Genomic DNA, 56,915 nt, shown 5'->3' on the forward strand with positions numbered 1-56,915 from the left:
GAGCTGACTGATACTAATCGATCGAGGACTTAACCACAATTTGAAATGGTATTCTCGGATACACTTACTTCTTCTGGATTATCTAGTTTTGAGAGAACGAATCTTTCATTTTCTCTTGCAATAATTTTAAAAGGCATTATAATAAAATATGTCTTTAACTTGTCTGGTGACGATAGCGAGAAGGTCACACCCGTTCCCATCCCGAACACGGAAGTTAAGCTTCTCAGCGCCGATGGTAGTTGGGGGTCTCCCCCTGTGAGAGTAGGACGCCGCTGGGCAGTTTAAATTTGGAGAATTAGCTCAGCTGGGAGAGCATCTGCCTTACAAGCAGAGGGTCGGCGGTTCGATCCCGTCATTCTCCATTATGCCGGTGTAGCTCAATTGGTAGAGCAACTGACTTGTAATCAGTAGGTTGGGGGTTCAAGTCCTCTTGCCGGCACCACTATTCTTTTTATTTTGAGCCATTAGCTCAGTCGGTAGAGCATCTGACTTTTAATCAGAGGGTCGAAGGTTCGAGTCCTTCATGGCTCACCATTTTAGAAGTGTGAGAAAATGAAAATCAGAAGTCGGATTCAAAAACTTGTTTCAGAGCAATTTCTTAAAATCTGACATCTAACAAATGCGGGTGTGGCGGAACTGGCAGACGCACCAGACTTAGGATCTGGCGCCGCAAGGCGTGGGGGTTCGACTCCCTTCACCCGCACCATTTTATTGCGGAAGTAGTTCAGTGGTAGAATACAACCTTGCCAAGGTTGGGGTCGCGGGTTCGAATCCCGTCTTCCGCTCTTATTAAATTAGCCGGGGTGGCGGAACTGGCAGACGCACAGGACTTAAAATCCTGCGGTAGGTGACTACCGTACCGGTTCGATTCCGGTCCTCGGCACCAAAGTTTTTTGCGATAGCAAAATAACTTTCAATATATGCGCCCGTAGCTCAATTGGATAGAGCGTCTGACTACGGATCAGAAGGTTATGGGTTCGACTCCTGTCGGGCGCGCCATATTATATCTCGGGAAGTAGCTCAGCTTGGTAGAGCACTTGGTTTGGGACCAAGGGGTCGCAGGTTCGAATCCTGTCTTCCCGACCAGTAAAAACGCGTATGGGGCCTTAGCTCAGCTGGGAGAGCGCCTGCTTTGCACGCAGGAGGTCAGCGGTTCGATCCCGCTAGGCTCCACCATTGATTATTATTGTTTTAAATTTGGCGGTGTAGCTCAGCTGGCTAGAGCGTACGGTTCATACCCGTGAGGTCGGGGGTTCGATCCCCTCCGCCGCTACCAAATAAATAAATGATTATGGACCTTTAGCTCAGCTGGTTAGAGCAACGAGCAAAGCATCCATGAATCAAGCTGCGATTTGTACCCATCGAGCCGCTGCTTGAATGAACATACTGAGATGGGGACAGACGGTTTTTGACTACAATCTTTATTAAAATACTCAACATGGACCTTTAGCTCAGCTGGTTAGAGCAGACGGCTCATAACCGTCCGGTCGTAGGTTCGAGTCCTACAAGGTCCACCATTAATACTTATTATTCGGAGGAATACCCAAGTCTGGCTGAAGGGATCGGTCTTGAAAACCGACAGGCGGGTCATACCGCGCGGGGGTTCGAATCCCTCTTCCTCCTCCATATTTTATTTAATAATTTCTATTGTCGCGGGGTGGAGCAACGAGCGTTACTTCACAGAATAAACTGCGAGTTGTACCGATCGAGCCGCAGCTTGGTTTAGCATCCTGAGATCGGGACAGTCCTAATGCTATCAAAGTGCATAGGGAAAACTTAATAATTTCTATTGTCGCGGGGTGGAGCAACGAGCGTTACTTCACAGAATAAACTGCGAGTTGTACCGATCGAGCCACAGCTTGGTTTAGCATCCTGAGATCGGGACAGTCCTAATGCAATCAAAGTGCATAGGGAAAACTTAATAATTTCTATTGTCGCGGGGTGGAGCAACGAGCGTTACTTCACAGAATAAACTGCGAGTTGTACCGATCGAGCTGCAGCTTGGTTTAGCATCCTGAGATCGGGACAGTCCTAATGCTATCAAAGTGCATAGGGAAAACTTTATAATTTCTATTGTCGCGGGGTGGAGCAGTCCGGTAGCTCGTCGGGCTCATAACCCGAAGGTCGCAGGTTCAAATCCTGCCCCCGCAATCTGGTCCCGTGGTGTAGCGGTTAACATGCCTGCCTGTCACGCAGGAGATCGCCGGTTCGATCCCGGTCGGGACCGCCATTTTTTTTTTAATTGGCTCAGTAGCTCAGTCGGTAGAGCAGATTGCTCACATCGATGAAAAGCTTCTGCGGCAATCTGCGAGAAAGATCGTGAGATCTTTTGAGCAAAGGACTTACTGAATTAAAGTTTAGGGAATATTTGAATTATGGCTCAGTAGCTCAGTCGGTAGAGCAAAGGACTGAAAATCCTTGTGTCGGCGGTTCGATTCCGTCCTGAGCCACCTTTATTGTCTGTGGATATGTATAGAAAACTTCTATAAATATGATGCGGGTGTAGTTTAATGGTAAAACTTCAGCCTTCCAAGCTGATATCGTGGGTTCGATTCCCATCACCCGCTCCAAATGGGCCTATAGCTCAGCTGGTTAGAGCGCACGCCTGATAAGCGTGAGGTCGATGGTTCGAGTCCATTTAGGCCCACCATTCGTATAAAATTCAGCTCGGGAGAATAGCTTGGTTGTTCTTCTAGACTAGCGATAAAAAATATCTTAATAATCCGCAGTATCTTAATATTCCGCAGTAGCTCAGTGGTAGAGCATTCGGCTGTTAACCGAACGGTCGCAGGTTCGAATCCTGCCTGCGGAGCCATCTATATGGGGAAGTACTCAAGAGGCTGAAGAGGCGCCCCTGCTAAGGGTGTAGGTCGCGTAAGCGGCGCGAGGGTTCAAATCCCTCCTTCTCCGCCATAATAAACGGCCCCTTGGTCAAGCGGTTAAGACACCGCCCTTTCACGGCGGTAACACGGGTTCGAATCCCGTAGGGGTCATCTATCAAAAAAGCTGTTGACAATGTGTCAGCAGCTTTTTTGATTTGGGTTTGCCATGTAAATTGAATTCAATCCTGGTTCTAGTTGCTAACAGTAAAATGGCTTTGGCTTAATTCCCTGAATTTCCGCTTAAATGATATCGGGCCTGTCAAGCAGATTGGTTATTCCCATGTATCCTCTCATTTCTAATCCATTTGTGTTTCTATTATACAAAGCTCGGCATCAATAATGGTGCCGGGCTTTTTTACATTTGTCTGACGAAATAAGATCATGGGCTGGAGTCATCGAATGAACGAGAAGACTATAACAACGAGACTCCTGTCTGTCCTATTAAAACAACGACTAATAAAATCCTATATTACTAAACTGCTTTTTCGTAACTGCTTGCTGATAATATTGTCGAAACCCCAGTTATTTACATATTTCTATTCAAATTTTATCGAAAAACAGTGTTTATTGTCATAAAATTAAAAAAACTTTTACAAGGATATTCGAAACTCAAATCGAATAATAGATAAAAGTCATGAAATATTTTTGGAGCGGGGAGAAGGATTGTTTTGAATTCATTATTGCCTACGGATTATCAGCTGCATTTGTTTCATGAAGGTACGTTTTATGAAAGCTACCGTTTATTTGGTGCCCATCTATTTGAGGAAAATGAGAGGCAGTTTACCCGATTTTGTGTATGGGCTCCATCTGCTGCCATTGTCAGACTAGTCGGTGATTTCAACAATTGGAATGGAGAAGGGTATACCTTTCATAGAGTGAATAATGAAGGTGTTTGGATGCTGATGGTCGATAGAAATCTGGAGGGTGCCCTATATAAGTATGAAATTATCAATCATAACGGTGAACGGCTGCTAAAATCAGACCCATTCGGCTATTATTCCGAGCTTCGCCCACGAACTGCCTCAATTGTATATTCTCTTAACGGTTACCAATGGAACGACCATAATTGGCGAACTCGCAAAGAGAAAAAGCCGATCTATGCTGAGCCGGCAGCGATATACGAAGTGCATGCAGGCTCCTGGAAAAGGAAAGAGGATGGAAGTTTTCTTACTTACAGGGAGTTGGCTGAGCAACTAATTCCGTATGTCCTGGAGCATGGTTTTACGCAGATTGAGCTGTTGCCATTAGTTGAGCATCCGTTCGACGACTCATGGGGCTATCAGGGTACTGGCTATTATTCCGTTACAAGCCGTTACGGCACACCGCAAGACCTGATGTTTTTCATTGATCAGTGCCATCAAAATGGGATAGGTGTAATACTTGACTGGGTTCCCGGGCATTTTTGCAAGGATGATCATGGACTGTTTCGCTTTGATGGGAGCTATTTGTTTGAGTACCAAAATAGCCATGACCGGGAAAATCATGAATGGGGAACGGCCAATTTTGATCTCGGAAAGCCGGAAGTACAAAGTTTTTTGATCTCCAATGCATTGTTTTGGATGGAATATTTCCATGTGGACGGGTTTCGTGTTGATGCAGTGGCGAACATCATCTATTGGCCTAATTCAGATGGCTGCCATTCCAATCCATACGGGCTCGAATTTTTAAAAAAATTGAATAAGGCTATCTTTGAGCAAGACGAGAACATGTTGATGATCGCAGAGGATTCAACGGACTGGCCACAGGTGACCAGCCCTGTGCATTATGGCGGGCTGGGCTTCAATTATAAGTGGAATATGGGTTGGATGAATGACATTTTGACCTATATGGAAGCTCCCTCCTCTCAAAGAGCAAAACACCACAGCAAAGTAACATTTTCACTGTTATATGCATTTAATGAAAATTTTGTTTTGCCATTCTCCCACGATGAAGTGGTGCATGGCAAGAAATCGCTGCTGGATAAAATGCCGGGAGATTATTGGCAAAAATTTGCGCAACTGCGTCTTTTGCTTGGATTTATGTTTGCCCACCCAGGGAAAAAACTGCTGTTTATGGGCACCGAGCTTGGTCAGTTTGCAGAATGGAAGTTTAGAGAACAGCTTGATTGGCATTTGCTTGAGTATGACATGCACAAAAAATTAAATGACTATGTTAAAGAATTACTTAAGCTTTATAAGCGTTCCAAACCATTGTACGAACTCGATCACCTGGGTGAAGGTTTTGAATGGATTGACGTGGATAATGGGCAGCAGTCAATCTTTTCTTTTATGCGTAAGGGGGCAAAAGAGGGCGAGTTTTTTATCATCATTGGTAATTTTACAGAAAAAACATATCTGGATTATAAAATTGGTGTTCCTGCGGCAGGACAGTACCGCGAAATATTTAACAGTGACCAGCTCGCATTTGGCGGGGCAGGTTTTGTGAACAAGCGGGTTGTAAAAGCGGAAGAAAGCAGCTTTCACGGAAGGCCTTATTCTGTGAAATTAACGGTATCGCCATTTGGGTTAACCATATTAAGACCTGTGAAAAAGCGGAAGGAGATGAACAGCAATGGTGAAGAAAAAGTGCGTCGCAATGCTACTAGCAGGAGGAAAGGGAAGCAGGCTTAGTACATTGACGAAGAGCCTGGCGAAGCCGGCCGTTCCATTTGGCGGCAAATATAGAATCATTGATTTTACGTTGAGCAACTGCACAAATTCCGGGATTGATACTGTCGGTGTCCTCACTCAATATCAACCTCTTGTTTTAAACTCCTATATTGGCATCGGCAGTGCCTGGGACCTGGACCGAAAAGATGGAGGGGTCACAGTTTTACCCCCATATAGCGAGTCCTCTGAAGTGAAATGGTATACAGGAACAGCGAGTGCCATTTACCAAAATTTAAATTATTTAGTTCAGTACGACCCTGAATATGTACTAATCCTCTCCGGAGATCACATTTATAAAATGGATTACGAACAAATGCTGCAATACCACGTTGAAAAAGGGGCAGATGTGACCATTTCCGTCATCGAAGTTCCCTGGGCTGAAGCGAGTCGATTCGGGATTATGAATACGAGCGACGACATGAAAATAACCCAATTTGACGAAAAACCGCAAATGCCAAAAAGCAATCTTGCCTCAATGGGAATTTATATTTTCAACTGGAGCGTTTTAAAAGAGTATTTGGAAATGGATGACCGTAACCCGGAATCCTCACATGATTTTGGCAAGGATGTCATTCCACTCCTTCTTGATGAGAAAAAGAAAATGTATGCCTATCCATTTAAAGGTTACTGGAAAGATGTTGGGACAGTAAAAAGCCTCTGGGAAGCAAACATGGATATGCTGGATGAAGAATGTCAACTTAACCTGTTTGATTATTCGTGGCGAATCTACTCAATCAACCCGAACCATCCTCCACAATATATTTCAGCGGAAGCGGATATTACTGAATCGCTCGTCAACGAAGGCTGCACCATTGAAGGGGATATTAGAAAATCTGTTTTATTCCAGGGTGTTACCGTTGAAAAAGGGGCGGTTGTCAAAGAAACGGTCGTGATGCCGGATGCTGTCATCGGAAAAAACACTTATATCGAAAAAGCGATCGTTCCTTCCAATATCCGTGTTCCTGACGGCACGGTGATCCGCCCTGTCGATGAATCGGAAGAAGTGGTACTCGTGACCGATGAACTGCTGAAAGGTATTTTCTCATAATGTTATCCAGACAAACAGTAAACATTAGTCTGAAACGCTGACAAATAATAAATCGGGAGGGACAAAAGTTGAAAAAGCGACTACTGGGTGTTATTGATGCAACGACCTATCATGAAGATTTAGAAGAATTGATTATTCATCGTTCTCTTGCAGCAGTTCCGATCGCCGGGCGATATCGACTAATTGACTTTGTATTATCAAATATGGTGAATTCAGAAATTGAGAGCGTTGCGATTTTTCCAAAATTCCAATACCGCTCCTTAATGGACCATTTAGGTTCCGGGCGAAACTGGGACCTCAATCGAAAGCGGGATGGACTGTTCTTTTTTCCATCGCCAAATTTAGATGGGCCGCAGCAGGGAATTGGATCGTTTACCCACTTTGCGGCAAACCTCGATTATTTTTACCGAAGTACACAGGATTATGCCGTGATTGCGAACTGTTACACCGTGTTAAATATGGATTTCAGGCCAGTCCTTGATTGGCATCTTGCATCCGGATGTGATATTACAGAGATTCGCCAGAAGGGAAAATCGCTAGAAATGTATCTGGTGAAAAAATCCCTGTTGATTGAATTAATTGAGACAAGAGAAAATACGGGCTATACCTGCATGCGGGATGTTGTGGCCGATATTGGCCATTCATATAGGCTCTGCACCTATAATTATACCGGATTCACCTTTATGATCGACTCAATTAACACTTATTTCAATGCGAGCATGAGCATTCTTCAACCAACGATTTGGCAGCAGCTATTTTTGAAGGATCAGCCAATTTATACAAAAGTAAAAGATGAACCGCCAACCCGCTATTTAGCAGGAGCGAGAGTCAAAAATGCGATGATTGCGAACGGCTGTATCCTTGATGGGTATGTGGAAAACAGCATTATTTCAAGGGGAGTAAAGATCGGCAAAAACTCGGTGATTCGAAACAGTATCATTATGCAAAAATGCCAAATTGCCGAAAACTGTGTGCTAGATTCAGTTATTTTGGATAAGGATGTAAAGATAGAGCCGAATACTGTTATGAAGGCTTCCAGCCGCCATCCGTATGTGATTCGAAAAGGAACCGTACAGGGAGCGTTGATGAATTCGTGAAGCTACTATTTGCTGTATCGGAGTGTATGCCGTTCATTAAATCCGGCGGGTTGGCGGATGTTGCAGGATCATTGCCAAGAGAATTGAAAAAACTCGGAACGGATATCCGTGTCATCATGCCAAAATACGGGAGCCTCCCGGAAGAGTACCGGAAGCGTTTAAAAAAGATTTGTGAACTCAATGTACAGGTCGGCTGGCGCAACCAGTATTGCGGGATTGAAGAGCTTGTATTTGAAGGGGTAACCTATTATTTTGTCGACAATGAGTATTATTTTAAGCGCGATCGCCTGTACGGATATTTTGATGACGGTGAACGATTTGCTTACTTTAACCGGGCTGTGCTAGAAAGCTTGTCCTGCCTCGATTTTTATCCTGATATTCTTCATTGCCATGATTGGCATACTGGCATGATTCCTTTCCTGCTTAAAGCAAGATATGCAAAAAGGGAAGGCTATGGAATGATCAGAACTGTTTTTACGATTCATAACCTGCAATTTCAGGGCGTATATCCTAAGGAAGTTTTGCACGATTTGCTGGGTCTCGGCGATGAATATTTTAACAGTGAACAGCTTGAATTTTATGGAGATGTCAATTTTATGAAGGGGGCACTTGTTGCCGCTGATAAGATCACAACGGTCAGCCCTTCCTACTTAGAAGAAATTCAAATGCCTTATTACGGGGAAAAACTCGATGGATTGCTGAGGAGAAGAAACGCCGATTTGGTTGGTATTTTAAATGGAATTGACGATGAATTTTACAATCCAGCCAATGATCCTTTTGTAACACATCCATACAGTTATAACAATTTGGCCGGAAAAATAAAAAACAAACAAGAGCTGCAGCGTTTGTTCGGGCTCGCTGAGCAGGCTGATACGCCGCTTTTGGTGATGATCACAAGGCTTACTAAGCAAAAGGGACTCGATCTCGTCAAACGGGTGTTTGATGAGCTCATGGCTGAAAATATGCAAATGGTTGTTTTAGGGACAGGGGATGCGGAGTTTGAGGATTTTTTCAGGTGGAAGAGCCACCAGTTTTCATCACAATTTAATGCACATATCGGGTTCGATGAAGCATTGGCCCATAAAATATACGCCGGCGCAGATTTGTTTTTAATGCCGTCCCTATTTGAACCGTGCGGCCTTGGCCAGATGATCGCAATGAATTATGGAGCGGTACCGATTGTCCGGGAAACGGGAGGCTTAAATGATACAGTCCAACCCTTCAATGAGTTTTCCAATGAAGGCAATGGTTTTTCTTTCAAAAACTTTAATGCCCACGATATGCTTTACACGATCCGGAGGGCGCTCCGCTTTTATGAAGATAAAAAGATCTGGGATCAGCTTGTAAAACGGGCGATGAAAACTGACTACAGCTGGGCGCAGTCGGCATTCAAATATAATAAGCTTTATGCTGAGCTGATCTCAAGGAGTGATAGTCATGTTTTCTAACAAAGAGGAATTTAAAGCTTTGTTCCTGCAGCGCCTTGAGATGACATATGGCAAAAGTTTTAATGACAGTACGAAATGGGACCAGTTTCATACACTCGGCAGCATGATCAGGGAATACATCAGCCCGGATTGGATTCAAACGAACGAGCGCTACAGAAGCACAGGGACGAAGCAAGTATACTACCTGTCAATCGAGTTTTTACTCGGGCGGCTGCTGCGGCATAATTTGATGAATATCGGGATGGAAGAGGTAGTGAGCAACGGTTTAAAAGAACTTGGAATCGACCTGGATGAACTTGAAGAGGTCGAGGCGGACGCAGGACTTGGAAATGGCGGACTCGGCAGACTCGCAGCATGTTTCCTTGATTCGCTTGCTTCTTTAAATATGCCGGGACATGGCTGCGGCATCAGATATAAGCACGGCCTTTTTGAGCAGAAAATTGTCGATGGCTATCAAGTTGAACTGCCGGAACAATGGCTTCGGCACGGCCATGTGTGGGAAGTGCGTAAAGCAGATTTAGCCATCAATATCCCGTTTTGGGGGACTGTTGAAAGCTATACGGAAAAAGGCGGGCTTCGTTTCCGCCATGTGGATGCGGAAATGATTACTGCTGTTCCATATGATATTCCGGTCGTTGGCTATAACACAAATACGGTAAATACGCTGCGGCTTTGGAGTGCAGAGCCGTCCCCATATCCAATTAATAAGGATATTTTGAAGTACAAAAGGGAAACAGAATCCGTGTCTGAGTTTCTTTATCCTGATGATACACATGACGAAGGGAAAATCTTGCGGTTAAAGCAGCAATATTTTCTTGTCTCAGCAAGTATTCGTTCCATTATCCGTTCATATAAGCGTAATCATGCCAGCTTGCTTAAACTGCCTCAATACATAGGGCTTCATATTAATGATACACACCCTGTTTTGGCGATCCCGGAGCTGATGCGGATATTGCTCGATGAGGAGAAGCTTGGCTGGGACCAGGCTTGGGAAGTGACGACGAAAACGATTTCTTATACGAATCATACGACTCTCTCAGAGGCGCTCGAAAAATGGCCGATTCGCCTGTTCCAGCCGTTGCTGCCGAGAATTTATATGATCATCAATGAAATTAACGAGCGTTTTTGTAAAGATTTATGGCTGCGCTATCCCGGTGATTGGGAGCGGATTGAAGCTATGGCGATTATCGCACATGGAAAAGTGAAAATGGCCCACCTTGCGATCGTTGGAAGCCATAGTGTCAACGGAGTCGCAAAAATTCACACAGATATTTTGAAGCAACGGGAGATGGTCCGCTTTTTTGAAATATCGCCTGAAAAATTTAATAATAAAACAAATGGAATTAGCCACAGAAGATGGCTCCTCAAGGCAAACCCGCGTCTGGCTGCATTAATCACCGAGACGATTGGCCCGTCCTGGGTGGGAAATCCCAGCTCCCTTTCTCATCTGGGTGAGCATCTTAATGATCAGTCACTCTTGGGACAAATGAACGCTATTAAAAGGGGCAACAAGGAAAGCCTAGCCTTGAAAATCAAGGAGAAAACCGGTATAACCGTTGATCCTGCTTCAATTTTTGATGTGCAAGTGAAAAGGCTGCACGCCTATAAGCGCCAGCTGCTAAACATTCTCCATATCATGCATTTATACAAGCAAATCAAGGATGACCAAAGTTTTAATATGCACCCGAGAACGTTTATCTTTGGGGCAAAAGCTTCGCCGGGCTATTATTATGCGAAGAAGATAATTAAACTGATTCATGCTGTTGCCGACAAAGTGAATCATGATCCGAAAGTAAACGACAAGCTGAAAGTGATCTTTCTGGAAAATTATCGCGTTTCGCTTGCTGAAGAAATATTTCCGGCCACTGACATTAGTGAACAGATTTCGACCGCGAGCAAAGAAGCATCAGGCACCGGGAATATGAAATTCATGATGAATGGCGCTGTCACGCTCGGAACATTGGACGGTGCAAATATTGAAATTATGGAGAAAGCCGGCGAGGAGAATATTTTTGTGTTTGGTTTGAGTGCAAGTGAAGTTTTGAACTATTATCAAAACGGCGGCTATCATTCCCGTGAGTATTACCATCTTGATACGCGGATTCGGAATGTAGTCGACTCGCTTGGCAATGGCTTTTTTCCAGGCGTCGGAGATGAGTTCGAAACCATTTATGATTCCCTGCTTATGCAGAATGATCAGTACTTTGTATTGAGGGATTTTGCCTCTTATGCCGATATTCATAAACAGGCAGGCAAAGCGTACGAAAACGAGCAGGGCTGGCTGAAAATGAGCTTAATGAACATAGCCCATTCCGGCTATTTTTCGAGTGATCGGACGATTCGGGAATATGCGGATGATATATGGAACATCAATTCTTCTCCGGGAGCGGTAAGATAGTAAGACAAGCGCAAGCGCCTTGTTCAGCCCCGACAAGCGCTGGCCGACTAAGAAGCGCCACGTCCTGTGGCAACGTCGGCACTAGTACGTCCTGTACGTCGAAGGGCCTGACGGTGAAGTCGTTCTTTGACTTCATTGGCAGGACCGAAGCGACTCGAAGGGCTAGGCGCTGGGGCTGGACATGGAAACGCCCTACTAAGAAGTATCAAAAATTATATACTTTAACTATAGAAAATGAGGCCGGATTCCGGCCTCATTTTTTGTCTTTATGATTGTCTTCTGCATACCGATCAGACCTGTGGTATGGAATATCTCCAAACGGTGATTCCGTAAGTTCCAGTCTCGATCGCCTTAAGAGGAAGATAGTGGGTTTGGAAGCAGTGGACAACTCTAATCCAAAAAAGACTGATGATCTTTTTCGAAAAATAAAAAAGCTTCCTCGTTGAGACGGAAGCCGTTAATAACAAATTTATAAAAAATAGCTCAGGAACAACCCAATCGACAGTAAAAATCCAAAAATAGTGTTGGTTTGGGCTGTTGCTTTCATAGCAGGCATCATCTGGAGCGGCACTGTTTTGCCAATGAAACCCTTGATCGCTTCCACCGCTTTCGGGGCGCTCAACACAACAAGAGCAAGCCATGGTGATGCCTTGGCACTTACAATCAATCCAAAAACCCAGACAAACGAGATAATGAATTTTCCGGCCAATAAATAGATCGCCCGTTTTCGGCCCAGTAATATGGCCAACGTTTTCCGCCCATTTTCTTTATCGCCATCGAGATCGCGAATATTGTTGGCAAGCAGTATCGCCCCGACCAATAACGCGATTGGAATTGAGACAAGAATACTGATCGTCGAGATAAAGCCTGTCTGAATATAAAAGGAAATTAAGATAATCATGATGCCCATAAACAGGCCGGCAAAGAGTTCTCCGAATGGGGTATAGGCAATCGGGATAGGACCGCCAGTGTATAAATATCCGGCAAGCATACAAGCGAGCCCAATTAATGCAAGCCACCATGTGCTGTTCATGCAAATATAAATTCCGATCAGGAGCGCGAGCCCGTACAAACCAAGAGCCAGTGAGATAACCGTTTTCGCAGAAATACCGTGTCGGACAATCGCGCCACCAATGCCCACTGATTCTTCGTTATCCAAGCCGCGTTTATAATCATAATACTCATTGAACATATTCGTAGCAGCCTGAATAAATAAACTGGCAATGAGCATTGCTGCCAATAAACCAATATGAATGTCAGTATCCTGGAGCGCTAACGCGGTTCCAAGCAGGACCGGTACAAACGCTGCTGTTAACGTATGGGGGCGCGTTAATTGCCACCAGACTCTCCAATTTTGTGAAGATGCAACAGGTGAAGGACTTGTGTGCATATGAGATTGCATCAATCTGTCTCTCCCTTATAAAAAATGATAGTGCAAACCTACTTATTTTATCGAAAGTGTATAGATTTGTCAAAAATATATAGATGGCAACCGTGTGAACTTTTTGTTTACAATTTTTAGTTTAGGTAATCGGATAAGCACTGTCAATGACTTTTTTCGTATATTTCAGGTTGCTTTTGCCAGCTGTTAAAAAGGAAATTATATAATAAGGAAATTACTAGGAATCATCTGATCAGCATTATTGACATTGCACTGGCAGGAGGTGTATCTTAAAATAAGTTTATAACGAAGGATAACAGCTTTATTTCGCTGTTATTGGAGGGATTTTTTTGGTTACTATTCAAGATACAGAGCTTAAGGAAGGCATATCGGAAGCGATAGATAGGGCCAGAAGGTTAGCAAAGCCTGTATTGGTTAGTGAAGTTCATAAACTCGGTCATATCGACCCTCTTGATTATTTCGCTGCTGGAAGGGAGCAATATCTCGGTGAACGGTTTTTTTGGAAGGATCCTTCCGGCCAAACCTTGATTATCGGCCTCGGGATATGCAAGCAAATTCAATCCGACCAGGCGGATGATCGTGTTCTTCAGACTGAAAAAGAGTGGAAGCGCTTTATTGAAGGCTCTGTCATTTATAATCCATACCCACAACCAGGGCTGGGTCCTGTTATGTTCGGTGGATTTTCCTTTGACCCGCTAAAACAGAAAACCCTGTTATGGTCAAAGTTTTCCGATTCTCTTTTCCATATCCCAAAATATATGCTCAGTATAATAGATGGACAAAGCTACTTAACAACTAATGTGGTTTGCACACAGCATGATGATGCTTCATTGGCTGAAAAAGTGGCGGCAAATCGGCAGGAGCTTCTTTCCTCTGCCGCAAAAACTGCCCACTACGATAGCGCTAAGCTTTTGCATAAAGAGGAGATAGATCCCGGGGATTGGAAAAATACTGTCTCCAATGTTGTCGCCGATTTGCAGGAAGGTTCGTTAAAAAAGGTCGTTCTTGCAAGGGAGCTCCGCCTCTATTTTAAAGAGGCAGTTCAAGTGGAAATGGTTCTCTCACGGTTGCTCAAGGAACAAAGAGAGAGCTTTATTTTTGCCTTTGAGTCAAATGGGGATTGCTTTATTGGAGCCTCCCCGGAAAGGCTTGTGAAAAAAGCGGCAAACCAGGTTAAGTCGACTTGCCTTGCCGGCTCGATTGCGCGGGGCAAAACTCTGGAGGAAGACAAACTCCTCGGCAAAACGCTGCTAACGGATCAAAAGAATTTAATCGAGCACCAATATGTTGTCGATATGATTAAAGAAGCTATGGCAGATGCATGTGAACATGTGGACATGCCGAACGAGCCGCAACTTTTAAAAATGAGGGATATTCAGCATTTATATACGCCCGTTACCGGGAGGCTGTTCCAGAATAAAACATTGCTTTCGCTGGTGAAACGGCTCCATCCAACTCCTGCATTAGGCGGCTCGCCAAAATACGAAGCGCTTGCGAAGATTAGAGAGGTTGAGGCAATGGACCGGGGTTTTTATGCTGCTCCGCTCGGCTGGGTGGATTATCATGATAACGGTGAGTTTGCGGTATCGATTCGTTCCGGATTGATTCAGGGAGAAGAGGCATCATTGTTTGCCGGGTGCGGAATTGTCGCAGATTCAAATGCGGAAAGTGAGTACCTGGAGACGGGAATCAAATTTCGCCCAATGCTTACAGCTCTTGGAGGAAGAATGGAATGAGTCATCAAGAAAATTTAACCGCGTATATCGCTGCTTTTGTAGGGGAATTAGTGACAGCTGGGGTAAAGGATGTTGTCGTAAGCCCCGGATCCCGATCAACTCCAATGGCGCTAATGATGGCTGCCCATCCAGAACTTCGTCTTTACGTTCATGTAGACGAGCGTTCAGCGGCGTTTTTTGCGTTAGGGATGGCCAAAGCTTCGCATCGCCCAACCGCAATTCTTTGTACGTCAGGTACAGCTGCGGCTAACTATTATCCAGCAATTATTGAAGCAAACAGCTCCAGGGTGCCGTTAATCGTCCTGACCGCTGATCGCCCCCACGAATTAAGGGACGTCGGGGCACCGCAGGCAATCGACCAGATTCATTTATATGGAAGACATGTGAAATGGTTTATGGAAATGGCGATGCCTGAAGATTCGCCTGATATGCTGCGCTATGCAAGAACTGTTTGCGCACGTGCTGCTGCAACAGCGTTAAGGGCACCGGCCGGCCCGGTCCATTTGAATTTCCCGTTCCGAGAACCTCTTTTGCCTGACCTGCTGAAACAAAATTTGTTCGAGCACGAGGAGAGAACCGACAAATATGTCGGAATCCACTCTGGAGATTTAACTTTGAGTACTGAAAAATATCAGGAAATTTCGAAACATATCAATCAATTTGAAAAAGGCATTATCGTCTGTGGCCCCATTGATAATTCTGAATTGACAGAATCAATCATTCAATTGGCGCAAAAGCTTCAGTTTCCAATCATTGCAGACCCGCTATCGCAACTCAGAAGCGGCAAGCATAACAAAGACTATATTATTGATACTTATGATACTTTCCTGCGAAATGACGAAGGCAGGCAGGCCTTAAAACCAGATCTGATTCTTCGCTTTGGGGCAATGCCTGTCTCAAAGGCTCTGTCCGGCTTTATAAAAGAAAACATTGCTGCTGTCCAATATGTGATTGATGGAGGCGCGGGCTGGCGGGACCCATCGGCAGCTGCATCGGAAATGCTTTATTGCAATGAGCGTGATTTCTGCCGCTCAGTAGCAAAATATGCTTCGTCCGCAAAGCGGTCCCGTTACCTGAAGAGATGGGTTGACTTGAACGATTTTACAAAAATGTCCCTGCGTAAAGTAAATGACATTGCAGAGCTAAGTGAAGGGAAGCTTTTTTGGCAGCTTGCTGAGTTCATCCCGGATCAGTCCGTGTTATTCGTGGCAAACAGCATGCCGATCAGGGATCTGGATACGTTTTTTCATAATAGCGAAAAATCAATCCGGATCATGGCGAACCGCGGAATTAATGGGATTGACGGCGTTATTTCAACTGCGCTTGGTGCTGCAGCTGTATCTGGCCCGGTTTATTTAGTCGTTGGAGATTTGACCTTCTTCCATGACCTTAATGGTTTATTGGCTGCAAAGCTGTACAGTTTAAATATTAAAATTTTGCTGATTAATAATGACGGCGGGGGCATTTTCTCATTCTTGCCCCAGGCAGCTGAGCCCGAACATTTTGAACTTTTATTTGGCACCCCGATCGGCCTCGACTTTGAGCATGTTGTGAGGATGTATCACGGTACTTTTACAAGAGTTTCGGACTGGAGCGGCTTTAACTCTGCATTCCAGCGAAATATCGAGGATGATGGATTGAGTGTAATTGAAATTCCGACAGCAAGAGACAGGAATTTAAGCGAGCATCGAGAATTGTGGAACGATGTTTCCCAGGAAATAAGCGGCTTTTTAAAAGAGGAATAATGATGAAATATGTTTTAAACGGAATCAACTTTCATGTCAGGCGGTGCGGCGACGGTTTTCCGCTAATTCTGCTTCATGGTTTTACAGGCGATTCGTCGGGATGGGAACTGTTCTGCAAGTTATGGGGAGGCCATTCTGAGCTGATCATGCCCGATATTATTGGCCATGGGAAAACAGATTGCCCCAATTCTCCCGATCGTTACCATATCGAATCAGCAGCGGAAGATTTGTGTGAACTGCTTGATCAGATGGAAATCGGACAAGCTGATGTTCTCGGCTATTCAATGGGTGGCAGGCTAGCGTTAACCTTTGCCAAAAAATATCCGGGCCGGGTGCGCAAGCTGATTTTAGAAAGCGCTTCTCCAGGTTTAAAAACAGCGGAAGAAAGATCGAGCAGGAGGAGCGATGATGAGCAGCTTGCCCAATTTATATTGGAAAAGGGAGTAGCACAATTTGTTTCTTATTGGGAAGAAATCCCCTTATTCTCAAGCCAAAAAAGCCTTTCTGAGCAGAAGAAGGAATTAATCAGGCAGCAAAGGCTGAATAACTCGGCAATTGGGCTGGCAAACAGCTTAATTGGAATGGGAACAGGGGCCCAGCCGTCATGGTGGAATGATTTAAGAAATCTGCAGCACCATACCTTGCTTATAACCGGGATATGGGATGACAAGTTTTGCACGATTGCTGCCCTGATGGCTGAACAACTGCCGCAACCCCAGTGGATCACCGTTAACAAAGCCGGACATGCAGTTCATGTGGAACAACCTGAAAAGTTTGGTACAATAGTAAGTAGGTTTTTGATTCATACATAAAAGGAGGAACGAATGATGACAGTTGAATGGGTAGCTGCACGAAATTATGAAGATATTTTATACGAAACATATAACGGTATCGCAAAAATCACGATAAGCCGCCCTGAAGTACGCAATGCATTTCGTCCGAAAACAGTTTCGGAATTAATCGACGCATTTGCCTATGCACGTGATGACGCAAATGTCGGTGTGATTGTGTTAACGGGAGCCGGCGATGATGCTTTTTGTTCGGGCGGCGACCAAAAGGTGCGCGGACATGGCGGGTATGTAGGTGAGGACCAAATTCCCCGCCTGAACGTTCTTGATCTGCAACGCTTGATTCGCGTCATTCCAAAGCCGGTCATTGCGATGGTCAAAGGTTATGCGATTGGCGGTGGCCATGTGCTCCATATCGTGTGCGACTTGACGATAGCAGCGGATAATGCAGTATTCGGTCAAACCGGGCCGAAAGTTGGCAGCTTTGATGCGGGATACGGTTCGGGTTATTTGGCTCGAATTGTCGGCCATAAAAAAGCACGTGAAATATGGTTCCTATGCCGGCAGTACAATGCCCAGGAAGCGCTTGATATGGGACTTGTCAATACGGTAGTTCCGCTTGACCGGGTCGAAGAGGAAACGATTCAATGGTGTGAAGAAATTCTTGAAAAAAGCCCAACAGCACTTCGCTTTCTTAAAGCGGCATTCAATGCCGATACGGACGGACTTGCCGGCATCCAGCAGTTTGCCGGTGATGCAACTCTGCTTTATTACACAACAGACGAAGCGAAGGAAGGCCGGGACGCATTCAAAGAGAAGCGCAAGCCCGACTTTGGGAAATTCCCCCGTTTTCCTTGATCACTCCACAACAGCTTGATGGACCTCCATCAGGCTGTTTTTGTACAATGAAAAAAACGGGACAGAAGGAAGGAAGGAGGGTGATGATTCTGGATGGACAGTGCATTCCCAACTGGTTGAAAAAACGCGCAAACTTGACGCCAGACAGGATGGCCCTTTATTTTTCAGGGGAGTCTTATACGTTTAAAGAGCTTTATATAGAATCATTAAACGCGGCAGCGAAAATTGCCGGATTAAAGATCGACACGGGCGGTTATATTGCCGTACTTTTAAGAAATCATCCCGATACGGTGTTCATTTTATTGGCTTTGCAAATGCTAGGTATCAAAACGGTTATATTGAATAACCGCCTGTCGGCACAGGAACTTTCCTGGCAAATTGGCGATTCTTGTGCTGCTGCTGTCATAACGGAAGAGAGTTTTAGCAGTACGGCTGTTGAAATAACCAAAAAAATGGACGAGACAGCCGTTATCACGAAAGAGCAGCTTTTTGAGCGGCAAGACGGGCAGGCACAGATTGTCGATGAATTTTCGTTAGCAGATGTTTGTACAATTATGTACACGTCAGGAACGACTGGACATCCAAAAGGTGTGCTGCAAACATACGGCAATCATTGGTGGAGCGCGATCGGCTCCGCTCTAAATCTTGGCTTGATGGATAAAGATTGCTGGCTCTGTGCGGTCCCCCTTTTTCACATAAGCGGATATTCGATTCTGATTCGCAGCATCATCTATGGAATCCCGATCGTCCTTCATGAGAAATTTGTTGCAAAAAGGGTTTTGCACGATATCGCTAAATTCAATGTAACGATCATGTCAGTTGTCAGTGTGATGTTGGTCAATTTGATTGACGGCTTAAATGAACACGCGCTGCCCGCTTCATTTCGCTGCATGCTTTTAGGGGGAGGGCCTGCTCCTTTACCGCTTCTCGAAAAATGCAGAAAGAAGTCTATACCCGTTTACCAGACATACGGGATGACGGAAACAGCGTCGCAAATTGTGACGCTGTCCCCTGACTACAGCTTAACTAAGCTCGGCTCAGCAGGGAAACCGTTATTCCTTTCGCAATTAAAAATTGTCAATTTCCTTGGAAATGAAGCGGGGTCTAAAGAAGAAGGAGAAATCTTTGTAAAGGGCCCGAACGTGACACCAGGTTATTTGCATCATGATACGGTCATAGACCATAACTTTGGTGAAGGCTGGCTATCAACGGGAGATATTGGCTTTCTTGATGATGAAGGCTTTTTATACGTTCTCGACAGGCGTTCAGACCTGATCATTTCAGGCGGGGAAAATATTTACCCGGCCGAGATTGAAGGTATTTTATTATCCCATTTCGAAGTGTCCGATGCAGGTGTCATCGGAATAAATGATTCAAAATGGGGCCAGGTACCGGCCGCATTCGTCGTCCGCAAAAGTGGATCAGAAGTAACTGAGGATGATTTGGCCGCTTACTGCAAACAAAAGCTGGCAGGCTATAAGGTTCCGAAACAAATCAACTTTGTTGATGAGCTGCCGCGTAATGCCGCCAATAAACTGTTACGAAGAGATTTGCCCAAGCTGGTCAGAAAGGGGAATGAACGGGATTGAATCTAAAAGCAATCGGGCTGTATGTAATAAAAATGCCGTTGAAGCTCCCCTTCTCAACCCATCTTGGCACGGTTGCTGAGCGGGAGGCAATCATTGTTGAAGCAGTCGATACGAATGGCCTGAAAGGGTATGGAGAGGCTGTTGCTTTTTCTTCTCCGTGGTATACGGAAGAAACCGTCCAAACCTGCTACCACGTCCTGAAGGATTTTTTAATTCCGTTGTTAAAGGATTCGGAGATTAGCCACCCGAATCAAGTCGATTTTCTTTTTCACGGAATCCGCAGAAACCATATGGCAAAGGCTGCCCTTGAAATGGCGATCTGGGATCTTTATGCTAAACAGAAAAATACGCCGCTGGCAAGGATTCTTGGCAGCACGGCGACATCGATCCCAGCCGGAGTTGTGGTCGGTGCAAAGACATCCTCATCAGCCATTGATCAAATAGAAGGTTATATTGGAGAAGGCTATTCACGGATTAAAGTTAAAATCAGTCCAGATAACGATTATGCTTTGCTTGCAATAATTAGGGAAAGATTCCCTGATATTCAGCTGATGGCGGATGCCAATTCTGCTTATACTCTCGATGATATCGAAAAGCTAAAGGCTCTCGATGAATTCGGCCTGTTAATGATCGAGCAGCCGCTTGCAGTTGATGATATCGTCGATCATGCGAAGCTGCAAAAACAGCTAAAGACACCGATCTGCCTTGATGAAAGTATCGTTTCTTTTGACGATGCACGGAAGGCGATCGAGCTTGGCAGCTGCCAAGTGATAAATATTAAGATTGGCCGCGTGGGTGGACTGAACACGGCTCTGGCAATTCACGATTTCTGCAAAGACAGCGGAGTTCCGGTCTGGTGCGGCGGAATGCTCGAATTTGGCGTTTCCCGGGCCCATAATATTGCCTTGGCCGGTTTACCCGGGTTCACCATTCCAGGTGACATTTCTTCATCAAGCCGCTATTGGGAAGAGGATATAATCATGCCGGAGGTTACCGTTCGTCATGGCGCCATCGAGGTGCCGGATCAGCCCGGAATTGGCTTTGAAATCAATTGCAAGCGTCTTAGGGAAACGTGCAGCTTTGAAGAGACTTTTCGATTATAAATGCCTTCATTAAAAAACGGATTTCACCATGCACGGTGTTGTCCGTTTTTCATGCTCATCAGACTGCAATTTTCAGGAAAAGGATCTGTGCTAATATATAGATAGAACTAGCAGACTGGAGAATAGACGATGAGATACATAAAAGATCTACTTTCGTTTGGATACAAACAAGCACTTTCTTGTATATTTCCCGCAGTCATTTTTTTGACGCTCGCTATCTCGCAGTTGGTGTCCTTTTTGCCGTTGGCCCGCTATGATTTTATTTTGATTATTTGCCTTATTGCCTTTTATTTGGATTGCCGAAAACATTGCCACCTTTTGGGGTGCCTGGCAATATCCCAATCAGCAGGACAGCTGGAGCCTTGTGGATTTTAGTAAAATAAGTTCATGGTTCTTGCTTGTTATTGTTAGCTTTTTGATTGTGGCGCAATTAAAACGCTTAAAGCAAAAACGACCGATGTTAACCAGTGAATAGCGGGACAGGTGTAAACACCGGAAATCACAAAGAAAACAGGCAGAGTCTGCCTGTTTAATTGTTGCTTTAGGAGGGTTCAAATGTTTTACAATCTGTTTCACGGCTATTATCCGCCTGGTTGCCTGTATGGCTTACCACGTATATTTGCTCAGCTGCACAGCGATTCCCGTGTTCCCAATACGTGCAGTTATTCACTTCACACAATACGTCTTTTGCCATGCTGTATCACTCCTTTATGGTCGATACATGAATAGCTTTTGCCGAATCTGTGCCGATCATCCGTAACAAAAATAGGCAAGCGTCACCGGCAAAGGCTAACGTGCTTTTTTTCGCTGCAAATAGCGTTTGTCATTCATAAATAAGCTCCAAAAGTAAATAAAGCCTGGAAAAAGGATCAAAAATCCGACTATGTACGTTATAAACACCGCCTGGAATGAGTTAGGATCCGTGAAGCCGGACTCAATCGTTACTTCCGGATAGACGATATATGGCAGGTGGGCTTTTCCATACACATAGCTTGCGACGAGATATTGAAGGGTGGTCGCAATCATCGCAGCGCGCGGCATTCCCTTTACTCCTTTAGTGGTTATGGATGGTAGAAACAGGGCGAGCCCGGCAATGAAAAAAAGTACAACTGAAATGATCAGCAAGTTTAGATCGCCAAGCATATTCTGATAAATCCATTCCGCTTCATTCTCCATCGTCACCATAATCATAAAAGCCATCAACAGCGAAACAGGTCCGACGATTAAAGCATCTCTTCGGTATACATAATATGCTTCCATGGCATCGGATGCCTTTGAGTAGTCTGCAAGCAGCAGCGATGACAGATAGAGCGTACTGCTTACGGCAAAGGCAATAAACGCATACTCATGCTGGCTTGTAAACAGCCTGCCTATATTGAGTGTTTGCCCGTCACCTGAAAAATCGACAAACTCGCCATGGGTAATTGGCAGTACGCTGATCAGCAGCCCGGGAATAAGGATTCCCGTAATCCCCGATATGTACGTCAATACTTTTCGGTAGTCTTCAGCTACGTTGGAAAACACAAGAAAGGCGCTCCGGATTGCCAGCAGCAGTAAGATCATGCTTCCGGGAACGAGCAGTACGGTACCAAGCGTGTAGGCAGCTCCGGGAAATAAGCTGTAGACAGCAACAACAAGTGCGACAATAAATGTGTTCGTTACTTCCCATGTCGGGGACAGATAGCGGTTGGCAATATTAGTGGCCGTTGTTTTTTTTTTATTAAAATAAAGCATCGACCAGAAGCCGGCTCCAAAATCCATCGTGGCCATGACAGCATAGATAAAAACGAATCCCCATAGTACTGTAATGGCTAATAGTGCATCTGTCATGTTTTTTCACCCTTTTTAAGTATTGGATCCGTACAATGGCACACCTTTTTGTTCTGCACGATTTATATCATCGAGAACGGTGTTCCGTTTAAAATAATAAACCAAAACGAAAACAACTGCTGCCCCGAGGACGGCATAAACAGCAACAAACAGAATAAACAGAAGTCCGAGATTACCTGTTGTGGTTGCTGCATCTGGTGTTAATAGAGCCCTGTATATTGCCCATGGCTGCCTGCCCGTGCAGGCAAAAATCCAGCCAAATTCGATCCCCAATACTGCTAATGGCCCAGATGCGACGAACATCCACATAAAAAAGCGTGGAAATCTATCTTTTTTCAAAAATTTGTGCCATACAAACGCAGTGAGCGAAAGCAAAATTAACAGCGTTCCGATTCCGACCATTCCATTGAATAATGTGTGCACAAACAGCGGGGGCCATTCTTCCTCCGGAAATTCATTCAAGCCGACGACAACGGTATCAAAGCTGTTGCCTGCCAAAAAGCTGAGAGCCCACGGAATTTCAAATCCCCATCTAACTTCCTGTGTTTCCGGATCAGTAATGCCGCCAACCGTTAACGGTGCATGCGATTGTGTTTCAAACAGGCCTTCGGCGGCAGCGAGCTTCTCCGGCTGGGTTTCATGAAGGTACTGGGCTGTTGCATGGCCATTAAATGCGGTGAAAAGCGAAAAAATGCCGCCGATAACCAAGCTTAGCATCAACGCTTTGTGGTGAAATCTATAAATCCGTGAACCGAAGTCGCTTTGCAGCATTTTAAACGCGGCAACCGATGCGACGACGAAAGCTCCTGTCAAATATGCAGACAGCGCAACATGGACAGCATTGACAAAAAACCCTGGATTGAAGAAAGCGGCCCACGGGTCGACATCGACAATTTGGCCATCGCGAATATTAAAGCCGGTCGGGCTTCCCTGAAAGGCATGAACGTTTGTAATTAAGACGGCTGAGGCGACCGCTCCGAATGCAACAAGTGTGAGACTGGCGATTCTTCCCCATGGCGGTATCCGTTCTGCCGCATACACATAGATCGACATAAATAAAGCTTCAATAAAAAAGGCATAGATTTCAATTTGAAATGGCAGCGCCATCACTCGGCCGATGACTTCCATAAATCCCGGCCACAATAAAGAGAGCTGGGTTCCGGCAATCGTCCCGGTCGGAATGCCGACGCCAAGCAGCACAGCGAACGCTTTCGTCCATCGTTTTGCCATCACGACATAATCCTGGTCCTTTGTTTTTTGATAAAGCAGCTCAGCTGTCAGCATCATTAACGGCAAACCAACGCCAATCGTTGCAAAAATAATATGAAATCCCATTGTTGTCCCGAATAAAGAACGGGCAATCAGCAAATCATCCATCCATAACCTTCCCTTCCATTGTTGTCCACATTTAAAGCTTAGTGTTTACAACAGAGAGATAAATATGTAAAAGTTTCCTTATTTTGCAGGAACATGTGCAAGAATGTGGAGCCATTATATCCGCAATAGCTTAAATTCAAGGTCGAACAGCTTTTTTTTCAACAACGGGACGGCCAATATGTTCTCCAATTTATCATTAGCACATAAAAAAACCTCCAATGAGGAGGTTTTATCCGTTTAACGCCTTTTCTAATGTCTGAAGATTTTTTTGCATAATGGTAAGATACGTTTCTTGTGCTTTAATATCTTTTTCGGTTAAGGTTGAGAGATTATGGAGGGTCATCGTTTCGGCACCGATTTCTTTTTGGACAATCTCGCTGAACTTTGAGCTGACATTCTGTTCTGTCAATATATACTGAAGTCCATGCTGATCGGCAAGTGCAATAATTTGCTCCAGGTCTCTCTGTGTGGGTTCACTGGCTGTTGACAGCCCTGAAATGCTGAGCTGCTCAATCCCATAGCGCGTTTCCCAATAGCCGTAGGCGGCGTGTGAAACAATCATTTCTCTATGGCTTGCTGTTTCGGCTACCTTTTCGAACTCGTGGTGAAGTTCATCAAGCTCGCCGGCGAGTTTATCAAAGTTTTCCTGGAATAAGCTCTCCTGTTCGGGCAGCTTTTCGGTTAACACCTCTTTAACAGCTTCTGCCAACTCAATGGAGTAAAGGGGATCGAGCCAGACATGGGGATCAATATCATGATCATGCCCGTGATCGTCAGCTTGGTTGCTGGAATCTGTATTTTCTTCTGTATGTGTACTGTCGTCACCATGAGAGTGCGAATCAGCTTTGCTATGATCGGCCTGGCTATCATCACTATGCTCATCATTGTCGGCACGCACATGATCGTGGTTGACTGTGTTAAGATCGACATGATCACCGGCAGCAACTAGGGTAACTTTCTCATTTTCCAAAGTGTGTTTTGCCTTTTCGACAAAGCCTTCCAGCCCGAGGCCAATATAAATAAAAGCATCTGCTTCCGCCAACTTTAGCATATCTTTTTGGGAAGGCTCAAAAGTGTGCTCATCAGCTCCAGGCGGGTAAATGGTTTTTACATCGACATATTTGCCGCCGATTCTTTCTGTAAAATATTGAAGCGGGTAAACAGTCGTGTATAATTTTAACGCCTGATCTTCCCCCTGTTCCGGCGTTTCTTTGTTATTACAGCCGGATAAAAATATGCTGATCGGGAGTAAAATAGAGATAAAAACGAGTAATTTTTTCATAACTGCTCCTTCCTGTTGCGAAAATTCGTATTCATTCCGATTTAAGCAGGAAAAAATTTTATTAGTGAAGTCGGCTCTAGGACTGTCACCGAGTAAAGTCGGACCTAGGACTTTACCGTGTGAAGTCGGACCTAGGGATTAGTGCTATTAGTAGTCAGGATGCTAGTTTAGTAGATAATGCGGAATCGTTACGATTTATCCTTCTGTATAATACAAAAGATAATCTGAAAATGCAAGGAAAAAATTTGCTTGTTTTCACTTCTTTTATGTATTCTAAATAAAAGGAAATCTAAATAATATAGAAAAGGTGATAAATCTGAAGCTGCTTAATGAGATCTTAACTTATAATGAACAATTTGTTGCGGAAAAAAAATATGAGGAGTTTGTGACAACCAAGTTCCCGAATAAACGGATGGTTATTCTCACCTGTATGGATACCCGTTTGCTCGAATTACTGCCGAAGGCATTAAACGTCGGCAACGGAGATGTAAAGCTTGTTAAAAATGCCGGAGCCTTGATTATGCATCCATTCGGAAGCATTATGAGAAGCATCTTGATTGCGATCTACGAGCTACAGGCAGAGGAAGTATTTATTATTGGCCATCATGACTGCGGGATGAGCGGAATCAAGGCAGAGAATGTGATGGGGAAAATGAGGGAGCGAGGCATCAAGAAAGAAATGCTTGAAACCCTTGCCTATTCGGGTATTAATATAGCTGATTGGCTGCATGGATTTAACAATGTTAGTGAAAGTGTTGCACACAGTGTTGACATCGTGAAAAAGCATCCATTATTACCGGCCGACATTCCTGTACATGGGCTTGTAATTGATCCGGAAACAGGAAAACTCGATTTGGTGGTTAACGGTTATAAAGACTAATTTTTCACCTTTTTCTCGGGTACCGGATCAAAGCCGCCGGGATGGAGTGGGTGGCATTTGACGATTCGTTTAAGCGTCAACCATGACCCTTTGAATGGACCGAACCTTTTCACCGCCTCGAGTCCATAATGGGAGCAGGTTGGATAAAACCGGCATGTCGGCGGTTTTAAGGGTGAAATAATGGTTTGATAAAAACGGATCACGCCGATCAACAATTTCTGCAGCATTTCACATCAGGCTCACTTTCAATAGTATCAAACATTAAAAACAAGATACCATAAAATTTGGATTGCGTCTAAATAGATAAAATCCGTTTAATTAGATGAAAAAACTCGGAATTTGCGCTATGATATACATAGACTAAAAAAGGAGTGATGATTCATGCCTTCAGTTGAAAGCTTTGATTTAGATCATAATGCCGTAAAAGCACCTTATGTCAGGCACTGCGGCGTTCATAAAGTTGGCAGTGACGGTGTAGTAAATAAATTCGATATCCGTTTTATCCAGCCAAACAAGGGTGCAATGAAACCAGATGCGATTCATACACTCGAGCATTTGCTCGCCTTCAATATTCGCAAGCATGCGGAAAAATATGACCATTTTGATATAATTGATATCTCACCAATGGGTTGCCAGACGGGCTACTACCTTGTCGTAAGCGGAGAGCCGAAAGTCGAAGAAATCATCGACCTTTTGGAAGATACCATGAAGGATGCTATTGAAATCACTGATATTCCAGCAGCTAATGAACGGCAGTGCGGCCAGGCCAAATTGCATGACCTTGAAGGAGCCAAACGCCTGATGCGCTTCTGGCTTGAACAGGGCAAAGAAGATTTAAAACAAGTATTTGCGTAAATAGACGAAGAACTGGCTCGTATGAGTCAGTTCTTATTTAATTCAAATTCTTGGTTTTATCTTCTGTCCCCTGTCCTTCTGTGAATCGATCTTGTCTAAATGGGGATTTTCCTCAAGCGGATCAACGATATGCTTGTAGCCATAGGCTTTGGATGTTGTGATGACACTAATCAGCAGTACTGCGAGAACGATAATCACGGAAACAATTAAAACAGCATACATAAATTTTCCTCCTTTATCTAAAAATATTTTATCACGATATTGTGAACACGGGGTAATTAACCGCTAAAATCGTTGATACTCCAATGTTTGATTTGAAGATAACAGGGTAACATAACATCGGGAGGATGATAAGTGATGTCACAGGAATTAATTCAATCATTAAACAAGCAAGTGGCCAACTGGACTGTATTGTACGTTAAGCTTCATAATTTCCATTGGTTTATCAAGGGGCCGCATTTCTTTACGCTTCATGAAAAGTTTGAAGAGCTGTATAACGAAGCAGCCGTATACATTGACGAGTTGGCCGAGCGCATTCTTGCCCTTGAAGGGAGACCGGTTGCAACGATGAGGGAATACCTCGAGCTGTCATCGGTGAAGGAAGCAACAGGCAGTGAAAACGAAGAAGATATGGTGCGCACAATCAGTGACGATTTTTCAACAGTGGCTGCAGAGCTTCAGGAGGCCATCAACTTAGCCGAAGCAGCTGAAGATGAAGGAACAGCGGACATCCTAATTGGCATTAAGAAAAGCCTGCGAAAGCATACTTGGATGTTCAACGCATACCTAAAATAAACTTAAACGGGACCGCATCGCGGCCCCGTTTTTTTATAGAAAGCTATCCAGGCTCCTCTTTGTCCTTAAAAAAAAGAAGCTGGTGAAAATCAGCTTCTTTTTGCATCTCTATGTATGGTTAATGAATGTTTCGCGCATGAAAGGGGTAGGAGCGCTGATCAAATTCCTCCTGGGCAAACTTCCCTTTTAAGCTTTCGATCAAGTATATTCCCATTAAATCGTACAGCTCCTGTTTATCCATCTCCTTGATCAGGCTTAACAAATCGTCATAGCTCATCTCTTCAAGGAATGCAAAGGCTAACATATCAATGTCTTCCTCATCTCCGGTAAGCTTATTTCGGTAAAGCTCATACAGCTCATCAACAAGTTTCAAGTTTATCACCCCCGACAATACATTTTACTCAGACCCTAAATGCGATTGAATCTATAGTTATTCAATACCCTTAATGGTGAAAAATATTCCATGGAACTCTTTGTTCACTTTAGATATTATCCTTTTCTCTCGCAAAAATACAGCGAAAGCTTCTGTATATTATCACAGTAAAAGTGGGAAAAGAAAGAAAAGGGGATGACTAAATGGATAAGTCCACAAAAACTTATTATATAAGCGTAGGGACAGGTGAGATTTCGCAAAGCTCTACCGCCTCACCATGGAATTTTCAAATCCATGCGACCGATGAAGAGATCACCATTTTAAGAGAATATTTTGAACAAAATTATTCGACCGAATGGCAAAATTTTTTCCGTGCCCATGTTCCATACGTTCAATACCATTATGACCGCGAAAATGATGCTTACGATGAAACGATGAAGAAGATTTATGGAATGATTTATGAATTGGGCGATGAGCAGGCAAAAAATCATATCGAGGAAATGGGCATTTTAACCGATAAAAATTAGTTAATCACCCCGGAATAGCGTTACGTTAGGCGATTACTATATAATAATAGCATGAACGGAAATTGCGAGCGGGGTAGATTATGAAAGAATTTCACGATCAAAATGGACAGCCTGTGCGGCTTTCCTTTCAACCAAACCAATTCTCACTACCGAGCAGGCATGTCCTTGTTATCTGTCGTTTTCAAGACAAGTGGCTGCTTACCAGCCATAAAATCCGCGGACTTGAATTCCCGGGCGGAAAAACGGAGAGCGGAGAAACATTAGAGGAAGCTGCGAGAAGGGAAGTTTTCGAGGAAACCGGTGCCCGGTTACAAAGCCTTCATTATGTTGGCGAATATGAAGTGGGTGGTGAAATTCCCTTTGTCAAAACAATTTTCTATGGCGTCGTTGAACGGATCGAAGAAAGGGAAACATTCTTTGAAACAAATGGCCCTGTTTTCATCTCAGGTCCATTGCTCAAAGCCAGGCTCAAAGATGAGTACAGCTTCATCATGCAGGATGACGTCATCGCCACGAGCTTGCTTGAAATAAAGCGGAAATTTGATTCGAAAATGGATATCTAATATAGAAAAACCAGAAAACAGGAAGCCTTTCTGGTTTTTATCATGTTAGTTGAGTGAATTTCATAAAAGCATTCTTTAACTGAAAAACGAACGGTTATTTATAATTAAGACAGTACTCGTTTCCTACAGCATACTCCTGTTAATTTAGACAACCTCATTCGTTTTTCGGTTTAGCTTGTTACATTGTGAAATTTACTCAGTTATTATGTTTGATTAACTTTCTCTCAAGCAATTCAACAAGTTGATACATAATTGTAGCAAAAACGGCGATGATCAGCAGGGACAGCAGCACAAGCGTAAAATTAAAAACCTGGAATCCATAAATGATCATATAACCGAGCCCTTTTGCCGAGACAAGGAATTCTCCGACGATAACCCCGACCCATGAAAGTCCGACATTCACTTTTAAAGTTGAGATAATCGTCGGGAACGATGCGGGTAAAATCGCTTCCCGGAAGCACTGGTATCGTGTGGCTCGGAACGTTAGCAGGACCTTCAAGTAGTTCGGATCCACCTCCCGAAAAGAAGTGTAGACAACGATGGTTGTTATAATAACGGAGATGATCGCACCCATTGCCACAATTGATGTAAATCCAGGCCCGAGTGCGACAATCAAGATCGGCCCAAGCGCCACCTTTGGCATTGCATTCATAATTACAAGGTATGGATCCAGCACCTTGGATACCATCGGCGACCACCAGAGGATGGCAGCGAGAATCGTGCCGAGCAAGGTGCCAAGGATAAATCCAAAGACCGTTTCGGTTAAGGTGACACCAAGATTCCCCATTAATGTTCCGTCAGTAATCTGTTGTAAGAAAAGCCTCCAGATTTTCGAAGGTGAGCTGAAAATAAGCGGGTCCACCCATTGCTTCCTGCTTGCCAGTTCCCAACCAGCGAAAAAGACGAAAAAGATCGCGAGCTGGTAAAAGCTCACCCATGTTTTCTCCCGCTTTAAGGATGCGATGTATTGTTGATGAAGGAGTTTTACATTATGTGGTTTGTCCAAGGGACTCCAGCTCCTTCCATATTGTTTGGAAAATGCCTGAAAAGGCTTCATGATTTCGCGCTGCAAACGGAGAGATTGTTTTTAACTGATCTGGAATTGTAAACATACGGTGCAATCGGCCAGGATTAGCAGTAAACAGAAAAACGCGATCACTCATCGCGATAGCTTCTCCAATATCGTGGGTGACAAGAATAGCCGTCTTTCTGAATGACTTAAGCGTATGCCAGACAAGGTCCTCGAGTTTCAGCTTCGTCTGGTAATCGAGTGCCGAAAATGGCTCATCGAGCAGCAACAGCTTTGGATCTGTGGCCAAAGTTCTGACAAGTGCGACCCGCTGCCGCATTCCCCCTGACAGCTGCTGTGGAAAATGCGTTTCGACTCCATCAAGCCCCATTTGTGATAATAACTGAAAAGCATATTGTCTGCTTTCGGTGGAAAGCGATTTTGATAGTTTCAGGCCAATCAGGATGTTTTCCTCTATTGTCCTCCAGGGAAAAAGATAATCCTGCTGGAGCATGTAGCCGAATGTACTGTCTGATTCCTTCACTTCAATGCCTTCAAGAGTGACGGTCCCTTCGGACGGGTCAATCAACCCGGCAATAATCGATAAGAGCGTCGTTTTACCACACCCGCTCGGGCCCAGGAAGGTGACAAATTCGCCTTCCTTCACCTCAAGCGAAACATCGGAGAGGGCCGTGTTTGCCGATGTTTTACTAAAATACGTGTGGTGAATGTCCTTAAGCGTTAGAAAATCCATAAAGTTGGCCTCCTCTTCAATAAATTTTTAAACAGATTTACTCGCGTTAAATTTGTTTCAAAATGTAATAAGCAAAACCGAAAAACGAATTAGATTGTCTTGAATAAACCAGGAGGATTCAGTATGAACCGAATTATAATGTCTTAATTCTAATTAAGTTGTTTTTTGTACTTAAGAAAATGCTATATGAGTTTTTTCACTTAATCACTTTTTCAGCAATTTCAGTGTTTACCAGGGTGTTATGATCAATTTGTTTCGGAAGCTCACCTGCTTCTTCCATAATGTCCTGGAGATTGTTCCATTCCTCTTCATCGAGGATTGGGTCAGTAGCGAACGAGCCCTGGCTCTTGTAGCGGTCGATTGCTGTTTCCGCGATTTCTATATCTGTATCTTCAAAATAAGGCAGGATCAACTCGGCAGTAGTTTTGGCACTTTCTTTTTGAACAAATTGTTGAGCTTTATAGATGGCTCTCGTGAATTTCTCAACCGTTTCACTGTTTTCTTTGATATAGCTTTGCTTTGCCATAAAAGTGGTATATGGTACATGACCGGACTCGGTTCCGAATGAGGCGACAATGTAGCCCGCACCTTCTTTTTCAAAAACACTGGCGGTCGGTTCAAACAATTGGACGAAATCGCCCGTTCCGGAAGCAAATGCACTCGAGATATTGGCAAAATCAATATTTTGGATTAAATTCAAGTCTTGATGAGGATCAATGCTATGCTTCTTTAAGACAAATTCACCGACCATTTGTGGCATTCCGCCTGTCCGCTGGCCAAGGAAAGTCGTTCCTTTCAGCTGGTCCCAGGAGAAATTATCGATTTTTGTCCGTGAAACGAGGAATGTTCCATCTGTCTGTGTTAGCTGAGCAAAATTAATAACCGGATCGCTTGAGCCCTGGGCCTCTACATAAATAGAAGTTTCAGAACCGACAAGTGCGACATCGGCGTTGTCAGACAAAAGCGCGGTCATCGTTTTGTCACCGCCCCATGCAGTTGTCAGCTCCACATCAAGGCCTTCTTCCTCAAAAAAGCCTTTTTCAATCGCAACATATTGCGGAGCATAAAAAATCGATCTCGTCACTTCTGCTATCTTCACTTTTTCATTTCCTTCATTGCTGCAGGCGGTGAGAGGTATAATAAGTATCATAACGCAAAGCAGGATAAAGCAGATTTTGAAGCAGATTTTTTTCATAACAGGCAACCTCCTTAAGGGGTACGATAGGTTTTGTAGCAATTTACATGTTTTACGATATCGTATGAGTTGATAAAAAATGTGTGAATGCCTAGTCACAAAATTATTAAACGGTACGGAAAGCGGATTTGGGGGGAGAATCGCAGCATTTATTTAAAAGGAAGGGGAATACAAGATGAACCACTCTGGCATGATCATCGATAAATGGAGGTTTCCATCACCAAACCCTGACATCGTGCTTTCCGTAATTACATACTATTCGGACGGGCTGAAAGTGAAAGGGCTGTTGGCCGAGCCGATTGGCGGAAATGTTTGCGAAGGCCTTTTGTATTTACGGGGCGGCATTAAAAATGTCGGCAAAGTAAGGCCGGCGCGAATTGCACAATTTGCAGCGGAAGGCTTTGTTGTATTTGCCCCTTTTTACAGGGGAAACCAGGGAGGTGAGGGGAATGAAGATTTTGCAGGCGAGGACAGGCATGATGGATTCTCGGCCTTTTGCCTCCTGCAAACCCACCCGCGTGTAAGCAGAGTTCATGTGTTCGGATTCTCCCGCGGTGGAGTGATGGCGCTCCTAACCGGGATTCAATTCCCTGAAGCCGCTTCCGTCGTTACGTGGGGCGGAGTTAGCGACATGTTTTTAACATACGTTGAAAGAAAGGATTTGCGGCGGATGATGAAAAGAGTGATTGGCGGGACACCGACGAAGTATCCTGAACGTTATCAGCTTCGGACGCCGCTGTTCGAACTTGAACGGCTTCAGGCTCCTGTCCTAATTATTCATGGTGTACAGGATAAGAATGTTTCAATTGAACATGCCTTCCGGCTTGAAAAAAGGCTGCGGGAATTGGGTAAATCGGTAACACGCTGGTATTTTGATCAATTCACCCACTATTTCCCTCCAGCTGTTAATCGAAAAATTGTCGATGATTTGACGAACTGGATGAAAACCCAACCGTAAAAACATGTTAAAATAGCAGTAAGGATAGCGTAAAGGAGAGAGAAAGATGGGCATGCCTTTCGAATTAAATACGATGATCGTGACAAAGGGAAGAGAAAAACGTCTAAAAGACAACTATTTTACGCTGGAAAAGCAAGGCTACCGCCTTTATCCGATTGATATTCCCATCGATGTCAGAAAAACGATCGAGAGTGAATCAAGCGGAACCGCAGTCATATCGAAGGTTGAATGGTCAAGCGAAAAAACGATGCTAACTTATCAGCTGGTTTCACTGAACTCAACAAACTGAGCAGGGCAGAAAATGTGCCTGCTTTTTTATTTTTATGGAAGTGTAATTCTGCAGCATTGCGAGCGTCTTATTTTGTAAAGGGGGAGGGTCATCATGGACGCCGGCCGGCACATAGAAAAATGGTTTTTTCAATACGAAAGAGACATTACAAATTACCTTGTTTACTATACAGGAAGCAGGGATGTAGAAGACATTGTGCAAGACACTTTTTTAAGAGCTCTTCTAGCGTTTCCGCGCTTCAGGAACGATGCAGATCCGAAAACATGGCTGATCTCGATTGCCAGAAATACAGCGATAGATTCTTTTCGCAGGAAAAGTCTATGGCAAAAACTAAAGCAATCGTTAAACAGCAGCCAAAATGAACCGGAATCATCTGCGGATAAAAATTTGCTGCAGAAAGAGGAACAGCTTGAATTGCATTTAGCTATCAATCGATTGAAGGAAAATTATCGGGACGTCGTCCTGTTACGGGGAATAGCTGAGTTATCGGCTGCCGAAACAGCAAGGGTGCTGGGCTGGAGTACCAACAAAGTAAATGTCACCTTTCACCGTGCTGTCCAGAAATTGAATACTTTGTTGAAGGAGGGTACAATGGATGTCCGACCTAACAGAAAAACAGCTTCTTCAAAAGCTGAATGATTTTCAAAAGCATGAGTTGCCATACGAGAAAAGGAACAGAGTCATTACTGCGATTCGGAATAGTGATCGGCCCAAGAAAAAAACAGTCCCATATTTATGGACTGGAACCGCTGCTATAATGCTCATTATGATCATTTTCGGCCCCGCTTATTGGTTTATGCAAACACGAGATGGAGGCACTCAAACAGGGGGACCAGCTGAAACAGTGGAACCGGTCGAGCAAGGAGAAATTTTTAGTTCTGTTGATGAAAATGGAAATCTGGAATATGTGGATCAACTATACGGGATTCCGAATAAGGTTGGGGTTTTGAAGCCGGTTGAATATGACTGGGTTGCGGAGGATTATCGGAGTGTTTCTAAAATTATGATTCATTTATGGGGTGACAGTGAAAAGCTGATTGGTGAATCTTTGCGAGTAACTGGCACACACGTTGAAACAGGTATGAGGCAACATCTGGCCAACCCCAGTGTAGCGGGTGGCGTTGGGGGGAGTGATGCTCACGCGATTACAAGCTTTCAACCTTTTGAACGCCCGGGTGAATGGATTTTAACCTTCAAAGTGGGCAAAGAGAAATTCGGGGAATTTTCCGTCTATGTTAAAGAACCCTATGTACAAATAGGAAATGCCACATTATTGATTTCACAGGAAGATCTTAAACCTGCCGTTTTCGAAAATGTGTCGCTGGAAGTCGGAGGTAAAGATTTGCCGGCACAAATTGAACTCGAATTATTGAATGTTGACAATCCAGTTGAACACTATAATTATTCATTAGCAGATAAAGAAGCCTTTACGAGAGCTTCAGATAATGCAGAAATTTATTCATATAACGGGAAAATAGAGATCAAAAATAGCGGGCGCTGGCGGTTTACTGTATTGGGGCAACAATCAGAGCTTGTCGTTGTTGATTAGCAACGAGCGATTGATAATACATCTATGTGCAGCGACCTGGATTCTATCATAGGCGGCGATGTATCCTGCCTGAAGAGTATTTTATCCGCGAAAAGATAGGGGATATCCGCGAAAAATCGGATTTATCGGCGAAAAAGTGGAGTATATCCGCGAAACAAAAAATTTATCCGCGAAACAGCGAAAACCAGGCGTAATCAACGCCTGGTTTTTAACTATTATGCTATAGGACCGCCTTTTTCTTCAATCTGAGCAGGTACTCCGGAAAATTTCTTGAAGTTTTCCCGGAATTTCGCAGACAACTCGGTTGCTTTCCGCTTGTATTGTTCCTGATTAGCCCAGGTTTTGTTTGGCTGAAGTACTTCGTCAGGCACGCCGGGAATGTGAAGCGGAATTTCCAGGCCGAAGATTGCATCTTTTGCAGTTTCGGCACTGTTTAATTCACCGTCAAGTGCGGCCTGGACCATAGCGCGCGTGTAGCTGAGCTTCATGCGGCTGCCAACTCCGTATTCTCCACCAGTCCAGCCGGTATTGACAAGAAATACCTTTGCATTGTGCTCATCAATTTTTTCGCCGAGCATTTCCGCATATCGCGTTGCTGGAAGTGGAAGAAACGGTGAGCCAAAGCAAGTAGAGAAGGTTGCCTGCGGCGATGTAATGCCGCGCTCTGTTCCGGCCAGCTTTGAAGTATAGCCGCTTAGAAAGTGGTACATCGCTTGCTCTTTCGTCAATCTTGAGATAGGCGGCAGGACTCCGAAAGCATCGGCTGTTAAAAAGACAATCGTATTTGGATGTCCGGCAAGGCTTGGATCGACGATATTGTCTATTGCCTGCAGCTGATATGCCGCTCTTGTGTTTTCGGTTAATGTGCCGTCATCGTAATCAGCAACCCGGGTCTCACTGTTGATGACAACATTTTCTAAAACAGAGCCGAAACGGATTGCATCAAAGATCTGCGGTTCTTTTTCACGAGATAAGTTGATGCACTTCGCGTAACAGCCGCCTTCAATATTGAACACGCCATTTGGCGACCAGCCATGTTCATCATCACCGATTAAACGGCGATTCGGATCTGCAGACAGAGTTGTTTTTCCAGTGCCTGATAGGCCGAAAAATAGGGCGACATCCCCTTCAAGGCCGACATTTGCTGAGCAGTGCATCGATAATATGTTGTTTTCAGGAAGAATATAGTTCATGACAGAGAAAATCGATTTTTTCATCTCGCCGGCATATTCGGTACCTCCGATTAAAATCGTGCGCCGCTCAAATGAAATAATAATGAATGTTTCTGATGCTGTACCGTCAACGTTTGGATCCGCTTTAAAGTTTGGTGCGGAGATAATGGTAAACTCAGCTTGGTGACCAAGCAATTCCTCTTCGGTCGGCCGGATAAATAACTGGTGGGCAAACAGGTTATGCCAGGCATATTCATTAATAACCTGTATTGGCATCCGGTATTTTTTATCCGCACCTGCAAATCCTTTGAATACGAAAAGTTCGTCTTTTTCTTTCAAGTATTCTAATACTTTATTATACAAGTTGGAGAACGTTTCTTCAGAAATAGGCTGATTAACCGGTCCCCATTCAACTTTGGACCTTGAAGATGGTTCTTCGACAATGTACTTATCTTTAGGTGATCGTCCTGTGTATTTTCCCGTTGTCGCGCGTACCGCACCCGTCGAGGTTAACGATCCTTCATTGCGCTTTAATACTTTTTCGACAAGCTGGGGGACGGACAATTGTACATGGACATTATTTCCTTTTGCTAATTCGGTTAACTTATTGGATACACTAACAGAATTCATCTGATGAATACCTTCCTTTACCAATTTGTTTTTTGTTGAAAGTGATTACATCTCATGAATTAGTATAACACATTGACCGAAATAGTCTATACTATTTAACGTCTAATTATTGAACAATTTCGACAAAATTGTGGCTGCTCGAAAAATTGAGACAATGGTGTTGTTTCCGAAGTAAAATTTTATTGACAGGAGTTTACGGCTTAGGTTATGATTTTTTATTGAACGGATATTCTCTTATCCCGAGCTGGTGGAGGGTCAGGCCCAATGAAACCCGGCAACCTGCTTATTGATGGTATGGACTTCTTTTTTCTTTAGGAAGTGTATGTCTGTCGAGCAAGGTGCTAACCTGATGCAAGGATCCATTCCTTGAACGATAAGAGTGAAAGGCGCGTACATTGGACATCAACCTTTCCTCACATAAGGAAGGTTTTTTTGCGTTTACCAGGTGCCAGCTTAGTTGGTTTGACGAATAAGAGCCTGTTATCCACTATTCGGAGCGCTGATAACGGCCTATGTGCCGGGCCCCCTTAAACGATAGTAAAGTGGGATAAAAAGCTCTTGTTTATTTCATACTACATAGGGAATGAATACCGTATCAATGTAAGGCTTAAGAATAATCACATAGATTAGTACCGTGTTATGATATACCAGTTGCCAGGCAGCAGCGGATTGGGAGATTCCTTTCCGGGAAAATTGGGGTGCTGGCACTTTTCTTATGCCCTTGCCTATTATGAATATAAAAGGAGGGAATCAGATGTCAACAAAACGTCGATTGTTTACTTCTGAATCAGTTACGGAAGGTCACCCGGATAAAATTTGTGACCAAATTTCTGATGCTATTTTAGATGCCATTCTTGCAAAAGATGCGAATGCCCGCGTTGCTGCAGAAACTTCAGTTACAACAGGGTTAGTTCTGGTTTCAGGTGAAATCACTACTACTACTTATGTGGATATTCCGAAAATCGTTCGCGAAACGATTGCCGGTATCGGCTACACACGTGCTAAATATGGTTTTGATGCTGAAACATGCGCGGTGCTAACTTCAATTGACGAACAGTCTTCTGATATCGCAATGGGTGTTAATCAGGCGCTTGAAGCTCGTGAAGGCCAAATGTCTGATGAAGAAATTGACGCGATCGGAGCCGGTGACCAGGGGTTAATGTTTGGATTTGCCTGCAATGAAACGAAAGAGCTTATGCCGCTGCCGATTTCACTGGCACACAAGCTTGCCCGCCGCTTAACCGAAGTGCGCAAGGAGGAGATACTTCCATACCTGCGTCCGGACGGAAAAACACAAGTTACGGTTGAATACGATGAAAATGACAAGCCAGTGCGGATCGATACAATCGTTATTTCGACCCAGCACCATCCAGAGGTTACACTTGAGCAAATTCAGCGCAACTTGAAGGAATATGTGATCAACCCGGTCGTTCCACAGGAATTGATCGATGAAAATACAAAATACTTTATTAATCCGACAGGCCGTTTCGTCATTGGCGGTCCACAAGGGGATGCAGGGTTAACAGGCCGCAAAATTATCGTTGACACATATGGCGGATATGCACGTCATGGCGGCGGTGCATTCTCCGGTAAGGATCCGACGAAAGTTGACCGCTCTGCCGCTTATGCAGCCCGTTATGTTGCGAAGAATATCGTTGCTGCCGGCCTTGCAGAAAAAGTGGAGGTGCAGCTCGCCTATGCGATCGGTGTGGCCCAGCCTGTGTCGATTTCTATTGATACATTCGGAACAGGAGCAGTTGATGAAGACATCCTAATCAATCTAGTCCGCAACAACTTCGACCTTCGTCCGGCAGGAATTATCAAGATGCTCAATCTCCGCCGCCCGCTTTACAAGCAGACAGCAGCTTACGGACACTTTGGCCGTAACGATTTAGACCTTCCTTGGGAGCGTACAGATAAAGCTGAAACCTTGAAATCTCAAGCTCAATAACTGAACAATAAGGGAGTTGCATATGATGTGTAACTCCTTTTTTCTTTTTTCGTCCAATGATACAGGACGATATTTGGCATGGAATGGAAATAGTTCCCTTGAATTTCCCGTTGATTATTACTGAAATGCTCTGCCTTTTTACAATGATTATGGTACTATTAGATAGTATGTATTTATAAAAGAACAATTCTCACGAAGAAATGGAGTAGGTGAAGTACATAATGTGTGGTTTTATTGGTTGTGTACATGAGAAAGCACAGGCTTTTCAAGATGATCAAAAACAACAATTTAAAAATATGAACAAGATTATTACGCACCGCGGCCCTGATGATGACGGTTATTATTTTGATGATCATATTCAGTTCGGGTTCCGCCGGTTGAGCATTATAGATATCGAAAGCGGCCATCAGCCATTAACCTATGAAAATGAACGTTACTGGATCATTTTCAATGGGGAAATTTATAACTATGTAGAGCTTCGCGACGAGCTGCTGAATGAAGGATTGTCATTTGCAACCCATTCAGATACTGAGGTAATTATTGCCCTTTACAGCCATCTAAAAGAAAAAGCAGTGGAAAAACTGCGTGGCATGTTTTCCTTTGTAATTTGGGATAAGCAAGAGGAAACTTTATACGGCGCCAGAGATCCGTTTGGAATTAAGCCGTTCTTCTACTTCGATGACGGGGAAAGAACATTCTTTGCGTCAGAAAAGAAAAGCATTCTGCTTGCACTTGAAAATGACGTTCTCAATTATGAGGCGCTCCAGCATTATTTAACCTATCAATTTGTCCCTGAGCCGGAAACGATGTCAGAGGGAATCCGCAAACTGGAACCGGGGCATTATTTTATAAAAAAAATTGGTGCACCGATGGAAATGACGCGCTATTGGAAAGCGGCCTTCCGTCCGGTCCAACAGTCGGAGCAAGATTACATTAAAGAAATTAAAGATGTTCTTTTCGATTCGGTTAAAATTCATATGCGAAGCGATGTGCCGGTAGGGTCTTTCCTGTCAGGCGGAATTGATTCTTCGATTATTGCTTCAATCGCTAAAGAATTTCATCCGGCTATTAAAACCTTCTCGGTTGGATTTGAACGAAACGGCTTCAGTGAAATTGATGTGGCAAAAGAGACGGCTGAAAAGCTGGGTGTCGAAAATATTAGCCATGTGATTACCGCGCAAGAATATATGGATGAACTGCCGAAAATCATGTGGCATATGGATGATCCTCTTGCCGACGCGGCTGCCGTGCCGCTGTACTTTGTGGCGCGGGAAGCAAGAAAGCATGTCACTGTGGTGCTGTCGGGTGAGGGTGCCGACGAATTGTTCGGAGGTTATAATATTTACCGGGAGCCGCAGTCACTTGAAGTTTTTAACAAAATTCCGCGGACAGGTAAAGCGATGCTGAAAGGAATTGCCCGCATGATGCCGGATGGCATGAGAGGTAAAAGCTTTATTGAAAGAGGCGTCACTCCAATGGAGGAACGCTATATTGGCAATGCGAAAATGTTTACGGAGGAAGAAAAACGCGACATCCTTAATGTATATAACAACCGTTTAAACTATAGGGACATAACAAAGCCGTTATATGAAGAAAGTGATGGCTATGATCCAGTTGACCGGATGCAATATATTGATATTCACACATGGATGCGCGGCGATATTCTCTTGAAAGCTGATAAAATGACGATGGCTCATTCACTGGAGCTGCGTGTTCCATTTCTTGATAAAGCCGTGTTTGAAATTGCTTCGAAAATTCCAACCAGCCTGAAAACGGCAAACGGAACAACGAAGTATATTTTACGGAAAGCTGCTGAAGGAATTGTTCCCGATCATGTGCTGAACCGCAAAAAGCTTGGCTTCCCTGTTCCAATCCGCCACTGGTTAAAGGATGAAATGATTGATTGGGCGAAAAAAATGATCCGCGAAAGCAACACGGACCATCTCATTAACAAACAATATTTATTGAACCTGCTTGATGACCATTGCCAAAATAAAGCGGATAACAGCCGGAAAATCTGGACGGTGCTGATGTTTATGCTTTGGCACGATGTGTATGTCGAGAAAAAGTATGCGTTCCAGACAGAATTTGAAATGAAAAAATCATATCAGACCTCTATTGAAAATTAATGAAAACCCAGGCCCTTTTGCAACAAAAGGGCTTTTGTCTTTTATGATTTGTTTCTATGCAAAGGGGCTGTCCAGAAAGTCAGGTTGACTAACTTTCCGGAGCCCTTTTTTTATAAAAAAAAGCACAAAAAAATCGTCTCTTCCTGTAAAATGATAGTTACCACACCAACATTCCGGAAAGGACGATTTTTTTATGTGCAATCTTTCGATTACTAAAGAGAATTATACCACGCAAACCAGTCTCCCACTAGAGGCAAAAGAAGAAAATGTGGTCTCCAAGAAACATTATCCCCCTACATTCAAACCCTACAATAACCGGCAAAGCCAGATCATCTTCGATATCCAGGAACTGATTCCCGACCATCATATTTCACGTGTGGTCGACGAGATGATAGAATCCCTCTCTGATGAACTGCTTTTTTCCCATTATCCAGGTGGCGGAAGGCCATCATTCCACCCGAAGATGATGCTCAAAGTCATCCTTTTTGCCTATTCCCAAAAGGTGTACTCCTGCCGTGGCATCGAAAAATTCATACAGGAGAACCTACCTGCCATGTGGCTTGCGGCGATGCAAAATCCTGATTACCGCACCATCAATGAATTCCGGGGCAGACGGATGAAGGCCATGATGGATGAGCTGTTCGAGGCCATGACCCTCAAGCTTATCGAGCAAAACTATATTACGATGGAGAACTACTTTTTGGATGGAACGAAAATTGAAGCCGATGCCAACAAGTATTCTTTTATATGGAAAAAATCAACCGCAAAATACGAAGAAAAATTAAAAGAAAAAATCAAGGAAACCCTGCAATACATCGAGGAAACGGTAAAGGCGGAAGAGCTTGAGATCCTGAAGGAAGGCATCAAGGAAAAAGGGAATCCTGCCGGATTGGAAGAAATCGCAATAGAAGCGGAAACGCATATAGCCACCTTAACAGAGGAAATCGGTAAGGAGACAAGCAGCGAGGTTCGTAAGGAGCTTCGGAAAAAGCGCAGTGCCTGGAAGAAATCCGTCAAGCTGATCCGCGAGAATTTCCTGCCAAGGCTTGCCAAGTACCAAGTCCAAAACGAAACATTCGGAGACCGCAACAGTTATTCCAAGACCGACAAGGACGCAACCTTCATGCGGATGAAGGAAGACCATATGAAAAACGGCCAGCTTAAGCCTGGCTACAACGTTCAGATGGCAACGGAAAATCAATTCATCCTGTTCTATACTCTCCATCAGCGCCCGACAGACACGCGCTGCTTCATCCCGCATCTGGAGAAGCTCGCAGCCTCTTCATTGCCAATGCCAAAAACCGTTGTAGCGGACGCAGGATATGGGAGCGAGGAAAACTATTTGTATGCGGTTGGAGAAGAAAAAGAGCCCAAGTTTGACTTTCTCATTCCTTACGGAACTTATTTGAAGGATAAGACGAAGAGGGCCAAAAAGGATATCAAAAATGCAAAGAACTGGGCATATGACGAAACAGACGATTGTTTCATCTGCCCCAATAACCGGAAGGTTACATTCAGAAGATATCAAACGAAGAAGAATAAGTCCGGATTTGAACAAAGCTACAAAATCTATGAATGCGAAGATTGTACAGATTGCCCATTGAAACCACAGTGCACCAAGGCCAAAGGAAACCGGCAGGTACAATGGAATCCGGTTTTTGAAGAAATGAAGACGAAGGCAAAAACAGCCCTTGAGAGTGAATACAAAGCCGCCATCTATTCCCGACGAAAAATCGAGGTAGAGAGCGTTTTTGGCCACATCAAGGGCAATCGGTCGTTCCGCCGGTTTTCCCTGAGAGGACTCGACAAGGTGCATGTCGAGTTTGGGATTGTGGCACTGGCACACAACCTATTGAAAGTGGCGGGCACCCGCCTCGCCACTTTCCTTGAACCAATAAGGACAAAAAAGAAGCTGGATGAAAACGATTCGTTTTCACCCAGCTTCTTTACTGTTATAGGGACTTTTTAGACAGCCCCGTCAAAATTACTGCATCGTTATTAACGGGATAGAAATGTGATTGCCTGGCTTCCCATTTGCACCCAGGCCTGTTCAAAGTCGGTGATGGGTGCTTTTTTATTTTTTTCGCCGCTAAGCGGGTCATTAAAATAAACAAAATCTTGATCATAACCGGTGATCAGCACGGAGTGTTCCCTGGCAGTTACCTTGACTTGTCCGGTTGGTGTGTTCCACGTTTGAAATTGGCTGTTTTCAAGCTTTTTATAGCGAGTGTTTGTAATTACCCACACTGGTCTGCCGTCGGAAAGGTGAATTTTTAACTCTTCAAAGCGGGAGCCGGTCATATCAAGGATTTTCCCGGGCAGGTACGTTTCTGCTAATTGTGCAATTGGCTCGTGGTAAACGCCGAGGCCGGGTTCATGATAAGAATACATGCTTCCGACAAAGCCGTCATGCGGGTTACCGAAAAAGATTTGTCCCCCAGAGATTTGGAAAGGAGTAGGATCTTTTTTTATCTGCTCAGCAAGCGTCATTTTATCCACCTGGACGTTTGCGGCCTGAAGGAGCATCGCTAGGCTCGTTACTTCGCAGCCGCGCGGCAGCTCGGGAAATTGTGATACAGCAGGAGCATCAAGGAGCACATTGGGCTCAATTTTAATAATCGAAAAATCGCGATCATCAGGGAGAGCCGATAGTGCTTCATTGTCAGATCTATTGACAAAATTTTTGATTGTTTCAACCGCTTTTGCCACCTGATTATCGGAGTTGTCCATTAAGAAGGCACCACAAGTAACCAGCGCGATAAACACTAGCATAAAGGCGTACTTCCAGGGACTCATTTTTTTTATAAAAGTAATCAGGAGTAGCAGAGAGATGAGCAGCAGCCCTGATATTAAAAATATATTCATCTATATCACCCATTAACAAATCTATAGGCTTATTATCGGATTGAAAGCAGTATATGTTAAGGCCTGTTATTCAATAATAAATAATGAGTTTGCTATGCTCAGGTGCCTGCAGGAAAAGTGGATTGCCGGATTCGGGAAAAATACTATTTTTTTAGGGCTTTATAATACTGGCCTTTTTCAACATACTCCCTGGAGATCCGCTCCATATCCTGCTTATCTTCATCTGTCAATTGTCTGATCACTTTTGCGGGTCTGCCAAATGCCAGACTATTAGGCGGAATCTTTTTTCCTTGCGGGACAAGGCTTCCGGCGCCGATAAAAGCTCCTTCGCCAATTTCGGCCTCATCCAAAATGATTGAGCCCATGCCGATTAATGCTTTTTGGCGAATTAGGCAGCTGTGCAGGATCACCTGGTGTCCAACGGTGACTTCATCTTCAATGATGAGTGGATGATTGGGGCTTTGATGGAGAACGGAATTGTCCTGTATGTTCACCCTTTTGCCAATAATCGTTGGGGCGACATCCCCTCTAATGACGGTATTAAACCAAATGCTTGACTCTTCTCCGATCTTCACATCCCCGGTGACGGTAACATGATCAGCAAGAAACACGGTTGGAGCTATTCGGGGTGTTTTTCCATTGTATGGATAAATCATGTTCATTCTCCTTTACTGTTATCTTACAATTTGATTTTACCGAAAGTTTTAAAGTTTGTCTCAAAGCTTTTTTAACGGTATTTACCGGAGAATATGATATATTTCAAATAGACCTATGGGCGAAATTATTTATTGTTAGTTACAGGAGGAAGATTGTATGTGGAAATGGGAAGCTGAAGGAGAAGCAAAAGCAGTTATAGTGATGGTTCATGGGGCTATGGAACATCACCGCCGCTATGGCTGGCTAATTGAGATGTGGCGTTTATCAGGCTTTCACGTAATCATGGGCGATCTTCCCGGTCAGGGGATGACAACAAGATCGAGACGGGGGCATATCGATTCCTTCGATGAATATTTAACAGAAGTAAAGGATTGGATACAGGCAGCCTACCAATTTAATCTGCCGGTGTTTCTTGTCGGACACAGCCTCGGCGGGCTTATCTCGATCAAACTTCTGCAGGAAGTGGAATTGAATATCGCCGGAGTGATTTTATCATCGCCTTGCCTTGGGCTTGTCGAATACCCGTCAAAAATGCTGAATGCAATTTCCCTCGGTTTGAATCTTATCGTTCCTTCCTTTCGGATTGATTCCGGGTTAACGGTCGACATGGCAACACGTAATGAGGACGTCCGCGATGCCGATTTAAATGATTCTCTTTATATCACAAAAGTGTCGGTAAGATGGTATCGCGAAATGATAAGTGCGATGAAGGAAGTATATGAAAATATGGAAGCAACCCAGGATATTCCGATGCTTGTCATGCAAGCCGGGAATGACAAAATAGTCAACAAGGCCAACGTTAAGGATTGGTTTAATCAGGTTCCCCTTTCCGAAAAACGATTTAAAGAATGGCCAAACTGTTACCATGAAATTTTTAATGAACCGGAACGTGAAGATGTGTTTGAATATGCGAAGGATTTCGTGATCAGCCAATTAAAGGTGATTGGCTATCTGGTTTAACGGAGGGTGAAGAAATGTCGATTCCTATCGAGCCGCTCAGCTTAATGTCAAAAGTGTACAGAAAAGTATTTCCGGTAGTACATAAAGAGCTGAACTATTGGAAGGAGCGGGCTGCCAGCATCCCCAATCAGGAACTGCGTAAACAGGCACTCGCAAGCATCCAACACAAAACATTTCATTGTGAGGGCGGCGCAATTCTGGCTTTGCTTGCAAAGGAAAATTATAAAGAAGCGATTCGATTTATAGTGGCTTATCAAACGATCAGCGATTACTTGGATAACCTTTGTGACCGAAGCACCTCGCTCGATCCTGCTGATTTCCAGGCTTTGCATGAATCGATGGCAGATGCGTTAACGATCGGGGCAGAACCGAAAAACTATTATCGTCTAAGACAAGACCAGGACGATGGCAATTACCTGGCCGACCTTGCCGGGACGTGTCGTGAAGTGCTTTCCAATAGCAGAAATTATTCACTTATAAAATCACATTTGCTTGAATTGTGCCGTTATTATTGTGATTTGCAAATTCATAAACACGTCGCAGTTGATGAAAGAGTGGAACGCCTGCAAATATGGTTTGACGATCACAAGGGCGCAATGCCCGAAATGGAATGGTATGAGTTTTCTGCGTGCTCAGGTTCCACGCTCGGTATTTTTTGTTTAATCTCCTATGCAATGAGCGCGGGTTTCCGTGCTGAAGATGCAGATATTATCAAAAACGGGTACTTCCCGTACATACAAGGATTGCATATACTACTCGACTATTTCATTGACCAGGAAGAGGACCTTGCCGGCGGCGATTTAAATTTTTGCTTTTATTATGATGATCAAGAAAAAATGTTCAGCAGATTGGAGCATTTCCTGAGCGAGGCAGATCGTCATACAGATAATCTTCCCCATAAACGCTTCCATCAATTGATCAATAGGGGGCTGCTGGGAGTCTATCTATCGGACGAAAAGGTCCGGCAGCAGAAGCGTGTCCGCAAGCTTGCAAAGGCAATGATAAAAAAGGGCGGGTCAGTCAGTTTCTTTTTTTACATAAACGGCAGAGCATATCGAATGATGCAAAAGTGGATGCCGATCGGTTTAATGCGATCCTTATTAAATAAGCTTTAATATGAATGTAAAAACGGAGCAGATGATTTCATGCTCCGTTTTTTGCTACCTTTTTTCGATGGCAATGATAAAAGGGGGATTATTCTTTTGGTTGATAAATCGATATTGAAGCACGTGGGCGATATTTTGATCAAGCTCCTGCAAGTATTGAAGAAGTTTGTCGCGTTCAACCCCCCCTTCCTGATGTCCGTGATAAATAACAAGAACGATGATCCCCTCAGGTGCGATAATCTCAAGCAATTGTTCGACAGATGCAATGGTTGTCTCTGGCCGGGTAACAATTTCTTTATCGCCGCCCGGTAAATAACCCAAATTGAAGATGGCGCCTGTAATTCTTCCATGATCGGCGGCCGGAATGGCGTCGATTATATGCTGGTGACCTTTATGAAACAGGGTGGCACGGTCAAGCAAGTCATGCTCAGCAAGCCTCGCTTTGCTTGCAAGAATCGCGTTCTGCTGAATATCAAAACCGTAAACCCTTCCCTCAGGACCGACAAGATTTGCCAAAAAAAGTGCATCGTGTCCGTTGCCAAGCGTTGCATCTACAACGATGTCCCCCGGCTGAACCGCACTAATCAATAAAGTTTTCGCAAATGGCAAAATTCGTTCAAGCTTCATCATTAACCCTCCAATGCGACTTTTCGGATCAAGGGCATGATACTAAAGCACTTTCACTGTTTGATAGAGCTTGCCCTGCCAGCTGTTCCGGCGCTTTAGTTCCGTATCAATTGAATTTAACACTTCCCATTTATTGACGCTCCACATCGGTCCGATCATCAAGTCAATCGGGCCGTCCCCTGTGATTCGATGGACAATCATTTCAGGTGGTAACATCTCGAGCTGGTCACAAACCAAGTTTACGTAATCGTTGAACGGCAGAAATTCGAGCATTCCTTTTTCATATTGCTTCACCATTGGCGTTCCTTTAAGCAAATGAAGCAGGTGAATTTTTATTCCCTGCACATTCAACTTGGCTACTTCCTCCGCTGTTATCATCATCATTTCCGGTGTTTCAAGGGGAAGGCCATTAATAATATGTGAGCAGATGCGAATTCCATGCTTTCTCAGCTTGGCAACACCGTCCTTGTAGCATTGAAAGTTATGGGCGCGGTTAATTAAAAGCGCTGTCCGTTCATGCACCGTCTGTAAACCAAGCTCAACCCACAAATAAGTTCTTTCATTCAATTCTGCCAGGTACTCTACAACATTGTCCGGGAGACAATCAGGCCTTGTTGCGATCGAAAGCCCGACAACCCCATCTTGCTGAAGTGCTGCCTCGAACTTTTCCCTTAATACCTCAACAGGGGCGTGTGTATTCGTGAATGCCTGAAAATACGCCATATACTTGCCGTCTTTCCATTTGTGGTGCATTTTTTCTTTGATTTTGAAAAACTGTGTTTCAATATCCTCGGCCCTGTTTCCGGCAAAGTCACCGGAACCGGCTACACTGCAAAATGTGCAGCCTCCATGCGCAACCGTCCCGTCCCGATTCGGGCAATCAAAGCCAGCATCTAAAGCAACCTTGAAAACTTTATGTCCAAATGTTTGTCGTAAATGGTAATTCCAAGTATGGTAGCGTTTATCATCAGCTGAATAGAAAAATCGGCTATTCTGAATCAACCTTAGCTCAACCTCCGTCAAGTACAATATACATAAGAAAAATTGTAGCATGATGTCTTTCTTTATCCAAATGAAAATCCTGCTATTACGGAGTATTCTTCAAGATGGGACCGGCATAACAATGTTATGTAGCAGCTTAAAAACCGCTGAAAAACCAAGAAAATCTGAGAAATGAACCATTTTTATGGACAAAACGCGGAAAAATAAAAAGATAGACAGCATAATCGATTATTTTTGATGTTGAAAGCTGATTTGTCTTTTCTTATATTAAAAGTGTAAAAAGTTATTCCAATTCTGTTGGGAGGGGATAGGTATGACAGATGCGTGTATTTATTGCGGTAAAGAACTCGCTTTCTGGCAGAGAGACCGTCCTTACTGTACAACGTGCAGGGCAGCTGTGGAAGAGGCTTACATCGATTATCTATACATGAACGAATACGATTACGACCCCTATTTTTACGACAGAGATGATCTCAGAGAATATGAGGACAAGTTTTAAGGTGTAACAAAAACTGCTTATTTTTCATACGGATTCAAAAAGGAGGATTCAAAGATGGCTACAAAAGCAGGACGCAGACGCAGAGCAATCGAACGCTTCCTTCAAAAAGAATTTAAAAAGTCGGGTCTTCAAGCAACAAGGACAATCAAGGTCGACAACAGAAACAATTTACCCGATCTGATGAAAAGAGCAGAATCAAGTGAAACACCAGTTAATCCTTTGTGATATCAATAAGGAAATCTACTTGTGAAAGATAGTTTCTTATCGGAGGCGATAACTATGTCGTTAATTCCATTTGAACCATTTCGGCATCTTAATAATATGAGAAGAGAATTAAATCACTTCTTCTCTTCCGATTTTCCTTCGCTTACAACTGGTTTCAATCATGACTTTGGCGTTCCGAAAATCGATGTGTACGAAACGGAACATGAAGTGGTTGCTACATGTGATATTCCGGGCCTGGAAAAGAAAGAAGATGTGAATATCAATATTGATACGAATGTTCTTTCGATTAGCGGCACAATAAGCCGGGAAAATGAAGTCAAGGAAGAGAATATCCACCGGAAAGAACGCTTTTCCGGACGCTTCCAGCGTACGATCAGTTTACCTTCCCGTGTTTCCACAGAAGGTGATGCGAAAGCAACGTACAAGAACGGTATCCTCGATATTCGCATGCCTAAATTAAATGACCAAAACGGAGATCAGAAAAAAATTGATGTTGAGTTCCATTAATTTTCCTATCGAAAAGGGCAAGCCAAAAGTCACATTGGGTGATGTTTGGCTCGGCCCATTTTTTTTGTTAATTTACATGCAAAATAAGGAGAATTATTTATTAAGCTTGAAAAGAAACTCATCGACCGTCTTGTTGAAAAGATCTGTCTCTTCAAGAAACGGGCAATGCAGCTATTTTCAAAAATAATCAGCTCGGAATTCGCGATATGCTCATGTAAATACTCCCCGGCGGCAACAGGGATCAACTTTTCCTCTCTGCCAAAACAGAGGAGAACAGGTTTTTGTATCGTTGCCAGCATCGGGCGGTAATTGACAATCGATTGGTCAAAGAGGATCGCACTGGCGATTGATTCGGGCATCTTCGTGTTGTCCTTCATTACCTGGATGAAGGACACTTCCGAAGGTTAATCACCCAATGTTGTACTTCATTACCTGGATGAAGGACTTTTCCTAAGGTAAATCAGCCAATGTTGTGCTTCATTACCTGGATGAAGCACATTTCCCAAGGTAAATCACACAGTTTTGTCGTTCATTACCTGGATGAAGGACATTTCCCAAGGTAAATCACCCAATGTTGTCCTTCATTACCTCGATGAAGGACATTGATATTTAAAAAATGGGTGCGAAAATGTATTGCGCAGTTTCATAAAAAGCACTAGAATAATTCTGGTGTTCGCAAATACTTTTATGAAAAGGAGCGTTTTTCATGCCGCGTCCATTATGGCTTCTTGTTATCGGAATGGCAGTGAATGTAACAGGCTCTTCTTTTTTATGGCCTTTAAATACCATCTATATTCATGACCATTTAGGCAAATCCCTGTCGGTTGCCGGAATTGTGCTGATGCTTAACGCAGCAGCAAGTGTGGTCGGGAATTTATACGGCGGCAGCCTTTTTGATAAAATTGGCGGCTATAAATCTATCCTTCTTGGAATTGTCATAACCGTTTTGTCTTTAATTGGCTTAACGTTTTTTCACAGCTGGATTTTCTATGTGTTCTTTCTAACCATAATAGGCTTTGGTTCGGGAATTGTCTTTCCATCGATGTATGCCATGGCTGGCTCAGTTTGGAAAGAAGGGGGAAGAAGGGCGTTTAATGCGATTTATGTTGCGCAAAACCTTGGTGTTGCAGTCGGGGCCGCTCTCGGCGGGCTCGTCGCAGCTTATTCGTTCCAATTAATTTTCCTCGCTAACGTACTGATGTATATCGTCTTTTTACTGATTGCTGTTTTTGGCTACAAAGGAATTAACGCTGATCCCGCAGCCCAAACAACAATTCTGAATGAAAATAGTCCAATTAAAAACCAGGCAAAACTTTATGCCTTGCTGATTCTGTGTGCGGGATATTTATTGTGCTGGGTCGGATACGTGCAATGGCAGTCGACGATTGCTGCCTATACGCAGGAAATCAATATTTCATTGGAGAAATACAGCTTGTTGTGGACGATCAATGGTGCGCTGATTGTCATTGCGCAACCGCTTATGAATAAAATGGTGAAGCATTTCGCAAAGACGTTAAAGTCGCAAATCATCATCGGTATCTTTATTTTTATTAGTTCTTTCATTGTCGCTTCCGGAGCAGATCAATTTACGGCATTTGCGGCTGCAATGGTGATCATGACAGTAGGTGAAATGCTGGTTTGGCCAGCCATCCCGACGATTGCCCATGACCTCGCACCAAAAGGGCGGGAAGGCTTTTATCAGGGAGTCGTCAACAGCACAGCAACCGGCGGCAGAATGATCGGTCCATTGCTTGGCGGAATTTTGGCGGACTTATACGGGATGCCGATCCTGTTTGCCGTCCTCATCGGATTATTTGTCATCGCCATTTTCACAACGATTATTTATGATCGCAAAATAAAGGAAACAAAACACTTGGCAGTACATGCCTCTTAATACTGTAGGATTAGCCACCTGTGCGGACTTCAGGTGGCTGATTTGATTTATCCGCGAAACAGATGATATATCTGCGAAAAGGACGATATCCGCGAAAAAGGATGATATATCCGTGAAAAAGGACGATATATCCGCGAAAAAGATGATATATCTGCGAAATAGGACGATATATCCGCGATAAGACCAGTATCCGCGAAAGAGGGGGCGCGGATGCCAGCCCAACTGCAGCGAATAGTGCAGATTTATATTCAGAAAAATGTGATAAAATATAGTCATCATTCATGATAGGGGGAGGCTAATGAAACAACCGTTGCTGGAGCTCCCGGTTGATATCATTGAGACGATAATTGAGAACGCTTTCGGTTCTCTTGTTGTGGTTGATCGGGACGGCAAGATTATATATATGAATAGAAAATATTGCGAGTTTTTAGAGGTGGATCGTGATGAAGTGATCGGTAGGCACGTCACTAACGTCATTGAAAACTCAAGGATGCATATTGTAGCAGAAACGGGTAAAGAGGAAATTGCTGATCTGCAATACATTAGAGGTAATTATATGATTGCCAACCGTGTGCCGATCTTCTCAAATGGTGAAGTAATCGGCGCTTTTGGGACGGTTTTTTTTCAGGATACCTATGAATGGATGCAAATGAACAGCCATGTGAAGAGTTTGTTGACGAAAATTCATTCATATATTCAGGAAATCGACAGCGGTGTGAAATACAGCCTCGACGACATATTGGGAGAGTCGGAGCAGATTCGCAGTTTAAAAGAAAAAGTTAAAATGATTGCGTCAAGCGATATCTCGGTTCTAATTAGAGGTGAGAGCGGAACAGGGAAAGAATTATTTGCCCACAGTATCCACCGGCTTAGCGCCCGGAGCCACAAGCCGTTTGTCAAAATGAACTGTGCGGCAATTCCTGAACAATTGCTGGAATCGGAACTGTTCGGTTATGAAGAAGGGGCATTTACCGGCGCGAAAAAAGGTGGAAAAAAGGGAAAGTTCCAGCTCGCTGACGGGGGTACGCTGTTTCTTGATGAAATTGGCGACATGCCTGGAAATATGCAGGTAAAGCTGCTCCGAACCCTGCAGGAACAAGAAATTGAACCGGTCGGCTCCACAAAACCGTTGTCCGTCGATGTCAGAATTATTGCGGCAACCAATCGTCCGCTCGAAAAAATGCTCGGCGAAAAAAAGTTTCGTGATGACTTATTTTACCGGATAAATGTCATTCCATTTATGATTCCGCCACTGCGTGAAAGAATGGATGACCTTCCCGGATTAACCGATTTTTTTATAAAAAAGATCACCAGGAAATCCGGAAAAAGGATCACTGGAATCGACGCGCGGGTTGTCCGGCTGCTTAACAGCTACAGCTGGCCCGGCAATATCCGCGAGCTCGAAAATGTGATTGAAGCGTCAGTGTACTTGTCGAATAGTGAAACGATTACAATGGAAGCATTGCCGGATTATATAACAAACTCTTCTGTTTATCCGCTCGGTGAGAAAAAATTGAAGGAAATTCTCGAAGACACTGAAAAACTGATTTTAGAGCAAAGCCTTGCAAAATATCAACAAGATAAGCTGCTTGCGGCCAGGGCACTTGGAATCAGTAAATCGACCTTTTATGAAAAATTGCATAAATACCGATTGCTGTAGTCCGAAAGTTCGGAAATGATTCCGGACTTTCGGACTTTTTTTCTTTCTAGTAAAACTGCCGCAAAGATAAGGACGAAACAGGTTACGAAATACTCTGGCTGTTTACTAGCAATTTAATGATCTATGAAGCTAGCAGGAATAACTTGCTTAAGAGTCCGAATTTTCGGAAAAAATGTTCACAAAAAATTCGAAAAATCAAAGAGGGTACAGTTCTTTCATTTTGGCATACTTCTTGCATCTATATTAATGACTATCTAGAAAAGGAGGGTGTCAATTGAAAAAAATCTACGCGAGTGCTGCCGAAGCAATATCGCAAATCCATGATGGTGCAACATTGATGGTCGGCGGTTTCGGGTTAGTCGGAATTCCTGAACAGCTGATTCTCGCACTCGTCGACAAAGGAACAAAGGAACTTACCGTTATTTCGAACAATTGCGGTACCGACGATTGGGGGTTGGGCTTACTTTTAAAAAACAGGCAAATCAAAAAAATGATCGGTTCATATGTCGGTGAAAACAAGGAGTTTGAGAGACAAGTTTTAGCCGGGGAAATTGAAGTTGAACTGAATCCGCAGGGAACGCTTGCAGAAAGAATTCGGGCTAGTGGAGCAGGTATTCCGGCATTCTTTACTCCGGCCGGAGTTGGAACAGTGATCGCAAGGAACAAAGAGGTCAGGGAATTTCAAGGGAAGGAATATGTGCTCGAAACAGCCTTGAAAGCTGACGTTAGCTTAGTCAGGGCGGCCTATGGAGACGAAGCAGGCAACCTGATCTACAATAAAACAGCCCGTAACTTCAATCCGATGATGGCTGCTGCCGGCAAGATCACGATTGCCGAGGTGGAAAATTTGCTGCCAATCGGTGAATTAAACCCCGATCATATCCACACGCCGGGGATTTATGTGCAGGGACTGTTAATGGCCCGGCAGGAAAAGCGGATTGAACGATTGACAACAAGATCGCTGTGAAGGGAGCGAAACCAATGGAGCTGCGTGAACGAATTGCAAGAAGAGCAGAAATGGAGATTAATGATGGTGATTATGTAAATCTCGGGATCGGCATGCCGACGCTTGTCGCGAACTATATTAATAATAGAAAGCAGGTTGTGCTGCAGTCGGAAAACGGGCTTCTCGGCATTGGTTCATATCCGGCCGAGGATGAAGTAGACCCTGATCTCATCAATGCAGGAAAAGAAACGGTTACCGCGATCAAGGGAGCTTCGTATTTTGATAGCGCTGAATCGTTCGCGATGATTCGTGGCGGACATATTGATGTCGCGATTTTGGGAGGCATGCAAGTATCCGAAAATGGCGATCTCGCCAACTGGATGATTCCCGGCAAGATGATCAAAGGAATGGGCGGCGCAATGGATCTTGTCCATGGTGCCAAGAAAATCATCGTCATCATGGAGCATATTTCAAAAAATGGTGATCCGAAAATTGTAAACGCTTGCAGTTTACCGTTGACAGGAAAAGGGGTTGTTCAACGCATTATTACAGAACGTGCCGTAATCGATGTTACAGATAAAGGGCTAAAGCTTATTGAAGTGTTTGACGGCTTTACGATTGAAGAGGTTCAAGAATCAACAGAACCAAAGCTCATGATTGAAGAAGTAAAAACGGGGATAACACTGCAATAATTTGTGATCATTCACTTTTACAAGGGGGAAGAGAAATGCTTAGCATGATTGGACTAATTGGTGGTCTGGCTTTATTGATCTGGTTGACAATGCGCGGTATGAACCTGCTTGTCGTCGGTCCATTGTCTGCCTTGTTTGTCGCGGTTTTGAGCGGGATGCCATTGTTTCCACAGCTGGTCGAAGAAGGTGCCGCCAACTTCGTCAGTAATTATATGGCCGGCTTTTCTGGATTTGTTACATCGTGGTATTTAATGTTCCTGCTCGGGGCGATTTTCGGAAAAGTAATGGAGGATAGTGGCGCGGCAGACAGTGTATCGCGTTATATTGTCGATAAACTCGGCATGAAATATGCCGTCATCGCTGTGGTAGCAGCATGTGCTATTTTAACTTATGGCGGAGTAAGCCTGTTTGTTGTTGCCTTCTCAGTGTATCCGATGGCGCTTAGCTTATTTAAACAGGCTGATCTTCCAAGACGCTTTATTCCGGGAGCACTTGCGTTTGGATCCGTTACGTTCACGATGACTTCGGCAGGGTCACCGGAAATCCAAAACTGGATTCCGATTGAATTTTTAGGAACCTCTCCTTATGCAGGATGGGAAGTAAGTTTAATTGTAGCCATCTTTATGATTATTTTCGGCTATTGGTGGCTGAAGAGAATGATTACGAAAGCAGTTCAAAAAGGGGAGAAATTTGTCTCACGGGAAGGTGATCCATTAACTGTGAGCAGAGAGCTTCCGCATCCGATTATGGGGCTTATACCATTGCTGGTTGTTCTGGTTATTTCATTCTTCTTTCATGATACACTTCAGCAATCCGCCCTTATTATAGCGCTTTTAGGCGGTGTTATTGCTACTTATCTATTAAACCGCAAGTATTTCAATAATTTCTGGGGTGCGGTTTCAGAGGGGACAATGGGGGCTCTGATCGCGATAGGAAATACAGCGGCTGTAGTTGGTTTTGGTGGGGTAGCTAAAGCTGTTCCGGCTTTTGAAACCGCTGTCAACGCGATGACCAGCATACCTGGCAGCCCACTTATTGGTGGTGCGGTTGCTGTCAGCGTGATTGCGGGTATGACCGGTTCCGCATCGGGCGGTCAGGCAATTGCTTTGCCAATTATCGCGCCGCATTATATGGATTTGGGTGTTAATCCGGAAGCCCTTCACCGTGTTGCGGCGATTTCTTCAGGAGCCCTGGATTCTTTGCCTCATAACGGTTACGTTGTAACAACGATACGAGCGGTTTGTGGCGAGTCCCATCAGGATGCTTATAATGCCGTTGGCGCTTTGACCGTTATCGTTCCGGCAATCGGGGTAATTTTAGCGATCATTTTATTCTCTCTAGGTTTAGGCATTTAAGAAAGGAGCTTCGGAATGGTTGAACATAAAATAGTTTTCATCACCGGCGCAGCACAGGGCATCGGTTATGAAATCGGCAAACGGTTTGCTTCGCAGCATGCAAAAGTAGTGCTGACCGATATACAAGAGGATGCTGTTCAAAAGGCCGCCACGCAGCTGCAAGGCGAAGGTTACAACGCAATTGGTATTAAATGCGATGTTACTTCAGAAGCAGACATCGAGCAGGCTTTGAACAAAACAGTTAACCATTTTGGATCGCTCGATATTTTAATCAATAATGCCGGACTGCAACATGTCTCATTGATCGAAGATTTTCCGACTGAAAAGTTTGAGTTCATGATAAAAGTGATGCTGACTGCACCTTTTGTTGCAATCAAACATGCACTGCCCGTAATGAAGCGGCAAAAATTTGGCAGGATCATTAATATGGCATCGATTAACGGGCTTGTGGGTTTTGCCGGAAAAGCAGCTTACAACAGTGCCAAACATGGCGTAATCGGCTTAACAAAGGTAGCCGCGTTGGAAGCGGCCGAACACGGCATTACCGTAAACGCGATATGCCCGGGTTACGTCGACACGCCGCTCGTCCGCAATCAGCTGGCCGATCTGGCGAAAACAAGAAATGTACCTTTGGAAAAAGCGCTGGAGGAAGTCATCTATCCGCTCGTCCCGCAAAAGAGATTATTGGAAGTAGAAGAGATAGCCGATTATGCAATCTTCCTGGCGGGGGATCAGGCCAAAGGAGTTACAGGTCAGGCTGTTGTCATTGATGGGGGATACACAGTACAGTAAAAACATGGAGAGGCTGAGCGATCAGTCTCTCTTTCTACAGTGCAAGTAAGTTGGCCTTTACTGAGTTTCGCGGATAAAATGGAATTTTCGCGGATATATGTTTTGGTTTCGCGGATAAAATAGAATTTTCGCGGATATATTGCTTACTTTCGCGGATAAAATGAGATTTTCGCGGATAAAATGCAAAGTCAACTCCGATATGTCACGAAAATTGCAAATTGACCAAAACAAATTAGTAGCGGAACACCACAGGCGCACAAATACCTAT

General features: G+C 44.0%; 52 protein-coding genes, 20 tRNA genes, 1 rRNA gene, 1 pseudogene and 1 riboswitch. Of the genes and pseudogenes, 57 read left to right on the forward strand and 17 right to left on the reverse strand.

The window, feature by feature from the left end:
- Positions 1-162: 162 nt before the first annotated feature.
- The 26 genes from rrf (at position 163) to CVD23_RS04805 (ending at position 11,521) form a co-directional block, all read left to right on the forward strand.
- Positions 163-278, forward strand: a 5S ribosomal RNA gene (rrf, locus tag CVD23_RS04680).
- Positions 279-289: 11 nt separating this feature from the next.
- Positions 290-362 (forward strand) — tRNA-Val (locus CVD23_RS04685).
- A gap of 4 nt (positions 363-366) precedes the next feature.
- Positions 367-442: transfer RNA gene (locus CVD23_RS04690), tRNA-Thr, on the forward strand.
- 16 nt (positions 443-458) lie between these two features.
- Positions 459-534 (forward strand) — tRNA-Lys (locus CVD23_RS04695).
- A gap of 87 nt (positions 535-621) precedes the next feature.
- A tRNA-Leu gene (locus tag CVD23_RS04700) sits at positions 622-706 on the forward strand.
- A gap of 7 nt (positions 707-713) precedes the next feature.
- Positions 714-785, forward strand: a tRNA-Gly gene (locus CVD23_RS04705).
- A 12-nt stretch (positions 786-797) separates the two neighbouring features.
- A tRNA-Leu gene (locus CVD23_RS04710) sits at positions 798-886 on the forward strand.
- 36 nt (positions 887-922) lie between these two features.
- Positions 923-999, forward strand: a tRNA-Arg gene (locus CVD23_RS04715).
- Between the two features lie 10 nt (positions 1,000-1,009).
- Positions 1,010-1,086, forward strand: a tRNA-Pro gene (locus CVD23_RS04720).
- A 14-nt stretch (positions 1,087-1,100) separates the two neighbouring features.
- Positions 1,101-1,176, forward strand: a tRNA-Ala gene (locus CVD23_RS04725).
- Positions 1,177-1,199: 23 nt separating this feature from the next.
- Positions 1,200-1,276 (forward strand) — tRNA-Met (locus tag CVD23_RS04730).
- A gap of 164 nt (positions 1,277-1,440) precedes the next feature.
- Positions 1,441-1,517 (forward strand) — tRNA-Ile (locus CVD23_RS04735).
- A 16-nt stretch (positions 1,518-1,533) separates the two neighbouring features.
- A tRNA-Ser gene (locus CVD23_RS04740) sits at positions 1,534-1,626 on the forward strand.
- Between the two features lie 451 nt (positions 1,627-2,077).
- Positions 2,078-2,151: transfer RNA gene (locus CVD23_RS04745), tRNA-Met, on the forward strand.
- 3 nt (positions 2,152-2,154) lie between these two features.
- A tRNA-Asp gene (locus CVD23_RS04750) sits at positions 2,155-2,230 on the forward strand.
- Positions 2,231-2,377: 147 nt separating this feature from the next.
- Positions 2,378-2,450 (forward strand) — tRNA-Phe (locus CVD23_RS04755).
- A 46-nt stretch (positions 2,451-2,496) separates the two neighbouring features.
- A tRNA-Gly gene (locus tag CVD23_RS04760) sits at positions 2,497-2,570 on the forward strand.
- A 3-nt stretch (positions 2,571-2,573) separates the two neighbouring features.
- A tRNA-Ile gene (locus tag CVD23_RS04765) sits at positions 2,574-2,650 on the forward strand.
- A 90-nt stretch (positions 2,651-2,740) separates the two neighbouring features.
- Positions 2,741-2,815 (forward strand) — tRNA-Asn (locus CVD23_RS04770).
- A 7-nt stretch (positions 2,816-2,822) separates the two neighbouring features.
- Positions 2,823-2,913: transfer RNA gene (locus CVD23_RS04775), tRNA-Ser, on the forward strand.
- Positions 2,914-2,921: 8 nt separating this feature from the next.
- Positions 2,922-2,993 (forward strand) — tRNA-Glu (locus CVD23_RS04780).
- Positions 2,994-3,544: 551 nt separating this feature from the next.
- Entirely contained in the window at positions 3,545-5,491 is a 1,947-nt protein-coding gene (gene glgB / locus CVD23_RS04785) for a 1,4-alpha-glucan branching protein GlgB (RefSeq protein WP_101665351.1), read from the forward strand.
- Positions 5,433-6,578, forward strand: coding sequence for a glucose-1-phosphate adenylyltransferase (locus CVD23_RS04790; RefSeq protein WP_101576424.1), 1,146 nt, complete (start codon positions 5,433-5,435; stop codon positions 6,576-6,578). Before glgB ends, CVD23_RS04790 begins: the two co-directional genes overlap by 59 nt.
- Positions 6,579-6,646: 68 nt before the next feature.
- Entirely contained in the window at positions 6,647-7,675 is a 1,029-nt protein-coding gene (locus tag CVD23_RS04795; RefSeq protein WP_101576423.1) for a sugar phosphate nucleotidyltransferase, read from the forward strand.
- A complete protein-coding gene (gene glgA / locus CVD23_RS04800; RefSeq protein WP_101665352.1) occupies positions 7,672-9,123 on the forward strand; it encodes a glycogen synthase GlgA in 1,452 nt (483 codons plus the stop codon). The genes CVD23_RS04795 and glgA overlap by 4 nt, the downstream gene beginning before the upstream one ends.
- A complete protein-coding gene (locus CVD23_RS04805) occupies positions 9,113-11,521 on the forward strand; it encodes a glycogen/starch/alpha-glucan phosphorylase (protein WP_101576421.1) in 2,409 nt (802 codons plus the stop codon). Before glgA ends, CVD23_RS04805 begins: the two co-directional genes overlap by 11 nt.
- A gap of 469 nt (positions 11,522-11,990) precedes the next feature.
- Here CVD23_RS04805 and CVD23_RS04810 read toward each other — a convergent pair whose 3' ends face one another.
- Entirely contained in the window at positions 11,991-12,923 is a 933-nt protein-coding gene (locus CVD23_RS04810) for a 1,4-dihydroxy-2-naphthoate polyprenyltransferase (protein ID WP_101576420.1), read from the reverse strand.
- Positions 12,924-13,252: 329 nt separating this feature from the next.
- On the opposite strand from CVD23_RS04810, the gene CVD23_RS04815 reads away from it, so the two are divergent.
- The 8 genes and pseudogenes from CVD23_RS04815 to CVD23_RS22770 form a co-directional block, all read left to right on the forward strand.
- Positions 13,253-14,659 carry an isochorismate synthase gene (locus tag CVD23_RS04815; protein ID WP_101576419.1) on the forward strand — a complete coding sequence of 469 codons (1,407 nt, stop codon included), beginning with the start codon at positions 13,253-13,255 and terminating at the stop codon, positions 14,657-14,659.
- Positions 14,656-16,404: a 2-succinyl-5-enolpyruvyl-6-hydroxy-3-cyclohexene-1-carboxylic-acid synthase gene (menD, locus tag CVD23_RS04820; RefSeq protein ID WP_101665353.1), complete on the forward strand. Its 1,749-nt coding sequence runs from the start codon at positions 14,656-14,658 to the stop codon at positions 16,402-16,404. Before CVD23_RS04815 ends, menD begins: the two co-directional genes overlap by 4 nt.
- Positions 16,405-16,406: 2 nt before the next feature.
- A complete protein-coding gene (menH, locus tag CVD23_RS04825) occupies positions 16,407-17,216 on the forward strand; it encodes a 2-succinyl-6-hydroxy-2,4-cyclohexadiene-1-carboxylate synthase (RefSeq protein ID WP_101665354.1) in 810 nt (269 codons plus the stop codon).
- A 15-nt stretch (positions 17,217-17,231) separates the two neighbouring features.
- Positions 17,232-18,050 (forward strand): 1,4-dihydroxy-2-naphthoyl-CoA synthase, encoded by an 819-nt coding sequence (gene menB, locus CVD23_RS04830; protein ID WP_101665355.1) that lies wholly within the window; start codon positions 17,232-17,234, stop codon positions 18,048-18,050.
- 83 nt (positions 18,051-18,133) lie between these two features.
- Positions 18,134-19,639, forward strand: a complete 1,506-nt coding sequence (locus CVD23_RS04835; protein WP_245917359.1) for an o-succinylbenzoate--CoA ligase — start codon at positions 18,134-18,136, stop codon at positions 19,637-19,639.
- On the forward strand, positions 19,636-20,742 hold the full coding sequence (gene menC / locus CVD23_RS04840) for an o-succinylbenzoate synthase (RefSeq protein ID WP_101665356.1): 1,107 nt from the start codon (positions 19,636-19,638) through the stop codon (positions 20,740-20,742). Before CVD23_RS04835 ends, menC begins: the two co-directional genes overlap by 4 nt.
- A 129-nt stretch (positions 20,743-20,871) precedes the next feature.
- Positions 20,872-21,117, forward strand: a complete 246-nt coding sequence (locus CVD23_RS04845; RefSeq protein ID WP_374702615.1) for a DUF817 family protein — start codon at positions 20,872-20,874, stop codon at positions 21,115-21,117.
- Positions 21,029-21,217: pseudogene (locus CVD23_RS22770) on the forward strand (DUF817 family protein); the annotation flags it as partial. The gene CVD23_RS04845 and the pseudogene CVD23_RS22770, both read left to right, overlap by 89 nt.
- A gap of 66 nt (positions 21,218-21,283) precedes the next feature.
- On the opposite strand, the gene CVD23_RS04850 reads toward CVD23_RS22770, so the two are convergent.
- The 4 genes from CVD23_RS04850 to CVD23_RS04865 all read right to left on the reverse strand — a co-directional run bounded on the left by CVD23_RS04850 (position 21,284) and on the right by CVD23_RS04865 (position 25,231).
- Positions 21,284-21,436, reverse strand: coding sequence for a DUF1540 domain-containing protein (locus CVD23_RS04850; protein WP_101576414.1), 153 nt, complete (start codon positions 21,434-21,436; stop codon positions 21,284-21,286).
- A gap of 95 nt (positions 21,437-21,531) precedes the next feature.
- Positions 21,532-22,572, reverse strand: coding sequence for a cytochrome d ubiquinol oxidase subunit II (locus CVD23_RS04855; protein ID WP_101665357.1), 1,041 nt, complete (start codon positions 22,570-22,572; stop codon positions 21,532-21,534).
- A 15-nt stretch (positions 22,573-22,587) separates the two neighbouring features.
- The gene (locus CVD23_RS04860) at positions 22,588-23,949 is read right to left on the reverse strand and encodes a cytochrome ubiquinol oxidase subunit I (protein ID WP_101665358.1); all 1,362 of its coding nucleotides are present in this window, start codon (positions 23,947-23,949) and stop codon (positions 22,588-22,590) included.
- Between the two features lie 229 nt (positions 23,950-24,178).
- Positions 24,179-25,231 carry a metal ABC transporter solute-binding protein, Zn/Mn family gene (locus tag CVD23_RS04865; protein ID WP_101665359.1) on the reverse strand — a complete coding sequence of 351 codons (1,053 nt, stop codon included), beginning with the start codon at positions 25,229-25,231 and terminating at the stop codon, positions 24,179-24,181.
- 316 nt (positions 25,232-25,547) lie between these two features.
- On the opposite strand from CVD23_RS04865, the gene CVD23_RS04870 reads away from it, so the two are divergent.
- Positions 25,548-26,111, forward strand: a complete 564-nt coding sequence (locus tag CVD23_RS04870; RefSeq protein ID WP_101576430.1) for a beta-class carbonic anhydrase — start codon at positions 25,548-25,550, stop codon at positions 26,109-26,111.
- Here CVD23_RS04870 and yidD read toward each other — a convergent pair.
- A complete protein-coding gene (gene yidD / locus CVD23_RS04875) occupies positions 26,108-26,338 on the reverse strand; it encodes a membrane protein insertion efficiency factor YidD (protein ID WP_101576410.1) in 231 nt (76 codons plus the stop codon). The genes CVD23_RS04870 and yidD overlap by 4 nt on opposite strands.
- A 154-nt stretch (positions 26,339-26,492) precedes the next feature.
- Between yidD and CVD23_RS04880 the strand changes: the two genes are divergently transcribed.
- On the forward strand, positions 26,493-26,966 hold the full coding sequence (locus CVD23_RS04880; protein ID WP_101576409.1) for an S-ribosylhomocysteine lyase: 474 nt from the start codon (positions 26,493-26,495) through the stop codon (positions 26,964-26,966).
- Positions 26,967-27,008: 42 nt separating this feature from the next.
- Here the strand turns inward: CVD23_RS04880 and ytzI are convergent, their stop codons facing one another.
- Entirely contained in the window at positions 27,009-27,188 is a 180-nt protein-coding gene (gene ytzI, locus CVD23_RS04885; protein WP_101665360.1) for a YtzI protein, read from the reverse strand.
- A gap of 135 nt (positions 27,189-27,323) precedes the next feature.
- Between ytzI and CVD23_RS04890 the strand changes: the two genes are divergently transcribed.
- Complete coding sequence (locus CVD23_RS04890; protein ID WP_101576407.1) at positions 27,324-27,761, forward strand: Dps family protein; 438 nt, start codon at positions 27,324-27,326, stop codon at positions 27,759-27,761.
- Between the two features lie 118 nt (positions 27,762-27,879).
- Here the strand turns inward: CVD23_RS04890 and CVD23_RS04895 are convergent, their stop codons facing one another.
- Positions 27,880-28,134 carry a DUF6154 family protein gene (locus CVD23_RS04895; RefSeq protein ID WP_101576406.1) on the reverse strand — a complete coding sequence of 85 codons (255 nt, stop codon included), beginning with the start codon at positions 28,132-28,134 and terminating at the stop codon, positions 27,880-27,882.
- 203 nt (positions 28,135-28,337) lie between these two features.
- Here CVD23_RS04895 and CVD23_RS04900 point away from each other — a divergent pair, with 203 nt between their 5' ends.
- Positions 28,338-28,661: a hydrolase gene (locus CVD23_RS04900; RefSeq protein ID WP_101576405.1), complete on the forward strand. Its 324-nt coding sequence runs from the start codon at positions 28,338-28,340 to the stop codon at positions 28,659-28,661.
- 80 nt (positions 28,662-28,741) lie between these two features.
- Positions 28,742-29,224 carry an RNA deprotection pyrophosphohydrolase gene (gene ytkD / locus CVD23_RS04905; RefSeq protein WP_101576404.1) on the forward strand — a complete coding sequence of 161 codons (483 nt, stop codon included), beginning with the start codon at positions 28,742-28,744 and terminating at the stop codon, positions 29,222-29,224.
- A 196-nt stretch (positions 29,225-29,420) separates the two neighbouring features.
- Here the strand turns inward: ytkD and CVD23_RS04910 are convergent, their stop codons facing one another.
- From CVD23_RS04910 to CVD23_RS04920, 3 genes are all read right to left on the reverse strand, one after another.
- A complete protein-coding gene (locus CVD23_RS04910) occupies positions 29,421-30,230 on the reverse strand; it encodes an ABC transporter permease (RefSeq protein ID WP_245917357.1) in 810 nt (269 codons plus the stop codon).
- A complete protein-coding gene (locus CVD23_RS04915; protein WP_101576402.1) occupies positions 30,214-30,987 on the reverse strand; it encodes an ABC transporter ATP-binding protein in 774 nt (257 codons plus the stop codon). The genes CVD23_RS04910 and CVD23_RS04915 overlap by 17 nt, the downstream gene beginning before the upstream one ends.
- A gap of 196 nt (positions 30,988-31,183) precedes the next feature.
- Positions 31,184-32,182 carry an ABC transporter substrate-binding protein gene (locus CVD23_RS04920; protein WP_101665361.1) on the reverse strand — a complete coding sequence of 333 codons (999 nt, stop codon included), beginning with the start codon at positions 32,180-32,182 and terminating at the stop codon, positions 31,184-31,186.
- A 175-nt stretch (positions 32,183-32,357) separates the two neighbouring features.
- On the opposite strand from CVD23_RS04920, the gene CVD23_RS04925 reads away from it, so the two are divergent.
- The 4 genes from CVD23_RS04925 to CVD23_RS04940 all read left to right on the forward strand — a co-directional run bounded on the left by CVD23_RS04925 (position 32,358) and on the right by CVD23_RS04940 (position 34,978).
- The gene (locus CVD23_RS04925) at positions 32,358-33,140 is read left to right on the forward strand and encodes an alpha/beta hydrolase family protein (protein ID WP_101665362.1); all 783 of its coding nucleotides are present in this window, start codon (positions 32,358-32,360) and stop codon (positions 33,138-33,140) included.
- A 46-nt stretch (positions 33,141-33,186) separates the two neighbouring features.
- Positions 33,187-33,429: a DUF2584 domain-containing protein gene (locus tag CVD23_RS04930; protein ID WP_101576399.1), complete on the forward strand. Its 243-nt coding sequence runs from the start codon at positions 33,187-33,189 to the stop codon at positions 33,427-33,429.
- A 93-nt stretch (positions 33,430-33,522) separates the two neighbouring features.
- Positions 33,523-34,068 carry an RNA polymerase sigma factor gene (locus tag CVD23_RS04935; RefSeq protein WP_101665363.1) on the forward strand — a complete coding sequence of 182 codons (546 nt, stop codon included), beginning with the start codon at positions 33,523-33,525 and terminating at the stop codon, positions 34,066-34,068.
- Positions 34,025-34,978 carry a hypothetical protein gene (locus CVD23_RS04940; RefSeq protein WP_101665364.1) on the forward strand — a complete coding sequence of 318 codons (954 nt, stop codon included), beginning with the start codon at positions 34,025-34,027 and terminating at the stop codon, positions 34,976-34,978. Before CVD23_RS04935 ends, CVD23_RS04940 begins: the two co-directional genes overlap by 44 nt.
- Before the next feature lie 215 nt (positions 34,979-35,193).
- Here the strand turns inward: CVD23_RS04940 and pckA are convergent, their stop codons facing one another.
- Positions 35,194-36,780, reverse strand: a complete 1,587-nt coding sequence (gene pckA, locus CVD23_RS04945) for a phosphoenolpyruvate carboxykinase (ATP) (RefSeq protein ID WP_101665365.1) — start codon at positions 36,778-36,780, stop codon at positions 35,194-35,196.
- A 231-nt stretch (positions 36,781-37,011) separates the two neighbouring features.
- Positions 37,012-37,160, forward strand: a riboswitch (SAM riboswitch).
- 374 nt (positions 37,161-37,534) lie between these two features.
- On the opposite strand from pckA, the gene metK reads away from it, so the two are divergent.
- From metK to CVD23_RS04960, 3 genes are all read left to right on the forward strand, one after another.
- Positions 37,535-38,731, forward strand: a complete 1,197-nt coding sequence (gene metK, locus CVD23_RS04950) for a methionine adenosyltransferase (RefSeq protein WP_101665366.1) — start codon at positions 37,535-37,537, stop codon at positions 38,729-38,731.
- Positions 38,732-38,952: 221 nt separating this feature from the next.
- Positions 38,953-40,860, forward strand: coding sequence for an asparagine synthase (glutamine-hydrolyzing) (gene asnB / locus CVD23_RS04955; protein WP_101576394.1), 1,908 nt, complete (start codon positions 38,953-38,955; stop codon positions 40,858-40,860).
- 193 nt (positions 40,861-41,053) lie between these two features.
- Complete coding sequence (locus CVD23_RS04960; protein ID WP_125928413.1) at positions 41,054-42,829, forward strand: IS1182 family transposase; 1,776 nt, start codon at positions 41,054-41,056, stop codon at positions 42,827-42,829.
- Positions 42,830-42,858: 29 nt separating this feature from the next.
- On the opposite strand, the gene CVD23_RS04965 is transcribed toward CVD23_RS04960, so the two are convergent.
- On the reverse strand, positions 42,859-43,725 hold the full coding sequence (locus tag CVD23_RS04965) for a C39 family peptidase (RefSeq protein WP_101576393.1): 867 nt from the start codon (positions 43,723-43,725) through the stop codon (positions 42,859-42,861).
- Between the two features lie 143 nt (positions 43,726-43,868).
- On the reverse strand, positions 43,869-44,381 hold the full coding sequence (locus CVD23_RS04970; RefSeq protein ID WP_101576392.1) for a gamma carbonic anhydrase: 513 nt from the start codon (positions 44,379-44,381) through the stop codon (positions 43,869-43,871).
- 157 nt (positions 44,382-44,538) lie between these two features.
- Here CVD23_RS04970 and CVD23_RS04975 point away from each other — a divergent pair, with 157 nt between their 5' ends.
- The gene (locus CVD23_RS04975; RefSeq protein ID WP_101576391.1) at positions 44,539-45,342 is read left to right on the forward strand and encodes an alpha/beta hydrolase; all 804 of its coding nucleotides are present in this window, start codon (positions 44,539-44,541) and stop codon (positions 45,340-45,342) included.
- 14 nt (positions 45,343-45,356) lie between these two features.
- Positions 45,357-46,457 (forward strand): tetraprenyl-beta-curcumene synthase family protein, encoded by a 1,101-nt coding sequence (locus tag CVD23_RS04980; RefSeq protein WP_101576390.1) that lies wholly within the window; start codon positions 45,357-45,359, stop codon positions 46,455-46,457.
- A gap of 45 nt (positions 46,458-46,502) precedes the next feature.
- Here CVD23_RS04980 and CVD23_RS04985 read toward each other — a convergent pair whose 3' ends face one another.
- Both CVD23_RS04985 and CVD23_RS04990 read right to left on the reverse strand, forming a co-directional pair.
- Positions 46,503-47,075, reverse strand: coding sequence for a class I SAM-dependent methyltransferase (locus CVD23_RS04985; RefSeq protein WP_101576389.1), 573 nt, complete (start codon positions 47,073-47,075; stop codon positions 46,503-46,505).
- A gap of 42 nt (positions 47,076-47,117) precedes the next feature.
- Positions 47,118-48,077: a TIGR01212 family radical SAM protein gene (locus CVD23_RS04990; RefSeq protein WP_101576388.1), complete on the reverse strand. Its 960-nt coding sequence runs from the start codon at positions 48,075-48,077 to the stop codon at positions 47,118-47,120.
- A 313-nt stretch (positions 48,078-48,390) separates the two neighbouring features.
- On the opposite strand from CVD23_RS04990, the gene CVD23_RS04995 reads away from it, so the two are divergent.
- Genes CVD23_RS04995 through CVD23_RS05000 form a run of 3 tightly spaced genes read left to right on the forward strand, consistent with a single transcriptional unit; the run spans position 48,391 to position 49,308 of the window.
- Positions 48,391-48,576: a hypothetical protein gene (locus CVD23_RS04995; RefSeq protein WP_101576387.1), complete on the forward strand. Its 186-nt coding sequence runs from the start codon at positions 48,391-48,393 to the stop codon at positions 48,574-48,576.
- Between the two features lie 54 nt (positions 48,577-48,630).
- A complete protein-coding gene (locus tag CVD23_RS21815; protein WP_180955540.1) occupies positions 48,631-48,801 on the forward strand; it encodes a hypothetical protein in 171 nt (56 codons plus the stop codon).
- A 54-nt stretch (positions 48,802-48,855) separates the two neighbouring features.
- Positions 48,856-49,308, forward strand: coding sequence for an Hsp20/alpha crystallin family protein (locus CVD23_RS05000; protein WP_101576386.1), 453 nt, complete (start codon positions 48,856-48,858; stop codon positions 49,306-49,308).
- Positions 49,309-49,337: 29 nt separating this feature from the next.
- Here CVD23_RS05000 and CVD23_RS05005 read toward each other — a convergent pair whose 3' ends face one another.
- Complete coding sequence (locus CVD23_RS05005) at positions 49,338-49,667, reverse strand: alpha/beta fold hydrolase (RefSeq protein ID WP_374702616.1); 330 nt, start codon at positions 49,665-49,667, stop codon at positions 49,338-49,340.
- A 347-nt stretch (positions 49,668-50,014) separates the two neighbouring features.
- On the opposite strand from CVD23_RS05005, the gene CVD23_RS05010 reads away from it, so the two are divergent.
- The 6 genes from CVD23_RS05010 to CVD23_RS05035 all read left to right on the forward strand — a co-directional run bounded on the left by CVD23_RS05010 (position 50,015) and on the right by CVD23_RS05035 (position 56,647).
- On the forward strand, positions 50,015-51,202 hold the full coding sequence (locus tag CVD23_RS05010) for an MDR family MFS transporter (protein WP_101576385.1): 1,188 nt from the start codon (positions 50,015-50,017) through the stop codon (positions 51,200-51,202).
- A 298-nt stretch (positions 51,203-51,500) separates the two neighbouring features.
- Positions 51,501-52,862, forward strand: coding sequence for a sigma-54 interaction domain-containing protein (locus CVD23_RS05015; protein ID WP_101665367.1), 1,362 nt, complete (start codon positions 51,501-51,503; stop codon positions 52,860-52,862).
- 274 nt (positions 52,863-53,136) lie between these two features.
- Entirely contained in the window at positions 53,137-53,829 is a 693-nt protein-coding gene (locus tag CVD23_RS05020; protein ID WP_101665368.1) for a CoA transferase subunit A, read from the forward strand.
- A gap of 14 nt (positions 53,830-53,843) precedes the next feature.
- Complete coding sequence (locus CVD23_RS05025) at positions 53,844-54,500, forward strand: 3-oxoacid CoA-transferase subunit B (protein WP_101665369.1); 657 nt, start codon at positions 53,844-53,846, stop codon at positions 54,498-54,500.
- A gap of 35 nt (positions 54,501-54,535) precedes the next feature.
- On the forward strand, positions 54,536-55,855 hold the full coding sequence (locus CVD23_RS05030; RefSeq protein ID WP_101665370.1) for a GntP family permease: 1,320 nt from the start codon (positions 54,536-54,538) through the stop codon (positions 55,853-55,855).
- A gap of 15 nt (positions 55,856-55,870) precedes the next feature.
- Entirely contained in the window at positions 55,871-56,647 is a 777-nt protein-coding gene (locus CVD23_RS05035) for a 3-hydroxybutyrate dehydrogenase (RefSeq protein WP_101576380.1), read from the forward strand.
- The last annotated feature ends 268 nt before the right edge of the window (positions 56,648-56,915 follow it).

Source organism: Bacillus sp. V33-4, assembly GCF_002860225.1.
Taxonomy (GTDB): domain Bacteria; phylum Bacillota; class Bacilli; order Bacillales; family Cytobacillaceae; genus Bacillus_BJ; species Bacillus_BJ canaveralius.

Bases quoted from the DNA above. Each gene is read 5' to 3' on its own strand.
- CVD23_RS04790 (WP_101576424.1), top strand. From the start codon at position 5,433: ATGGTGAAGAAAAAGTGCGTCGCAATGCTACTAGCAGGAGGAAAGGGA.
- CVD23_RS04805 (WP_101576421.1), top strand. From the start codon at position 9,113: ATGTTTTCTAACAAAGAGGAATTTAAAGCTTTGTTCCTGCAGCGCCTT.
- CVD23_RS04810 (WP_101576420.1), bottom strand. From the start codon at position 12,923: ATGCAATCTCATATGCACACAAGTCCTTCACCTGTTGCATCTTCACAA.
- menD (WP_101665353.1), top strand. From the start codon at position 14,656: ATGAGTCATCAAGAAAATTTAACCGCGTATATCGCTGCTTTTGTAGGG.
- menH (WP_101665354.1), top strand. From the start codon at position 16,407: ATGAAATATGTTTTAAACGGAATCAACTTTCATGTCAGGCGGTGCGGC.
- menB (WP_101665355.1), top strand. From the start codon at position 17,232: ATGACAGTTGAATGGGTAGCTGCACGAAATTATGAAGATATTTTATAC.
- CVD23_RS04835 (WP_245917359.1), top strand. From the start codon at position 18,134: ATGATTCTGGATGGACAGTGCATTCCCAACTGGTTGAAAAAACGCGCA.
- CVD23_RS04845 (WP_374702615.1), top strand. From the start codon at position 20,872: ATGAGATACATAAAAGATCTACTTTCGTTTGGATACAAACAAGCACTT.
- CVD23_RS04850 (WP_101576414.1), bottom strand. From the start codon at position 21,436: ATGGCAAAAGACGTATTGTGTGAAGTGAATAACTGCACGTATTGGGAA.
- CVD23_RS04855 (WP_101665357.1), bottom strand. From the start codon at position 22,572: ATGACAGATGCACTATTAGCCATTACAGTACTATGGGGATTCGTTTTT.
- CVD23_RS04860 (WP_101665358.1), bottom strand. From the start codon at position 23,949: ATGGATGATTTGCTGATTGCCCGTTCTTTATTCGGGACAACAATGGGA.
- CVD23_RS04865 (WP_101665359.1), bottom strand. From the start codon at position 25,231: ATGAAAAAATTACTCGTTTTTATCTCTATTTTACTCCCGATCAGCATA.
- yidD (WP_101576410.1), bottom strand. From the start codon at position 26,338: ATGCTGCAGAAATTGTTGATCGGCGTGATCCGTTTTTATCAAACCATT.
- CVD23_RS04880 (WP_101576409.1), top strand. From the start codon at position 26,493: ATGCCTTCAGTTGAAAGCTTTGATTTAGATCATAATGCCGTAAAAGCA.
- ytzI (WP_101665360.1), bottom strand. From the start codon at position 27,188: ATGTATGCTGTTTTAATTGTTTCCGTGATTATCGTTCTCGCAGTACTG.
- CVD23_RS04890 (WP_101576407.1), top strand. From the start codon at position 27,324: ATGTCACAGGAATTAATTCAATCATTAAACAAGCAAGTGGCCAACTGG.
- CVD23_RS04900 (WP_101576405.1), top strand. From the start codon at position 28,338: ATGGATAAGTCCACAAAAACTTATTATATAAGCGTAGGGACAGGTGAG.
- ytkD (WP_101576404.1), top strand. From the start codon at position 28,742: ATGAAAGAATTTCACGATCAAAATGGACAGCCTGTGCGGCTTTCCTTT.
- CVD23_RS04915 (WP_101576402.1), bottom strand. From the start codon at position 30,987: ATGGATTTTCTAACGCTTAAGGACATTCACCACACGTATTTTAGTAAA.
- CVD23_RS04920 (WP_101665361.1), bottom strand. From the start codon at position 32,182: ATGAAAAAAATCTGCTTCAAAATCTGCTTTATCCTGCTTTGCGTTATG.
- CVD23_RS04925 (WP_101665362.1), top strand. From the start codon at position 32,358: ATGAACCACTCTGGCATGATCATCGATAAATGGAGGTTTCCATCACCA.
- CVD23_RS04930 (WP_101576399.1), top strand. From the start codon at position 33,187: ATGGGCATGCCTTTCGAATTAAATACGATGATCGTGACAAAGGGAAGA.
- CVD23_RS04935 (WP_101665363.1), top strand. From the start codon at position 33,523: ATGGACGCCGGCCGGCACATAGAAAAATGGTTTTTTCAATACGAAAGA.
- CVD23_RS04940 (WP_101665364.1), top strand. From the start codon at position 34,025: ATGTCCGACCTAACAGAAAAACAGCTTCTTCAAAAGCTGAATGATTTT.
- pckA (WP_101665365.1), bottom strand. From the start codon at position 36,780: ATGAATTCTGTTAGTGTATCCAATAAGTTAACCGAATTAGCAAAAGGA.
- metK (WP_101665366.1), top strand. From the start codon at position 37,535: ATGTCAACAAAACGTCGATTGTTTACTTCTGAATCAGTTACGGAAGGT.
- asnB (WP_101576394.1), top strand. From the start codon at position 38,953: ATGTGTGGTTTTATTGGTTGTGTACATGAGAAAGCACAGGCTTTTCAA.
- CVD23_RS04960 (WP_125928413.1), top strand. From the start codon at position 41,054: ATGTGCAATCTTTCGATTACTAAAGAGAATTATACCACGCAAACCAGT.
- CVD23_RS04965 (WP_101576393.1), bottom strand. From the start codon at position 43,725: ATGAATATATTTTTAATATCAGGGCTGCTGCTCATCTCTCTGCTACTC.
- CVD23_RS04970 (WP_101576392.1), bottom strand. From the start codon at position 44,381: ATGATTTATCCATACAATGGAAAAACACCCCGAATAGCTCCAACCGTG.
- CVD23_RS04975 (WP_101576391.1), top strand. From the start codon at position 44,539: ATGTGGAAATGGGAAGCTGAAGGAGAAGCAAAAGCAGTTATAGTGATG.
- CVD23_RS04980 (WP_101576390.1), top strand. From the start codon at position 45,357: ATGTCGATTCCTATCGAGCCGCTCAGCTTAATGTCAAAAGTGTACAGA.
- CVD23_RS04985 (WP_101576389.1), bottom strand. From the start codon at position 47,075: ATGAAGCTTGAACGAATTTTGCCATTTGCGAAAACTTTATTGATTAGT.
- CVD23_RS04995 (WP_101576387.1), top strand. From the start codon at position 48,391: ATGACAGATGCGTGTATTTATTGCGGTAAAGAACTCGCTTTCTGGCAG.
- CVD23_RS21815 (WP_180955540.1), top strand. From the start codon at position 48,631: ATGGCTACAAAAGCAGGACGCAGACGCAGAGCAATCGAACGCTTCCTT.
- CVD23_RS05000 (WP_101576386.1), top strand. From the start codon at position 48,856: ATGTCGTTAATTCCATTTGAACCATTTCGGCATCTTAATAATATGAGA.
- CVD23_RS05005 (WP_374702616.1), bottom strand. From the start codon at position 49,667: ATGCCCGAATCAATCGCCAGTGCGATCCTCTTTGACCAATCGATTGTC.
- CVD23_RS05010 (WP_101576385.1), top strand. From the start codon at position 50,015: ATGCCGCGTCCATTATGGCTTCTTGTTATCGGAATGGCAGTGAATGTA.
- CVD23_RS05015 (WP_101665367.1), top strand. From the start codon at position 51,501: ATGAAACAACCGTTGCTGGAGCTCCCGGTTGATATCATTGAGACGATA.
- CVD23_RS05025 (WP_101665369.1), top strand. From the start codon at position 53,844: ATGGAGCTGCGTGAACGAATTGCAAGAAGAGCAGAAATGGAGATTAAT.
- CVD23_RS05030 (WP_101665370.1), top strand. From the start codon at position 54,536: ATGCTTAGCATGATTGGACTAATTGGTGGTCTGGCTTTATTGATCTGG.
- CVD23_RS05035 (WP_101576380.1), top strand. From the start codon at position 55,871: ATGGTTGAACATAAAATAGTTTTCATCACCGGCGCAGCACAGGGCATC.